Source organism: Vibrio qingdaonensis (assembly GCF_026191675.1).
GTDB classification, from domain to species: Bacteria; Pseudomonadota; Gammaproteobacteria; order Enterobacterales; family Vibrionaceae; genus Vibrio; species Vibrio qingdaonensis.
Window position 1 is genome coordinate 57,672 of sequence record NZ_JAKRRY010000020.1, and the last position, 47,822, is coordinate 105,493.

The window sequence follows — 47,822 nt, forward strand, 5'->3', positions numbered from 1 at the left end:
TGTTTACGGTTCTTCTGGTGCTAACCAACAGCATTACGGTGATGCAATTATCTACCGTATGCAATACAACTTCTAATGTCTATTCAGTAGAAGAAGTTAGAAAAAATGGCGCATTCGCGCCATTTTTTATGCCTGTTACTTTCGAGTATTAGTAATAATTTTGCTATTCTTCGCCTATTACTCGTAACTTATTACTTGCTGTGAACATAACTATTCTTGGCCCCGGTGCCATCGGCTCTTTGTATGCGTACAAATTAAAGCAAGCCGGACACGATGTCTCTGTTTGGGGTAGACGCTCAAATAACACCGTCGACATCCAATTAGATCACTTGCCAACGTTGCAGTTTGTGAATCAAAACCGCGATACGCTCAAACGCACCGACCTTTTAATCGTCACCCTAAAAGCCTGGCAGGTTGAGGCGGCGCTATCACCGTTACTCCCGCGGTTACACGCCGATACCATCATCTTGTTTTTACATAATGGTATGGGTTGCGTCGACAAGCTGGCCAAGCAACTCGCGAACTTCCCAGTACTCCTCGGTACCAGTACACACGGTGCACTTAGACGTACCGCTTTGCATGTTAGCCACACCGGTCTTGGGGAAACCCACATTGGCGCTTGGAATGACAAAGGACAGCAATGCCAATTTTTATCTGACGTACTGAGTCATGCTCTCTCGCCAGTAAAATGGCACACTTCCATCCAGCATGCCCTTTGGACTAAATTAATCATAAACTGTGCCATAAACCCGCTAACCGCACTCGAGAATTGCAACAATGGGCAACTGGCCGAGCAGCGCTACCGCCATCAAATTGAACAAATTATTGATGAGGCGCACTTGTGTGCCGAGAAAGTGGACGTGACCTTAGATAACGCAGCTCTCAAAGAAACAGTATTCAACGTCATCACCAAGACCGCGGAGAATTACTCGTCCATGCAGCAAGACATCAGCCAGCAACGCGCCAGTGAAATCGCGTTCATCACTGGCTATGTGGTTAGCATTGCGGAAAAATATCAACTTAATATCCCGGTAAATAGTGCTCTTTTTAAACAAATAAAATCCATTGAAGCCAGTTGGAGCAAACATGACTAAACGAATACTAGTGCCTATTGCGCCTGGCACTGAAGAGATGGAAGCCATAACCATCATAGACACCATGATCAGAGCTGGCTTTCAAGTGACAACAGCAAGCGCCGCTTTTGATGGTAGTCTAACCATGAAAGGCTCACGAGGCATCACCTTAACCGCCGACTGTAAGTTAGTGGATGTGGCGGATGATGAATTTGATGTCATTGCTCTACCGGGCGGTATTGGCGGTGCTGAGGTCTTCAGGGACAGTGTGGTATTAGTTGAAATGGTGCGCCAGCATAAATACGAAGGCAAATTGCTCGGGGCGATCTGCGCCGCGCCGGCATTGGTGCTTATTCACCACGATCTATACCCGGATGCGCTCATGACATGCCACCCTAGCTTTCAATCACATATTGCAGATGCGTGCTGGCGACCTAAACGCGTCACGTTAGATGTCAATCACAACCTGATGACCAGTCAAGGACCCGGCACTGCACTTGAATTTTCTATCGAACTCATTATTGCGCTATGTGGCAAAGAAAAAGCCTGGCAAGTGGCAGAGCCTATGGTCACTAATCCAACCTTGCATTATCACGAAATGGGGAAAAGAACATGACCGTTCTCCAAACTGTCCGTGAGCAGTTCCCGGCATTAACGCAAGACATCGTCTACCTAGACAGTGCAGCGACTACTCAAAAACCACAAGTGGTCATCGATTGCTTAACAGACTACTACAAAAACCAGAATGCTAACGTGCATCGCGGCAGCCACTCACTCACCGCTCAAGCGACAAGCCGCTTTGAAAGCGCACGCGACACGGTCGCACGCTTTATCAATGCCTCTTCAAGCAAAGAAATCATATGGACGAGAGGCGCAACGGAAGCACTCAACCTCATCGCGCAGACCTATGCACGCAGCACTCTTCAACCTGGTGATGAGATCCTAATCTCTGAAATGGAACATCATGCCAACATCGTTCCTTGGCAAATTGTGGCTGAGCAAACGGGCGCATCGATCATTAAAATCCCGATGACACCGGACTGCCAAATTGATGCTAAGCAAGTCGCAGAGTTAATTAACGAACGCACTAAAATTGTTGCCATCGCTCAAGTCACTAACGTCACCGGCAGTCGCCTACCTATTGAAGCGATTATTGCCGCGACGCGTGAAAAAAGTCGTGCCATTGTTGTCGTGGATGGTGCGCAAGGCATTGTGCATGAACACACCGATGTCCAAGCACTTGATGCCGATTTCTACGTCTTTTCGGGTCATAAACTGTATGCGCCAGCTGGGATTGGCGTGCTGTATGGCAAACAAGCGCTACTTGAATCTATGCCCCCTTGGCATGGCGGCGGAAAGATGGTCGAGCACGTCAGTTTCACACAAACCACCTTCTCGGCGCTACCGGGAAAGTTTGAAGCAGGAACGCCGAATGTCGCAGGCGCATTAGCCCTTGCCTGCGCTATTCAATGGCGAGAGCAGTATGACTTATCTGTGCTAGAGCAACATGTTGCAACTCTTCAACAAAGAGCCTTCGATGCGCTTAATACTATGGATGATATTACGGTAATCGGCTATCAACCGGGTTCCAGCGTGATTACCTTCACCATGCAAGGCGTCCATCACCAAGACATTGCCACCTTGTTAGATCAGCAACACATTGCCGTACGCTCTGGGCACCATTGCGCGCATCCTCTCATGGATGCACTCGGGGTCAAAGGGACGGTTAGAGCCTCTTTTGCAATTTACAACACGCGACAAGAAGTCGATCGTTTCATCGAAGCACTGGAGAAAAGTGTCGATATCCTTTGATCGTATTGCCTATTTAAATACGCCAAACAAAAAACGCCATTCAACGGAAGTTGGAATGGCGTTTTTTTAAATATGAGTTCTCATTTAAGCGAAACCAATATACCTCACTTGTACGGTTTACTGGTTTACTGGTTTACTGGTTTACTGGTTTACTGTCACTTTAATCGCCTCTACGATGGCTTTCAAACCATTACCTCGAGAAGGGCTGAGATGATTGACTAAATTCAACTGTTCGAAATACGCATCAATATCAAACGCCAAAATTTGCTGAGAGGTTTTATTGTGATAAGCCGCTAAGACTATTGCGATTAATCCACGAACAATTCGCGCGTCAGAATCAGCTTCAATATGCCAAATCCCCGCCTCTTCATTCATGAGTAACCAAACCGAGCTTTCACAGCCGGACACCAGCATCGGATCCTTCTTAGCTTCTGTATCCAGTGTAGGCAACAATTTGCCCCACTTTACTACCTGACGATAGCGCGCCTCCCACCCGTGAAGTTCAGTCATCGTAGTAGCAATATCGTGTGCGGTGATTTCAATACCAAAAGGTTGCTTGTCCGTCATGCTCTCTCTCCCTCTACGCTCGATACTTCTGAATTAATCGGTCAACAATTCTAGATACTGCGACAAAACCAAAGCTTGCAGTCACAACCGTTGCTGCGCCAAATCCACTTGCGCAATCCATTCGTTTTGGACCTTCCGCTGTTGATTTAACGCCACAAACCGAACCATCTGCTTGAGGGTATTTCAATTGTTCAGTAGAGAACACGCAATCAATACCAAACTTCCTAGCTGGGTTTTTAGGAAAATTATGATGACGGCGCAATGTGTCTTTGAGCTTCTTCGCCAAGGGATCTTGAATCGTTTTGGTTAAATCAGCGATCTGAATTTGGGTCGGATCGATCTGACCGCCCGCTCCACCCGTCGTAATGACCTTAATCTTATTACTTCGACAATACGCCAATAATGCCGCTTTAGGTTTCATGCTATCAATCGCATCGAGAACGTAATCAAAATCTTTGTTGATGTATTCCGCAACATTTTCCGGTTCAATGAAATCATCGATAAGGTTGATCTTACACTCAGGATTAATCAGCTTTACACGCTCAGCCATTACTTCAATTTTACTCTGACCCACTGTCCCCGTCATGGCATGAATTTGACGGTTGATGTTCGTCACACAGACGTCATCCATATCGATAAGCGTTAATTCACCCACACCTGTGCGCGCCAGCGCTTCTACTGCCCACGAGCCAACGCCACCAATACCCACCACGCACACATGTGCAGCGCGAAGTATTTCGACCTCACTTTGCCCATAAAGACGTCGTGTGCCACCAAATCGTTGATTATAATTGTCGGAGGCTGGTTGGTTTAGTTCTCGCATAACACTACCTAGCTAATGATGAGTAAAAAAGAAAGAGTGCGATTTATACGCACTCTTTCTATAAAGGTCAACTGCTGCCCTTTTTCAAACAATTATTTCTTTTTTTCGACTCTTTTTTCTGGGGAGAGCGCCCAAGGGTCTTGCGAAGGTGAGTTCTCTAACCCCAGCTTCCAAACTCGACCGAAGTGCTTATAGTGCCCCGCTTGAGTACCCGCGAAGTCCCCTAGCCCATGATACAAATCAAAGTGATTCCCTTTTACCGCGCCACCGGTATCTAATACGATGAGCAGTCGCAGTTCATGTGCACCGCTCCACGTACCATCAGCGTTAAGCAGTGGCACTTCCGCTAGAATTGGTGTCCCCATAGGGAAGGTACTTCGATCACCAGCCACTGCAGCCATCGCCTGAAGTGGGATGCCGGCGGTACCCGTCACTGGCGCCGCCTTTTGTGGGGCAAAAAAGACATAAGAGGTATTTTCTTCTAGCAAGGCTTGAACGGTTTTTTCGTCCTGCTTCATTACCCAGTCTTTAATCGCTTTGAGTGACATTTTTTCTTTTGGCACTTCGTCACGCTCTATCAGAACGCGACCAATACTGACATAAGCACGGTTGTTTTTCCCAGCATAGGCGAAGTACTCTAAGGTGTCGTCATCACCAAAATGGACAAAGCCACTGCCTTGTACTTCCATAATAAAGGGGTCAATCAGATTATCCGCATAACCAAGCTCTAGACCCTGACCATTCAAAGCGCCCCCATAGATTTCCGCTCGCGTTGGACAATCTTGTTGGCAATCAGGAAGACCATAGACAGGATATTTAAACTTCTCATCCGGGCGATGGCGAAGCTCCATCACCGGCGAGAAATAACCGGTAAATAAAACGTTGCCCTTTTTATCACCACCACCTAGTTGAGCAGCCTGAACGCCATATTCACTTAGCTGTTTAGGGTCACCGCTCTTGATCGCCCACTCTTGCAGCTGTTCATACAGCGGTTGATAGGTTTTCGCCATTGACGGCGAGTTTTTGGTGACCTCAGCCGCCTGCTTTTCAAAACTATTGAAATTTCTTGGTTGATTGGACTCAATCACTTCTGTCTTGTTTAAAAATGATGGGAACTCTTGGTCATGATACTGCTGTGCGCGATCCGTTTGTTGAGCACAACCAAAAACCAGTAAAACTGAAGCCAATGGTAAAATACGTTTTATCAAGATTGTTATCCCTTATTGATGTTGCATTCAGGATGGCAAACTCTTTAAAAAATCGCAATAAAACGTAGGGTCATCGAAGGCTTTTTTTGTGTTTTCCTGACAATTCAAACACGGGATGGTAATGCGCTGGTGATAATTGCTGCAACTGGGTTTTATTTTCATTGAGGACTTGGTACTGATAACGAACGTCACCTGAATAAAAGGTTATCAAATCCCCTTTTAAATCAAAACTTGTCGCCACGACTCTATGGTTGATCGTCACGCCATTTTGGCTAAGTTCAAACCAATCTTTCACGTAAGATGCCGCTTCTTTCTCTACCCACATCCCATAAACCGACGATTTAGGGTTACTATGGCTCTGATAGCGCTGCGCCAAATCCTGATAGAGACTCATCACCGCAACCGTGCCAATGATCGCTAAAAGAATCAGAACTCGTTCAAACCACTTACTGCTTTTTTTAGGTGACGCTGCGCTCACCGCTTGAGACGTTTTCATTGAAATAAATCTAAACCTCTATGATCAATCCAACTGCCTTGCATTATCTACCTCTGTTCCAATCACTGCTACGACAACTCAATACAAACGAGCATTTCACTTAACTGATTTCGCTACCGTTAAAATTCCCCTTGCACAACGATGAATAAAAAGTCATTATTTCCACATAAATAACAGTTAATTTTAAACTGTCAGCAGAAGGTTATCATCGTGAAAATCCGTAGCACCGCCTTAGTAAAAGGATTTAGGCAGTCCACTCCATACGTTAACGCGCACCGCAATAAAACCATGGTGATTACGCTCGGTGGTGAGGCTTTTTCCGACAAAAACTTCAACAATATTATTAGTGACATCGCTTTGCTTCATAGCTTGGGCGTCAAACTCATCCTCGTGCACGGCGCTCGCCCACAAATCAATGAGCTACTTGAACGAAACGACTGTCATTCCCCCTATCACAAAGGTACACGCGTTACCGATGAACGCGGTTTGGGCTACGTCATGCAAGCAACAGGCCGCCTGCAGCTTGATATTACAGCACGCCTTTCCATGAGCCTAAACAATACGCCCATGGCTGGAACGCAGCTCAATGTTGTCAGTGGTAATTTTGTGATCGCTCAACCGCTAGGTGTCGATGACGGCATCGATTTTTGTCACAGTGGTAAAGTTCGCCGTATTGATGTCGATGGTATTAATCGCGTCCTCAATCAAGGTTCTATTGTGTTACTCGGCCCTGTCGCGGGTTCGGTAACTGGTGAAACATTCAACTTACTCTCAGAAGAAGTGGCGACCAAAGTCGCGATAAAATTAAATGCCGATAAATTAATCGGCTTTTGCTCTGAGCAAGGGGTGCTAGATAGTAATGGTAATGCATTGGCGGAATTATTCCCGTCTGAAGTTAACCGCATTATTACCGAACTCGAGGTAAACGAAGCTCGCAACCCGGAAAGTAGCAGTGGCACCCTACGCTTTTTACGCGCATCGAAAGCCGCATGTCACGCAGGCGTTCCGCGTTGCCACCTCATCAGTTATAAGATCGACGGTGCACTGATTCAGGAATTGTTTTCGCTCGATGGTATTGGTACCCAAATCGTTAAAGCCAGCGCAGAACAAGTTCGACAAGCAGAAATTGATGATATCGGCGGCATCTTTGACCTTATTCGACCGTTAGAAGAAGAAGGGGTGCTGGTTCGACGTTCGAGAGAGCAACTTGAGCAAGAAATCCATCAATTTACCATTATTGAAAAGGATGGACTCATTATCGGCTGCGCCGCTCTCTATCCCTATAGTGAAGATAAAATGGCGGAAATGGCGTGCGTCGCCATTCACCCTGATTACCGTGACGGCAATCGTGGGTTGTTATTATTGAACCATATGCGGCAACAATCTAAGTCAAAAGGCATTGAGCAGATTTTTGTCCTCACCACACACAGTTTGCATTGGTTTCGTGAACAAGGTTTCCATGAAATTGGCGTGGAGTCACTGCCTATGTCCAAACAAGATTTTTATAATTTCCAACGTAAATCAAAGATTTTGTCTATGCCAATCTAAATAGTAGCGCTATTAAAACGCCAATAGCGATATGAGTAATATCTGATATAAAACAACAAATGATATATAAAATCGATTGCCATTAATTAATTGCATAAAATATTTTACATCGCTCTCGTTAGTGGCTAAAATTCGATCAAATTACAGGATTTATCGTGATGTAGATCCCATTTATTGGGAGTGCAGGGATAGCTACGTGTGCCACTACTGCCATTGAGAGCAATATCTATGCGTACTGTTATTTGTAATTCTATTCAAAGCTTCTGGGATATGGCTGAAAACCATTTACTTGAAGGTCTAAGCGTTCACTGTGTATTCCCAGCGACTGATAAGATTCAATCGCTTATCGGGCTTTATCAGGAGCAATATAAGATCAATAAAATTACCTTTTCGGAAGTGTTTAATTGACCTTAGTTGCTTTATTTAGAACGCACTACCATGGATGGTAGTTCAGCTTATTCATTATGACTCTTTCCCACTCATGATTACTGCTATCCACGATCACTTTGCTCGCGACTGATCTTTTACACGACCATTATTGGCCGTTCCGATTGTAATCGACTCGCCAGCCCGCTATGCCTGATTGTTTGGCAACGAATGGCTTTCAATATCACTTTCGGCTCCGCTATCAGAGTCAACGTTTTCTTTGCTCGCGTAATACCTGTGTAAATCAACTCTTTAGTTAGTAGAGGCGAAAAGTCGGCTGGCAGAATCATAAAGGTATGCGTAAACTCACTGCCTTGTGACTTATGAATCGTCATGGCATAAGCCGTCTCATGTTCGGGAACACGGCTCGGCAATACCGACTTGATCGAGCCATCAGGAAGCTCAAAAAACACCTTGAGTTTGGCAACCTCTCCGGTGTAATCCATCATACACAAACCAATGTCGCCATTATAAAGCCCTAGGTTATGGTCGTTTCTCGTCACCATAACAGGACGCCCCGCATACCATTGAGCTTCGCCATTGTTGATAATAGCGCGCTGCTTTAGTCGTTGCTCAATTCGCTGATTAAGCCCCACAACACCAAAGTCTCCTTCACGAACAGCACACAGCAATCTATGATTAGAAAAGCTCGCCAGTGCTGATTTTGCCGTCATTCGTTGCCAAATGGCTAACGTCTCTGCGCTCCGGCGCTCCTCTCCATCGGGTTGCGCGGTAATAACCTTTAAATAGGGCTGGTAAGCTTTCACCATACTTTGTAGCAGGTTCTGATAAGCATCGGCGGTTAAATGATGCCATTCGATATCAGCAAACCCTTTATCCCACACTTGCCCAAAGCCACGCGTGTCACTGGCATTGATCGTTTTAGCCAGTTGCCCTATTCCTGATCTCGCATCAAAACGATAGCTTTTTTGCAGCACGCACAAGCCATCCGCTACAATGCTTCTTTGTAGATTTTCTTTGCCTGGAGAATGGCGAATCGCACTACGATGACGGCAATCAAATTGCGTTAACTGCTTGATGGTGTCATTTTGCCCTTGGCTATAACCCTGACTGGCAAACTCACAAATATCCGACAACACTGCCCCCGCCTCAACCGATGCCAATTGGTCTTTATCACCGAGTAGAATAAGCCGAGCGTGCGCAGGTAACGCATCAAGCAAACGGTGCATCATAGGCAAATCCACCATAGAAGCTTCATCCAGCACCAGTACGTCTAAGTGAAGTGGATTTTCACGATGGTGGCGGAACTCAACGCGATTAGGGATTGCCCCCAACAAACGGTGAATCGTACTCGACTCCGTTGGAATTTTAGCGAGTATTTCTGGCTCTATCGCCAAACTATCTAAGGCTTTACCTATCGATTCCGTTAACCTTGCCGCTGCTTTTCCTGTCGGCGCCACCAGCTTAATGATGGGGCTTTGTTGGGAGAGCCCAGCCTGATGAACAAGCGCCGCGAGTAATTTTGTTACCGTGGTCGTTTTACCAGTACCCGGACCACCTGAGATGACGGAAAATCGGCGAGTCAACGCGACTGCTGCGGCCACCTTTTGCCAATTAAGGCAATAAGATAACGGGATTAAGTTATCCAATGCATTAAGATCCGTCGATTGCTTTGCCTGCATTAATTGCTGGTCAACATCCCCCCAGTTGATAAGCTCAGGGGTCACGACATCTAGAAAGTCACACACCAACTGCTGCCGAAGCACTTGGGTATTTTTTTCACTCGGCAATTGCTGTAACGAAGAAAATAAGTAGTGATATTCACGAGCAAACAGCTGGTCAAGCAAATTGGCTAGGCGCGTTGGACTTTCGATAGTAATGGCACTTGCCATCGCATTCATCCGATCGGCGATGGTTTGTTCATATCGATAGTAGCGATGCAAATACAAGCGACCATGTTGCCAAACAAGAGGGGTGGGTGGCATGTCGCTTTGAAGCGTATCGAGCGACGTCGTAATACTCTTTGCATCCCTCACGACTCGTCGCCAATCAACTTGATTTATTAAGCCATCAATTTGCTGTGCGACCTCGCCATAGATGCCAAGTAAACTGGCACTTGGCAATGACTCTGATACCAAAGAGAGCGTTGAACTTTCTGGTGGCATATTCATATCGGATGCGATAGGGGAAAAATTCACGCAAATATGCCCTTGCCCTAAGTTTGCACTTGTCAAAGCAGCAAGCCACATCACTTCTGCTCGATATTCTGATTCTAAAGACGAAACAAACTTAGCAAACTGCAAGTCCAGTGGTCGTAATACCTTTTTCTCTGCGAGAAATGCCACGACTTCAGGTAAGGATTGAAACAGCTGTGACATTATTGTGTCTTCCCTTGTTGCTCAATAAAACGATCGTGATGAATAGTCTCACCGGATATCAGCGCATCGAGTTCTTCTACCAAAGCCTGCGTCGGTTTGCTGTTAAAAATGCCCGACGTCGATCCAGGTTCAATACCACGTAGAAATAGATAGTAGACGCCACCGAAATGCGCCTCATAGTCGTAGTCTTTAATCCGAGTCTTGAGAAAGCGATGCAGCGCCAGCGTATACAGTTGGTATTGCAGATCATAACGGTGATCGATCATCGCATGTTTAAGCTGCGCCTGTTGGTAATGCTCGGGACTGTCACCAAGATAATTGGACTTCCAGTCAAGCACATAGTACTTGCCATCATGTTCAAACACGAGGTCAATGAAACCTTTTAGCATGCCTCTTGCGGTATAAAACCCAAGATCTTGTGCCTGTGCCGACAAATCATCATGACGCTGAATCACTCGGTTGAGTGACATGGCATCCAGCACTTCTATCGGCAATAAAAACTCCATTTCAACCAACTTCTGTGACGCCCCTTTTTCTCGCAATCGTAACGACGCTCCATCAAGCGGAGTGTCGAGCACACGATCGACAAGATCGTGAATAATAGGCAGCCACTGAGGATCGTATTGTTCCTTCTCCAATAACAGGGCAATAACATCACGATTCACTTCGGATCCCGCAGGCTCGGTAAACGTCACTTCTTCAAATACAGTATGAAGAAAAGTACCCGGGCGCGCCCCTTTCGGAAAGTGGTAAATACTTTTTTCTGGTTCTAACAGCGATAGTGTCTCCGCCTCTTGCGAGGAATCAATATCAATACCCGCGGCTTCGATAAATACTTCTCGGTCTGAATGTTGATGTCCTTGCTTAACCAAATTAGAGTAACTGGTCATTCGCCAATGACGGTCGATTTCTGTCTCTAAGGTTTTCACACTAAGATCCGGTAACCTCACTTCGCTTGGTCGATATAGCTCATCGTCAACATCCGGCGGAGACACGACTCTAATCGCTGTTTGTTGCGCGGATAACTGTGCCAATGCCGAACCGAGTTCATTCACTCCAAGCTCTTTGGCTTGCTGAACTAAGTAGCCAATGGCACTGTGATGCACGCCTGTCGGCTCTTTCGTTGAACGGCCATTTCGAAGTGGAGCAATACCGATAAAACAACCATAAACCGCGCGCGTCAATGCCACGTAGATAAGACGCAGATCCTCAGCTAGGCGCTCTTTATCCGCTTGCGCGAGTGCCGACTTTGACTGAGCAAGATCAATCACCGGTGATTGCAAAGCTTCATCGTAATACTTTGCTTCTGACGCTTCTCTATAGCTGGTGACAAAAGGCAGATAGACTAAATCGTACTCCAAGCCTTTTGATTTATGGATGGTGATAATTTGCACCAAATTTCTTTCTGACTCTAAACGTTGAATATGCTCATCGCTACCACCTAACCCTTGCGCAGCGTCTTCAATAGACTGCCCTAACCAGCGCAGCAACGCACTGTCACTTTCTAAATCTTGCCTTTCATTTTGCAATAACTCGCCAAGGTGAAGATAGTCAGTCAATAAACGTTCGCCCCCCGCTTGGGTCAGCAGTCGGCTGGCAATCTCACGTTTAAATAGCACGGCCCGCAACATAGGGAGTACGCCACGGGTTTGCCACAAATGACGATACTCTTGAAACTCGGCCGTCACTTTTTCCCACACGGTTTCTTCGTTATTCAAGTCATCTAAATAGGTCGCCGATAAAGCAAAAAGCTCACTGGCTAACGCCGCTTTTAGTGCTCGCTCCTCCCCTAAAGACCACACGGCTTGCAGCAATCTCAACATATCCAGGGCAACACCACTGGCAAACACACTGTCACGGTTAGACAGGTAAACACTGGCAATGCCACGCTCCGCTAACGCTTGCTTGATCAACTGACCTTCGCTACCCGTTCTGACTAACACGGCAATATTGCCTGCTTTTATCGGCGTCTGCTTGTCGCCGTTGATTAAAATGGACTCATGGCTTTGCGCCCCTGTGAGCACCGTTTTGATATGCTGCGCAGTCGACGCAGCCATCGCCGTAACATACTCACCTTTAGGTAACGGTTTTTCTGCTTCTTGTAACCAAAACTCGACCGCGGTTTGTTTTTCACCATTAAGGCACCAGTGACGCAAATGCGCCTTCGGGTTAGCTTGGACAGCAAAAAACGGTATATCATCATCATAAACAAATGGAGAAACCGCCTGTTCAAATAGGCTATTCACACCCTGAACCATGCTTTCACTTGAACGCCAGTTGGTGCCTAACGTGTAATGATCGGTCACTTGGTTTCTTGCTTTGATATACGTAAAAATATCCGCGCCACGGAATCCGTAAATCGCCTGTTTGGGATCGCCAATCATGAACCAACCACATTGAGGATGCTGCAAATAGACCCGACTAAAAATATGATACTGAAGCGGATCGGTATCTTGGAATTCATCAATCATCGCCACAGGAAACTGCTGGCGTATTTTTTCCGCCAGTCCATCGCCGGACTCAAATTCCAATGCGGCGGACAAGTGCGTCAACAAATCATCAAATGATAACCATTGTTTACGCTCTTTCGCGTCAATAAGGCGCTGTCGGCAACTCTTGATAGCCAGAGCAAGCAAGGGGGTCTTTAACTCTGGTGGTGAGGTAAGGAGTGTTTCTATTGCTTGGAAAATCTCATGAACCGGAGGCTCGCCCTTTGGGGTTTTTTCATTCAACACCGTTTGCGAGAACTTCTCTAGAGAGTCCGGCAAGTAATAATCTTTGGTCTCTAATTTAGACCACTCTGTTATTGCCGCCACCCATGTTGGCAATGATTTTTTGGTATAACTACGCTTGTTGACATCCGATGCACTAATACACGGCACAATATCATCCGCGACGGCCAGCCATTGCGATTTAAGCGTTTGGATTGCGCCTAGGTTTTGTTGATGCAATGCATTGAGATCGGCGGCGCTCGCGTGGCGAGTAAATGACACATTCGGCCCAGTCATATAGCGTGAAATATCACTAAGCAGTGCGCTAGGTGTCGACCATAATTTACGAACTTCATTGGCTAGGTCTAATCCCAATGGATAAAACTGACTGCGCCAGAAATCCGCCACCACTTGTGCTTTGAGGCGACTCTCATCAGTAATGAATTCGTTATTAAAGCGCGCGCCCGACTCAAAGGCATTTTGCGTTAGCATTCGCTGACAAAAGCCATGAATGGTATACACCGCTGCTTCATCCATCTGCCTTTCGGCTTGCAGTAAGGTCGCGACCGCAAAACGATGATCGTCAATATCCGTCAATAACGGCGCAATCACAGGGTCATCACTACTGCCACGTGCAAAGGCGATTCTTGCTTGGTGAATTCTGGCGCGTATCCGATCACGTAATTCTGCTGTGGCGGCTTCAGTAAAGGTCACTACCAATATTTGGTCAACCGTCAATGGCTGCTGATGACGAGAGCTTTCATCCCCATGCCCAAGTAACAAGCGCAAATAAAGACCAGCAATAGTGAAGGTCTTTCCTGTACCCGCGGAGGCTTCGATAAGCCTTGCCCCGTGTAAGGGAAAGCTCATGGTATTGAGCGCAATTGGCGTCTGAATGTTCTTGTCTGACATGGCGTATAAACTCAACTTTGTGACCTAGTACTTAAATTTTAATAAAAACAACAAGCTATCGAATGTGACTATCAATACCTGAGACCCTATTCACGGAACCATTGCGAGATAATCATTACTATTTACTTAACGAATTACGGTCCCTCTGACCCTGTGGCCGACCAGCAACCCTACATATAATCTAATAATGCTGGCGGTCACCACTCCTTTCATTAACATCACTTCTTTCAGGAACTCTTAGGTTGAGCCTGTGAGTAATAATCTTCGACCGTTTGGCTTAAGGTTCTTGGTGCTTGTAGTACTTGCGCGGCAATCCGCTTACTCTCTTGCGCCATCGACTCTTCCCATTGCGGCCAAACCCGAGAAATATAGGCATTGCCCCCCTCTCCCGTGACCATGTAGCCGCCAACAAACTTAGCTTCCATTTTACTGAGCATTTTTTCATCATCTGGCTTCCAAGCACCGCGACTATAATTGGCTTCAATGCCGGCCATCGCCGTTTCAGGGAAATACGCCAATGGTTGGTCAAGACCTTGTACATAAAGCGACAGCAGCTCTTTTAGATAGCTCATCGCCGCATCAGAATCTAATGCTGGCAACACGCGATGCACGACCCCTTCTTTTTTGTCATAAGCGAGCATATGAGTCACCTTCCCTTTGCCAATAGCGGCTAGGAGTAGATGGTCAATCCAAGCACTCAAATAATCACTCGCGCGGAGCCTGCCGCTTCGGTAACGAACCAATCCCGCGGAAAACTGTCCGGTTATCCAGCCTTGCAAGCGGATTCGATGCTTATCAAGTTCAATCAGCTGATTGACTTCTGTGTCTTCTACCGCTGAACTCGTGAGTGCTACCACGGCTTGCGCCAGCTCTTGAGTTTGCCCCATGTTTCCGGCTAATTCCAAATCACCAAAATGACGAACTGGCAAGAAGCCTTGTGCTTTTTGCTGTTGCTGAAAAGCCTGTGTCTCCGCATCAGACAGCTGACCGCCATTTTTCACCAGCGCATGTAAGAGCTCATTACGCAGGCCAAAACTCTCGAGTCCGTTAAGTGAGAAAGGTTCATCTTCTTCCACCATAAAATGCTGCTGATCAAACGACACTTGTAAGCGACGATTGAAAAGATATTGCACAGGCAAACGCCAGAAACGATGGAACTCGGCAAGATCCAGTTCAATCACCTCATCGCTCGTTCGAAGTATCGGCGGTAAAACAAAATGACTCGCAACCGCCCCCACCGCTTGCTCTTGGGCGCTCTGTTGCGCCGTGGGTAACCATTCTGCGGCATAACTTTGTTTGGCACGACTAGCATCAAAATGTGAGGGACTAAATGGCACCATTGGGTATTCTTGAGTTAACTGCTCGATGAGGCGGAGACCTGAGTCATCAACACTCAAGGCTTCATCATCAGGCAGTCGATAGTTTTGCTGACAATACTCCATCAGTTCAGACACTAATACCGAAGGCACACGCTCGGTATTGTCTTGAATCGACCGTCCTACGTAACTGATGTACAGCGATTGCTGCGCAGACAGTAACGCTTCCAAAAATAGATATCGGTCGTCATCTCTTCGCGATCGGTCACCAGCGCGCGTTCGTCCCGTCATTAAATCGAAGCTCTCTGGCGGGACACTTCGTGGATATACACCATCATTCATACCAAGCAAGCACACCACGTTAAACGGAATAGAACGCATAGGCATTAAGGTACAAAAATTGACTTGTCCGGCTAAAAAGCGCTGACTAACGCGTGAGCCAGATAATTTATTCGTAAAGTACTGACGCACAATCTTTGGTGAGAGCTTTTCGTCAAAACAGGCGTCTTGTAACTGCTCCTGAAGACCAGAAATTGTGTCTCGTATCGACTTTATGACCACTTCGCCTTCGAGTTCGACTTTAAAGAAGTCGTCAACCAGCTGATTAATAACACTGCGCCATTGCTCAATGCTCACCGCCGTGCTGAGGCGCTGACGGTAATTCGCAACAGTATCAATAAACAGTGCTAGCTTGCCTGCTGTTTCGGCGCGCATGCCTTGCGTTTGCTCATACGGGGCAATCACCGTGTCATCAATGGTCAATAGCCCAGATTCTTCACCAACCGCGTAACCGGCCAGCATTCTTGAAATGCCAAACATCCAAGAATTTTGTCCAAACTCAGGCAGTTCAAATTCCCTGGCAGTATGCTCGTCCACTCCCCAGCGCACTTGGGCTTCATCCACCCAGAGTTTGATCATCGCATACTCTTGCTCGTCCAAATCAAAGCGAGCCAATATGGCAGGGACATCAAGAAGCTCGAGTAACTCACTGGAGGTACAACGTAATTCGGGAAGGGCAAGCAGCTGATTAAAGGCATTCAGTAGCGGGCTTTCTTTATCCGCCGTGCGGTCAGATATGGAGAAAGGGATATAACGATCACCCGCAGCGTTACCAAACACGGCTTGAATCGCAGGGCTATAAGCATTGATGTCTGCCACCATGACAATAATGTCTCTTGGCTTTAATTGCGGATCGTTATCAAACATCGACAGAAGATTATCGTACAGCGCTTCGACCTCACGCATGGCGCTATGGCAGACGTGCAAGGTGAGTGAACGATCGTTGGCGCTCACTTCGGGCTTATGGTCTGAATGCAGAATAACCGCATCATCTTGGTGCTCTTCAAGACTCAAGATATCGGCTTGAATGTGATGCAGTAACGAGTTTCGGTCGACGTCGACAAACGCATCTATCTCATTAGATTCAAGTTGCGAGAGCAGATACAAATTATCTCGCCCCAGCTTTCCCATCGACGCTAATAAACTGTTGCCAATATCAGTGACGTGAAGCTCATCATCAAGATTGTCGTCAATACTCCCTTTCAACAGCAAGGTTTGCTCACAATCCGATACATCTGCGACGTCATCTACCGTTTGCAAATGTTTGCGCTTATTTGCAGCCAAACGTGCAAGATATTTACGGTCTCGCACATCGCCCCAGTAAAAACGACAAGGGTTGGTAAACATCATATGGACATCAATATGCTGCCCCAGCGCCTTAAGTGCGTCTAAGTAACGAGGGGGTAGCGATGAAATACCAAACACAAACAAACGCTTTGGTAAACCCGCTAACCGGGCGTCTACTTTCGTATCACCATGACTCTGAGCGAGCGCATCAATAAAATGCTCATACAAATTCGCTCGATGATAAGGCGACTGACCTAGTGCGATCGTATGATCATATAAAGACTGCCAAAGCTTCGCCTGCCAAGGCTGCTCATCTTCCAACTCAGCGACGGTGAGCCCGGCTTCCCAAGCCGCTATCCACTCTGGTCGATACACTAAATAGCCATCATAAATATCGGCAATTTTCTCTGCTAACTGATAGCGCTTAGACGCGTCATCGTCACCTTCTAGATATTGTGCAAGAGGCGCAAAATCTTCATCGTGAAGATGGCTTGGCAACAGATGCATGATTTTCCACGTCATCGCCTCCTTGTTGAAGGCACTTCTTGACGGGACATCATCAAGCACTTGGGTAAAGCGCTCCCATATAAAGGTCGCTGGAAGAGGAAAATCGGTGTTCGCCGCTATGCCAAATTCTTGTGCCATGGCGATTTTCAGCCACTGCGACATGCCTGGACTCTGTACAAGAATTTGTTCTTTTTCAAAGGGGTTATCGAGTGGATCGATTTTAATGAGCTGTACTAATAGGGATTTAAGTACATCGATTTGATTTGAGTGATAAACGGTGAACACGTTACCGCGCCTTTAGCAAGTAATCCTCTCTCAAGATTATCACATTACCGCGCGATAACGCAGAATTACCCAGCGATAAAGCACGTAAGCTTATCGAGATACTGCATTATTTGATGACGTCAGCATTTTTACTGGGCGATAAGCAAACAGGTAGCGAATCGCCACATAGCTCACCACTGCTGTGGCAATAATTAACTCGATATTGGCAAGCATGATCACTTGATCCACCGCATTTTGTGGCACATGAACATTCGTCATCCACGCCGCCAATTTAAACAACGCCGTTGCCCCAATCACCAACGGGAACGTAAACGCGGCATAACCAGGGCTAAATGGAAGACGAAGCAGTTTAATAAACGCTAAGTAAATCACCATTGTCATCAGTACCGCAATACCAAACAACATTGCCACCAATACTGGAGAAGGATCCGCGACCACGGTTAAATATCCTGCTAGAGAAAGACTTGCTGGCGCCGCCAATATCGCTAGGGTTGGTTTTGCCGCATCCGGCACTTCCGCTGCGAAAATTAAGCGGTACACCATGCAAGGTAACATCACCGCATAAACGGCAATCCCAAAGTACAGAGCGGCATTCGCGATGGGTGCTAGCGCTGCGGTACCAGAAAACGCGACATCCGCTACCACAATACCTATTGGTGGAACAAACCAACTTGGCACCATATGATGCAGCTCAAAATCGCGACAGCGATGATAAGTAAAGCTAGCTAGGAACACGACATGCAGTACCACCGCGGCTAACCAAATACTGTCACCGAGCACAGGAAAAAACTGCCCAATTGAGTTCGATACCACCATGGTTGCCATCGCAAATGTCGGCACAACACTTCCCACGACCGGGTGAGCAAGATCCTGCCCCAATAAGTGACTATGGAACAAGAACTTATAGGCCAATATCACTAACAGCACACTCGCCACCGCTGCGCTTGACCACTGCGCAACGTGATGAAACTCTCCTGCGTTTTCCCAACACCATCCAAGGCTCGCAATCCCTAACGCCAAACCAGCCATCGGGGTTGGTGCGCTTTTCATTTTATGATGAACTCGTTTTGCTGTCGCAATCATAACAATGCCTTGTCTGCTGTATTAAGTTGCGCTAATGATAATTCTAGTTTACGTTTAGGTACATCTAATTATTTTCAACTAGCGTTCAAAAAAACAGAACATGAATACTCATATTTCACTCAAGCAGCTCAAAGTCTTTGTTGCTGTGACGCAGCACCAAACGCTAACCTCAGCTTCCGATACGCTGTTTCTTTCCAAGGCTGCCGTGAGTATGTCATTGAGCGAGTTAGAAAAACAAATTGGTCACGCTCTTTTTGATCGCGTTAACAACCGTTTAGTAATCAACCAAGAAGGACAAAAACTTCTGCCACTTGCCGACGAATTACTAAGCCGAGCCAAAGACATTGAGTCCTTATTTTCAGATGAACAAAGTTTTCGAGGTCAGCTGCGTATCGGCGCAAGTGACACTATCGGTAATCAAGTCGCGCCGTATTTACTCAGCGAATACCGTCAAAGTCACCAGCACAAGGCGCAACAACTGTTTATCTCCAACAGTGCACTTATCTGTGAAAAACTGATTGATTATGAACTTGATATTGGCTTGATCGAAGGTAAAACGCTTCATCCTGAGTTAGAAAGTACCCCTTTTAGCGAAGATGAGATGTGCATTGTCGCCAGTGTTGACCACCCATTGGCGGGCGATGAGGTGATCGATCTTTCATTACTAGAAAATAGTGAATGGATCCTCAGAGAGCCAGGATCTGGCACCCGTGAATTTTTCTTACGGGCCGTCGCCCCTCGTATTGAAGTATGGCACGAAGCATTTGAGCTCAACACAACGGAAGCCATTTTAAACTGTGTCTCTTCTGGCTTAGGACTGGCGTGCATCTCTAGACTTGCCGCTCATACCGCTATCCGTGATGGTCGTATCCGTGAAATACCGGTTTCACTCGATATGAAACGACGCTTTTGGCTACTCTTCCACAAAGAGAAATACCAAAGCCCGTTGTTGCGCTCTTTTATCTCTTTTTGCCAACAATGGCAGCGCAGCTAAATCTGCTGCCAAAACCGATAACGACACAGGATCAGTAAGTCGTGCCAATACCAGAGCGCAGCGAGTAGGAAATAGGCAATCAGCTCTCAGTTTTGCTGCGCTGACTGGACAAGCATTTTAAACCTATGTATAAACAGCCAGTATTGTCGATAAAAATTTAACTTGTTAGAGGATTAACCATGGCTGTAATCGTCAAGTACGTGGTGGAACGCAACGGAGAAGAAAAGATGACTTTTACCTCTAAAGCTGAAGCTGACGCTTATGACAAAATGTTAGATACTGCTGATGAACTATTTACACTGCTTAGTGAAAGCAAGCTCATTGAAAACGAAGAGAAGCAGGAAGAACTTTCCTTATTCTTAGCGCAACATAAAGAAGAAGTCCTTTATGCACTGGGTGCTAAGCGTAAACCAACGCCAAAGAAACCAAAAGCGGTTGAGCCTGTCGAAGCTCAAGACGACGCGGCATAATAACGCCTACCAACCAGTTTAACGTATCGTACTTTAAGCTGGTTATTTTCCCCGCTACGTATATGCTTGTTCTATCAACGCTTAATCTTGAGAGCGAGCAGACGTGAAAGATCTCATCATTCATATCATTACAGTCTTTATGGGCTTTTTTGCCATAATGAACCCGATTGCTAATACACCGATTTTTCTAGGCTTAACTGGAGATGAAGATCGAGCAACCACCAAGCTGATTGCATTTCGAGCGGTCACTATCGCCTTTGTCCTTATTTCCATTTTTGCTATATCAGGCAAACTCATTTTTGAATTATTCGGTATTACGTTATACGCCTTAAGAATTACCGGCGGCATACTTGTGTTCTTCATTGGCTTCAATATGCTTCAAGGTTCGAACACTCATAAATCAGAGAAATCAGTGCTTAATTCAGCAGCACAACAAAATGCTTCTCTCGGAATCGCCGTGTCCCCCCTTGCGATGCCGATCCTTGCGGGACCGGGAACTATCGCAACCGCTATGAACTTCGCTGCAGCCGGAGGGCTAATGCAAGTTATTGTGACTATTATTAGCTTTGCTATTTTATGTACTATCACCTATTTCTTGTTCATTTCTGGCGAACGCATGGTCAAAGCCCTAGGTCCTAGTATTCTTTCAGTGATTAGCAAAATGATGGGATTGATTCTCGCTGTTATTGGGATGCAGATGCTAATCGAAGGAATTCATCAAGCAATAACGATTCTAAGCCATTAAACGTCGTACTATCGTCCCCTCAGGATCTATTGACAGCGGAAGCCTACTACTGTTTCTTTTTGGCGAAAAGTGTCTCCATAAAGACAACCGATATCTTTTTACAGACTTTAGCCCTATTTGCTCTTTCATCTGCCGTTGCCACTCTTTAATATAAAACCAACAACTTAAGATAAAACCAACAACTTAAGATAAAACCATCAACAGAATCTAAACCTTTGCTGCACTAGCATCGGTTTATGGACAATTCAAAATGGAGAACGATAGTCATGGCAGCATTTTCACTCGCCTTCGGTACCGCCACTAAAAACCGCGATGGAAAAATCATCGAAGCCTTTTTTCCACATCCGCGACTCAATCCAAGTGATGCGACAATCGCCGCGATTGCAGAAGTGTCTGGTTACACTCAAGGCAACCAAGCTATCGAGATCAGCCCAGAGCAAAGCGCACAACTGGCGACGGCGTTTGCTAATAATGACGACGCGCAAAATGCCGTGTTCGCTGAAAAAGCATCACAGTCACAACAACCACTTGTACTTGTAGTGCTTGCAAGCGACGAAAAGCCGCAGTCTGTTGCGGAAGGCTTTTTGAAACTACAACTGATTTCAAACCGCCTAGTACAACCACACGGTACCGTACTTGATGGCATCTTTGGCCTACTGCATAACATCGCTTGGACAAACCAAGGTCCAATCGATCTTCCAGAGCTAGCAGACCGTCAAATTGAAGCACGCCTTGCGGGACAAGCCCTAACCGTCGACTGCGTTGATAAATTCCCTAAAATGGTCGATTACGTGGTACCAACCGGTATTCGTATCGCTGATACTTCACGTGTTCGCTTGGGCGCACATGTGGGTGAAGGTACCACCGTTATGCATGAAGGTTTCATCAACTTCAATGCAGGTACGACAGGTGTGAGCATGGTTGAAGGTCGTATTTCTGCAGGTGTTGTGGTTGGAAACGGTTCTGATATTGGTGGTGGCGCTTCTATTATGGGCACACTATCTGGCGGCGGTACGGTGGTGGTCTCTATCGGCGAAAACTCACTGCTAGGCGCAAACGCAGGTCTTGGTTTCCCACTAGGCGATCGCTGTACGGTTGAGTCTGGTCTGTATGTCACAGCGGGTTCTAAGGTTCGTATGCTGGATTCTACAGGTCAAGAAGTTGAAATCGCCAAAGCGCGTGACCTAGCAGGTAAGTCTGACTTACTGTTCCGTCGCAACTCAGTGACAGGTCAAATTGAGTGCCTCACTAATAAAAGTGCGGTAGAGCTTAACAGTGAATTGCACAGCAATAACTAATACTTTTCGGGTCACGCCCCCAATTGCCTCCAACTCTGAACGAGTGAATACCTAGCACATTGCGGGATGCGCATAAAAAAAACCGAGTGATTATTCACTCGGTTTTTTCTATCTAAAGCGGTTTAAAAGCATTCGTTTAGTTCATTCGCTTTTCTAAATGTCGGCCTAACACGTCCATTCTCCACCCCTGCATGACATCAGGCAGCTGCGCTGGATCGCGGTCTTTGTTCCATATCCACGATAAGAACTGATTCAACTGCTTTTTCGATGCTAAAAACTCAGTTGCAAGCCCTGTTTGCTGAGAGGCCACTTTTACTTCATCTTTTAACAGTTTAAAGATCTGCTTATAGCCAGGATAATCCATCAAACGCTCAATTTTATCAGGGTACTCGTCCGCTGATAACTGCTTGGCTGATTTCACGATAGAGGCAATTTTGTCGGCATGTCGACGGATAGAGCGAGGATCTAGTCCTTCTTCTTCCATTGCTTTCGGTTGAGTCAATCCAAAGCGCGCGATGGTCCAAAGATCTTGCTCTTTGACCACAAAATTAAGTGCTAAGTCACGACGAATCGCTTCTTTAAGTCGCCATGTTGCGAGTGGCTTAAGCGCGGCTAACTGCTTAGGGCTAAGCTGCCATGCGCCTTTAATATCCAAATAGGCTCGCTCTGCATTAGGGGTTTTACCACGCTTTTGTGTCATCAATTCAGACTCTTGCAGCGCGGCGTTCCACCAGCCTTTCTGTTCCACTTTTTCGCTTAGCTGTTGATACAAAGGCCATAAATAGAAAACATCCGCAGCAGCGTAATCAAGTTGCTTTTGAGTCAGTGGTCGAGCAACCCAATCGGCTCTAGATTCACTCTTATCCAGCTGGACATCAATATACTCATCCACTAACGCGGCAAAGCCTGTTGATAACCCATAGCCGAGGAAGGCCGCCATAATTTGCGTATCTACCATTGGAAATGGCATACAACCAAAGCTATTGGCAAACACTTCTAAATCTTCACCACACGCATGCAACACCTTAAGAACAGAGGCATCTTGCAATAAAGCAATAAAAGGGGAGAAGTCGCTTATCGTCAGAGGATCAATCAGGGAAAGCTGATGACCATCATAAAGCTGAATTAAACCCAGTTTTGGGTAGTAAGTTCGGATACGAACAAACTCCGTATCCAACATCACCACATCGGATTCACGAGCTTTTGTGCATACCGATTCTAACTCGGCAAATTCTGTAATTATCTGATATTCCACGACGACTCTCTTAAAAAAAACAATGCCAGCATTGAGAGCTGGCATTTTAACATCGATAGTAACAAAAGGTTAACGCTAAACCGTTTTTTCTGCTGTTTGTGTCAGTTTCGCGTCGTTCTCTTCGCGGAGTACTCGGCGTAAAATCTTACCGACATTGGTCTTGGGTAAGTCATCTCTAAATTCGACACGTTTTGGCACTTTATAGCCAGTTAAGTGGGTACGGCAGTGCGCAATGACGTCTTCTTTGGTTAAACTGTTATCGCTTTTCACAATATACACTTTCACCAGCTCACCCGAGGCTTCATTCGCCTCACCGATAGCCGCCACTTCGAGTACCTTATCGTGCAAAGCAATGACATCTTCAATTTCATTAGGATACACGTTGAAGCCCGATACCAAAATCATGTCTTTTTTACGATCGACAATATGCAAGAAGCCATCCTCGTCAAATTTGACGATATCACCCGTTGATAACCACCCTTCTTGATTGATCACTTCTTTAGTCGCTTCCACTCGCTGCCAATAGCCTTGCATTACTTGCGGACCACGAACTTGCAGTTCTCCCGTCGAGTCATCGGATACTGGTTGACCCTCTTCATCAACAATGCGCACTTCTGTGCCCGGAACGGGTAAGCCAATCGAGCCGTTATACTCTTCTAAATCGTAAGGGTAAGCGGCAACTAACGGCGAACACTCCGTCAGACCATACCCTTCGAGCAGCAAACAGCCTGTAGTCTTTTTCCATTGTTCGGCAACGGCGCGTTGCACCGCCATGCCGCCGCCCACAGACAGACGTAGCCCTCTAAAGTCTAGCTCATGAAAGTCTTCATTATGAATAAGCGCGTTAAAGAGGGTATTGACGCCAGTGATCGCCGTAAATGGGTACTTTTGCAGCTCTTTGATGAACCCAGGAATATCACGAGGATTGGTAATGAGTAGGTTTTGTCCACCCATTTCAACAAACAGCAAGCAGTTTACCGTCAAAGCAAAAACGTGATACAGCGGCAGCGCTGTTACTACCAACTCACGCCCCTCTTGCAACACAGGGCCATACATGCCTTTCGCCTGCAGTACGTTTGCTATCATATTGCGATGCGTGAGAATTGCGCCTTTCGCCACACCCGTCGTACCGCCGGTGTATTGCAAAAATGCGATGTCATCACCCGACATAAACGGTTTCACGTATTGCTGGCGACGTCCTTTATGCAAGGCTTGTCGAAATGAAATCGCCCCCGGAAGATTGTATTTTGGCACCATGCCTTTTACGTACTTCACGACGAAATCAACCACTGTGCCTTTCGCTCGTGGCAGCATTTGTCCAAGGCTAGTTAAGACAACATGTTTGATTGGCGTTTTATCAACAACCTGCTCTAACGTATTGGCAAAGTTAGACACGATCACTATCGCTTTGGCGTTTGCATCGTTGAGCTGGTGTTCTAACTCTCGCGGCGTATAAAGTGGATTCACATTAACCGCGATGAGGCCAGCTCTCAAAATACCAAACAACGCTACAGGGTATTGCAGCAAGTTAGGCATCATAATGGCAACGCGGTCACCTTTTTTTAGCTTTAGCTCGTTTTGCAAATAGGCAGAAAACGCACGGCTGCGCTCTTCCAACTTACGAAATGTCATGACAGAACCCATATTGACAAAAGCGGGCTGATCGGCAAATTTATGCACCGACTGTTCGAACATCTCAACTAAAGAAGGATACTGATCCGGATTGATATTCTCTGGCACGTCATTTGGGTATCGAGAAAGCCAAGGTTTATCCACAATTACACTCCTAGCGTATTAAGTCTTGCGTTTAATCTTCAAAATGTGAGCCTTTAAAAACTTAGCTATTTAACAACTTGTTAAATCCACTCACAACCTGAGAATCCGTTACTCATTGGTATTGCTTACTATTACAGCACAGGCAGCCCTTTCACGCACGAAACACTCAAACACTTGTTTAATTTTTGTTAACTAGTTCAGAAATTAGTTCAAATACTCTATCTGGCGATTCTAAATGGCAATGATGATCACCGTCTACCCACGCGACTTGCGCGTTGTGAAGTTTCTCTAAGACGAGTTTGTCTTGAAGAAAGCCGTATCCAGAGCGACCTAATATAACCATATGAGGAATGGAAATGGCGGACATCACCGCTTCAGCGTGAGGTCGCGACATACGATACACCGACTCACATTTGAGCTTGCTATCATGGCGCCAATACCACTGCCCATCAACGCTTTGAAGGTCTCTCTCCACAATAGGGCGAACCGACCTAGCATCTAATTTTGTGGCTCGCATGCGCATGGTGATTGCGTCATCAAAGGACGGCAATGCTCGCCGTTTTTTGTTTCTCCAACGCTCACGACTTTCGATGCCTTTTCTCAACCGACTGACCGCTTGAATAGGGTCTTCTGCCATTGGGAAATGCGCTTCAATTTGAACTAATCCTGCGACATTTTCAGGAAAGGCGGCACTATAGCAACTTGCAATCAATGCACCAAGCGAATGTCCAACCAAGAATGCATTGACCGCTTGAAGATTAACCAAAACCTGGTGTAAATCGTCAATATAGTCATAAAAGCTATAAAAATGGTCACTATTTTTATGAGTTGAATGCCCATGACCTGGTAGATCCAAAACCAAAACACGCCAACTCAATCGCTGCTGTTCAATGATAGTCAGCAATTTATGAAAGCTCGCAGCATTGTCCATCCAGCCATGAACAAAAACGACCGTCTTAACGGTCGTTTCCTCTGTTTGGAACCCAGCGCCTTGATACTCCAAGTAAGCGATGTTTCTATCGTTAACTTGCAGTAAACACTCTTTAAAAGCTCGCAAAATTACTTCACCTCTTTAATCACGCGACCTTGCGTTGGCCCGTAATAAAAGTCGTCGCAGTAATAGCCCCAACAAGAATGAAAAGCGCTCGCCTGACGGTTGATAATTAGACGCTCTTCCACTCGCCATAAATACTGTCCGTATGCCTTTATCACTGGAAAGTCGGCTTCAAATTCGCCAACTTTTCCCCGTTCATCGCCCGCTTTACTTCCGCCGACAGTGATCAGTCGACCTCTTGTGTACGTTACCGGGTCAATAAACCCGTCCACGTACGCGATAAAGCGGCCATTAGGCTCTTGGTCTATATCCGGCTTGCCATATTTATCGATAGGAAGGTTAACAATTTCAATTCGGGTCTGAGTCGCAAGGTTCGTAACGGTGTCTATGACCCCACCAAGACGAACTTCACTGCCATCTTGCGCATCTACAACCGGTTGATATTGCGCAATAACATTTTCGTTCGTTGTGGCCAGTGAGTCCGGTAAGCTACCACAAGCGGTGAGCATGAAAGACAGGCACAATGCCCCCCATAATTTCAAAGATTTATTCATTCTTGTTCCACACATTAATCATTCTCATTATCACACGTACATATCGACACCAAACAGCTGTTCAAGTTCCTCGCGTTTAGCACGGTTCATCACATTCATATACGCTTCCAGCGCTTGTTTAGACCTTCCTTCAGGTAAATCATAGTGAACGTGAGTACGGTGCACGTCTGCATCAGAAATAGTGTTTACTGAATGAGCCACTGCCTGAGCAACTTTCGTGACTTGTGTAGACTGACCAATCTGAGGGGTGGGTTGAGACGTGGGGGTATTCGATACCGATTGCTTACGCTTTGCTTTATTCGTCCGCTGCTGAGAGTGGACGGTAGGTAAACCTTGAATCGAAACCATATGCCTCACCTAATGCGTGGTTGTATTAAATGCCTTACTGCAATGACCGCGACGTTAACGTGTACGTGGTGTTATACGATCTTATATAGACACAGCTTTGTGTTGATAAAGGGGCGATGATCCTACCCCTTCAACTTATCCTACGAGCTCAGCATCTTAAAATACCAAGCTAAAAGTAGCTGGGTAATTTATTCTCTTCCCGGCAGCTTTTTCCAAGTCACATTATCTCGCAGATAAACAGGACTCGCCTCTTCCGCAGCAACGACATTGCCTTTTGCTAACTCATATTGCGCTAAGAAAGCAATATCTTCCGCTTCTGGATAGAGTACACCGGATGATTGAGTATCAATCGCAAGCGACGACAATGATTCAGCATACGCATCCCAACCGGTTCCTGCCGTTGCCCATGTTATGTTATCTTGAGGTGTATTCGCCACTACCGTGTCCGGTGCAACTACTTGTTCTGGTTCAACTTCCGTCCAATCGCCGTTTTCAAGACGCTCGAAACGTCCCCAATAGACTTCGCTCATACGGGCATCAATCGCGGTCGCAACGTGGGTGGTTTCATTTTTACGGTAAGCGCCTTGCGCCATGGCTTTTAACGTCGAAATACCAATCATCGGTAAATCAGCACCGAAGCCAAGCCCCTGAGCCACACCAATACAGATGCGCACGCCAGTAAAGCTGCCTGGACCTCGTGCAAACGCTAATGCATCAAGATCTTGTAAAGTCAGTCCCGCTTCATTTAGCAGTTCATCGACCATAGGTAAAACTTTCTTAGTATGGTCACGCGGTGCAAGTTCACTGCGAACGTAAGTTTTATCTCCCACTAAAAGTGCGACAGAGCAGTTTTCAGTGGCAGTATCAATTGCTAGAATTTTGTTAGTCATCTATTTCTCAATGCGTTCTTTTTTTGGTGCACTTTGCTGGGATTGTAGCAAAAATGTCTCTATTTTTCCGAGGTCTCGAGTCCGCGGTATAGGCGGCAAGCTGGCGAGAAAAGTCGCGCCATAGTCACGCGTCACCAAACGGTTATCGCAAATGATCAAAGCACCACAGTCCTTTTGATCGCGAATCAATCGACCAACACCTTGCTTCAACGTAATAACCGCATCCGGTAATTGCACATGATTAAAAGGGTCACCCCCTTGCAACTTACAGTCTTCAATTCGCGCTTTAAGCAGCGGATCATCAGGTGCGGTAAACGGTAATTTATCGATAATAACACAGCTAAGCGCGTCACCTCTAACATCTATTCCTTCCCAAAACGCCCCTGTCGCCACAAGCAAAGCATTGCCTAGCTCCATAAACTCAGCCAAGGTTTTTTGCTTGCTGGTTTCACCTTGCAGCAAGACTGGCAAGGTGAGCGTTTCGCGAAAGCGCTCACCTAACTCTCTCATCATGCTGTGCGAAGTGCATAGAAAAAAACAGCGACCTTGGTTTTTTTCGATAACGGGCGCCAGCATGGCGACCAACTTTTCAGCGAGCCCTTTACTGTTGGGTTCAGGCAAATAACGAGGCACACACAATCTTGCCTGCGTTGAATAATCAAAAGGACTAGGTAGTGAAAATTGCTGTGTCGGGGTCAGACCTAAGCGTGAAGTAAAGTGCTGAAAATCTTCAGAGACCGCAAGCGTTGCTGAAGTGAAAATCCACGCCCCGCCTTTTGCTTCAATCTGCTCATGGAATTTATCCGCGACACTAAGTGGGGTAATGTGCAAACTAAACTGCCTTGGCGTCGTGTCGTACCAATAGGAGTAACCCGTAATGGACACATCGCATACGCGTTCGATACGCCCTTTAATTAAATTGGCGCGCTCAAAAGCGGTATCCAACAACTGGCTGCGCCCTAATGCCAATTTCAGCACATCAATGCAAAGCACGACAGAGTCACGCAGCCTTTCGACCTCTCGCAAAATAGACGGTGATTGAATCGCATCACGCCAGTTTCCTCGAAACCCCGTATCCCCAAGCACAATACGTAAATCCATCGCGGCTTGCGACAGTCTATCGCCCGCTTTTTGTAACTGCTTCATATCACGCGCTTCAGTGCGATAACCAATCTCTATGTCTTTAGCAAGATCTTGAATTTGGCGGCTTGATAAAGACTGACCAAAATACTGGCTGGCAATGTCTGGAATTTGGTGTGCTTCATCAAAGACAAACACTTCAGCCTCTGGAATCAATTCCCCAAAGCCCGTTTCTTTAATGGCAAGATCAGCGAGGAAAAGGTGATGATTTACCACGACAACGTCAGAGTCTAAGGCGCGTTTTCTTGCTTTTAGAACAAAACAATCTTGATAGCTAGGGCAGTCCTTACCTAAACAATTATCATTGGTAGAAGTGATAGTGGGAATCACGAGACTGTCTTCGGCAATGGCATCGCATTCACCCAAGTCACCTGATTTGGTTTCTGATGCCCAACCACGCACTTTGACTAACTGCGATAGCAATTCGGTATGAGTTTCTGTGGTATGGCTCTCTACCATCTGACGACTCAAGCGATCTAAGCACAAATAGTTAGAGCGCCCTTTTAGCAGTGACACTTTGCCATGAAAGCCAAGTGCATCCACCATCAAGGGGAGATCGCGGTGAAACAATTGCTCTTGCAGGTTTTTAGACCCAGTACTGATAATGGTTTTTTTACCACTCAGTAATGCCGGAACAAGATAGGCGAAGGTTTTACCGGTACCCGTGCCCGCTTCTACAACCAACTGCGCTTCTTGCTGAATCGCGTTTTCTACCGCGTTAGCCATATCCAGTTGCGGCTGACGAGGTTGAAAACCGGGGATAACTTGTCCTAAAGCTCCGCCTGACGCGAAAGCCTTATTGATTGCTTTAGATACCATGACACCGAGTCAATTAGCTAAGAATGGCGTTAGTATACCTGAACAAGGTGTCATGCTTGTAGTACGTAAGGAGATGTGGAGCGTAAACTGCCTCCCCAAATGGCATAACCTCCCAATGTGTAACAGGGTTTGAAGCTAATGACGATTAAGGTAGCGAGACAACCACGTTGGGGGGCTGTGCTCTTCTTCCGATGATTTCAAGTGTTCTACGGCGTGCTGTGGGGAAACCTTTTCTTCCCATAATAAGTCCAGGCGCTGACTATCAACGTGTTTATCACCTATCAGTTTTGATACTCGTTGATCGTAAAGTTTTCGTGCTAATAGTTCTCTATCCATAGCATTTCCTTCTAAACAAAACAAAGGCCGTAATAAAATCGAAAAAAGTTCACAGCCTTTCGACACGATTTGGAAGATACCTTTCGATTTTGTTGAAACCTTAGCCAGAATAGATTAAAACTGGTGGATAGATTGCGTGTTACGTCAATAAACGCACCAAACTAAAACCCTCTTGATCGTAAATTACGATTCACTTCAATAGATTGTATTTTCAACGTTATTGAGATCGATGCTACTTCAATTGGTACCAAATTTTTACTATTTCACGGAAGCCGTAAATCATGGAAAAGAAAACCCTGCTGACGCATTGTAATGATGCGCCGGGACTCATCTCAAAAATCACCAATATCTGTTACAAACACCAACTGAACATCATTCATAACAATGAGTTTGTAGACAATACCAGTGGTCATTTTTTTATGCGTACCGAACTGGAAGGCTATTTTAATAATCAGACCTTACTGGCCGACTTAGACCAAGCACTGCCAGCGGGCACTAAGCGTTCATTGGTAGATTCATCTCGTAAGAAAGTGGTCATTTTGGTCACCAAAGAAGCGCACTGCCTTGGTGATATTTTGATGAAAAATTTTGATGGTAGCTTGAATGTTGATATCGCCGCTGTCGTGGGAAATTACGATACACTTCAAGGCCTCACTGAGAAATTTGATATCCCTTATCACTGCGTATCCCATGAAGGATTAAGCCGTGAAGATCACGAAGCCAAAATGTTAACTGTCATTGACCAATATGATGCTGACTACCTAGTACTCGCCAAATACATGCGCGTACTCACGCCTGCATTTGTGGAAAAATACCATCACAAAATCATCAATATTCACCACAGTTTCCTTCCCGCTTTTATTGGCGCAAAACCGTATCAGCAAGCCTATGACCGCGGTGTAAAGATCATCGGTGCGACCGCGCACTTTGTTACCAATGACCTGGATGAAGGTCCAATCATTAAGCAAGACGTCATCCCTGTGGATCACAATTTCAGCGCGGCCGACATGGCTCAGGCAGGTCGCGACGTTGAAAAAAACGTGCTATCCAAAGCACTCAATAAAGTCATCAATGACCATGTGTTTGTTTATGGCAATAAAACCGTGATTCTCTAACTCGCTAAGGAGCCTGACTGACCATTTAAGGCGAAGTCGGGCTCCTTTTCTCTATGACCTTGCTCGGTAAGCGTTACCTTGCCAAGCTACGTATTGCCAAGTTTGAAACATCTATCCGCTTATTTAGAATAGCGATCACCTTGCTCGTAATTCACCTGATACCCTAAGTCATCCAACAGCCCCATCGTTACGGGCCCGATTTTATCGCCATTGGCCATAAGTTCTTGTGTCATCGCAGGTACTGGGCGACCATTCTTATCATAGCGCTTCTCATCATCCCCCCACTGCGGATCATACAAGTGTCCGCCATCGTCACTCATGGGCAATACTCGATAATCCACATCAAACGTTTGGTTGTACATCTTGACCGCTTGACTGTCCTTTACCTTAAAGACGTTCCCTAACTGACCGTCAGTTCGAGTGTAATCTTCGCTGTAAGCCCCGATCCCAAGTACATGCCCTATTTCATGCAGTAAGTTAGCGCGAAATTCAACGGCGTCAAATTGAGGGACGTAAGTATGACTGCCAATAAAAATGGACCCTTTCGTGGGGATAAGTCGCCAATTCACATCAATTTCTTCTTCTGGCCCAGCCATCCCATTGGCATCCTCTAGCGGTACCACATAGACATCAATATCGATTCGGTGCTGGTCAATCCCCTCCACCGCAGTCAGTACCTCTAACCAACGCAACCCTGCACGTTGATATGCCTCCATATAATGATCCGACCATTCTGCGCGGTTGCGGTTTGGGAGTTCTATCTTGTTACAGAACTGAAAAGCAAGCGTGAGGTGGTCATTGGAGACCGTTTTCTGGGCGGTTGGATTACAGTTAGGGTTATCTATATCGAAGGGCGCTGCTAACGCAAGAAAAGCAACACAACCCAATACCATCGCAGTAATCAACTTCATCATGCACCTTTATTTTCTTTGATAAGTGGTGTTTTGATAAGTTTAGCTGCTTTCACCTCTACGATGCGTATTGGTTTGTCTAATTGATGCTCTTCTTTGCTGTGTTTTACTTACAACGTAAGCCATGAATAGCCTACGTTGCATTAATATCACTGCTCCGAGGCGACGATATTTTTCAAACTATGAGGATGCAACTTAATACACACGCCATTAAGCTTAAACGCCACTGTTGGGTTGGCGAGTCGCTCACCTTCTCCGTGGGGACTAGAGAGTTTCATGTCAATACCACTCTCATCTAAGCAGGCTAACTTAGCCGATAAATCTGGGAATCGCGTACAAAGATCGGCAAGAAAGTCATCCGCCGTGATTGCTTGTGATGGCACGACAAATTCGATGTGCTCCCAGTGCTCAATAGGGTGAGACTTGTTCGGCGCAGGATATGGTAACTCTAAACACTCTATTTCACCGACTTTTGTCACGATTGGTTGCTTAAACTGCATGACAATGATCGGTCTACCATTAATGATTGCCTCTGAGATAACCTGACCGTATTCAAGCCATTCTTGATGGGCAGCTTTGGCCACATCAGCACCGTTAATTCTCAAGGCAATATGATCCGCTTGATAACGAGAAAGATCCAAAGATAATTGCTTGCATAAATTGAGGGTTTTATCCATAAATCCATCGATTTCATTCAGCATCTGAGACGGCATTAAGCCTTTTTGCATCAGGGTTTGTCGCACTATATGATCACTCTTTTTGTACTTTCGAGGCTAAATACTACCAGTAATCCCGAAGATTAAGAAAAAATCCAATACTTGCCCCTAGGTGAAGGGCGCTAAAGTTGCTATTATGTGCGCCAAATTACTAGATGAAAACCAATTCCAAGAATTGAAGGAAATGCGTGTGAATATCCAAGCACTGATCAACGACAAAGTATCTCAGGCTCTTGAAGCCGCTGGCGCACCAGCAGGCAGCCCTGCAGCCGTTCGCCAATCTGCGAAAGCACAGTTTGGTGACTACCAAGCCAATGGTGTCATGGGCGTTGCTAAGAAGTTGGGCAGTAATCCACGAGAATTCGCTCAAAAAGTCCTAGACGTTTTAGACCTAGAAGGTATTGCAAGCAAAACTGAAATTGCAGGCCCTGGTTTTATCAATATTTTCCTTAGCGAAGCGTTCTTAGCTAAACAAGCAGAAGCAGCACTTGCTGACGCACGATTGGGCGTAGCTTCTCAAGAACAGCAAACCATCGTTGCTGACTACTCTGCGCCAAACGTAGCAAAAGAAATGCACGTCGGCCACTTGCGCTCAACCATCATTGGTGACGCCGTTGTACGTACTCTTGAGTTCCTAGGTCACAAAGTAATCCGTGCAAACCACATTGGCGACTGGGGCACACAATTTGGCATGCTTATCGCTAACCTTGAACGTGTGCAAAAAGAATCAGGCGAAGTTTCTATGGAACTGTCTGATCTTGAAGCCTTCTATCGCGAATCTAAAAAACTCTACGATGAAGACGAAGCGTTTGCTGCTCGTGCTCGTGGCTACGTTGTTAAACTTCAAGGCGGCGATGAGTACTGCGCTCAAATGTGGAAAAAACTTGTCGATGTGACGATGGTTCAAAACCAGCACAACTACGATCGCCTTAACGTATCACTCACTCGTAATGATGTAATGGGTGAGAGTATGTACAACGACATGCTGCCTGCAATTGTAAAAGACCTGCAAGCTCAAGGCCTTGCCGTTGAAGATGATGGTGCTCAAGTTGTATTCCTAGATGAGTACAAAAACAAAGACGGTGAAGCGATGGGTGTCATCATCCAAAAACGTGATGGTGGCTTCCTATACACCACAACCGATATTGCTTGTGCCAAATACCGTTACGAGCAATTGAATGCCGATCGTGTACTTTATTTCATCGACTCTCGTCAGCATCAACATCTACAACAAGCATGGACTATCGTTCGTAAAGCGGGCTATGTTCCAGAAAGCACCACCCTTGAACACCATGCATTTGGCATGATGCTAGGTAAAGACGGTCGCCCTTTCAAAACTCGTGCTGGCGGTACGGTTCGTTTGGCTGACTTGCTTGATGAAGCCATTGAACGTGCTGGCGCATTGATTGAGTCTAAAAACCCAGATCTTGAATCAACTGAAAAAGCGAACATTGCGAATACAGTGGCAATGGCAGCCGTTAAGTACGCTGACCTTTCTAAGCACCGTACTACCGACTACGTATTTGATTGGGACAACATGTTGGCATTTGAAGGCAACACGGCTCCTTACATGCAGTACGCTTATACACGTGTAGCATCCGTATTTGCTAAAGCAGGTGTTTCAATGGATGACCTGCAAGGCCAAGTCATCATTACTGATGAGAAAGAGAAAGCGCTGGTTGCTAAACTTATGCAGTTTGAAGAAGCGGTTCAATTGGTCGCTAAAGAAGGTCAGCCTCACATCATGTGTAGCTACCTGTTTGAATTGGCTGGTCAATTCTCTAGCTTCTATGAAGCTTGCCCTATCTTAGGCGCATCTGATGAAGCGACTAAACAGAGTCGTTTGAAACTAGCAGCGCTAACAGCAAGAACCATCAAACAGGGCTTAGACCTGCTTGGTATTGAAACATTAGAAAGAATGTAATGTTCACGTCTAAGTGAAATGAGAAGGCGACTTGCGAAAGCAATTCGCCTTTTTTTGAACTCAATTTTGGGAGACCTTCTATGTCGTTTTCACTGCACCCCCAATTAGCGCTCGACACCACTTACCTCGGCGACTTTCCTCTTTGTGTGGCATTACTTCACAAAGATGATTCAGTGCCATGGGTTATCCTTGTTCCCAAGCAAGCTAACCTTCGCGAGCTTCATCACTTACCCATGGAGCAGCAGCATCAATTTCTCGCTGAATCTCAATGCGTGAACCTCGCATTAGAGTCACTGTTTACACCTGATAAGCTCAACTTAGGTGCGCTCGGCAACATGGTGCCACAACTTCATATCCATCATATAGCGCGTTTTAGCAATGATATTGCCTGGCCAGGACCGCTGTGGGGGAACACCAAAGGCGAATACCGTACCGATACAAAACAAAGTGAACTTGCGAATACTCTACGTATGGAGCTGGCGAAGTCGGCTGAATTCCATTACTAATAGACCGTCGTTACTGGCAAGTCGGTCGCTCGACCAGTAAGTGGATCCTATAACCACAAAAAAGGCCCCGCGGGGCCTTTTTTACATCGTCACTTGAATGGATAGACTATTCGGTTGATTCACGTGATACCTCACTCGAATCAACTGTCCTGCCTTATCACAATCTTCCGTCCTTGAAAGCTTCCCTTTGCGTATCCAAACTGCAAGCATGGCCTCAATACCATCTTCGCTTAGTGCAAACTCCGCGGCAAGCGCTTGACGAGTCACACCAGGATGACACTCTATATGCGCTTTCAAGTCAGCTAAGATCATGCCACTTGCACCTCTAATGCTTGGTGCTTTTTACCTTCAGACTTCAACAATTTGAAGACTAAAAGACCAAATAGCAATATACCCACTATCCATGCCGAACTTGTCGCTGGATGCGCGCTAAAGTGAGTCACTTGGTAATAAAGCGTTGCACCGCCGTAAGCAAGCCCCATCGTCCATACTGCAATGAATCGAGCATATTTCTGACCAAATTCACGAACATAAGCCCCCATCGCCGCGACACATGGCGTATAAAGTAAGATGAAGATAAGGTAAGCAAATGCTGCATTTGCGGTAACAAAGTACCCTTTCAAATTGCCAAAAATAGACGTGTCCACTTCCTGCTCTTCCGCTACGGCCGTCGCATCGGATAAATCACCAACATCAACACCCAATGGATCAGAGTAACTTAAGCCAGATAGGTTATCAGGAATAGACGCAACTGCCTCTTGCAAGCTCGCCATCAAGTTGAACTCTTCACCCTCATCATCACCAGACGTATATAAGCTATTAAGCGTGCCTACTACGGCTTCTTTAGCAAAAATACCGGTAATAATACCGACCGTTGCAGGCCAGTTATCTTGCTGAACGCCCATCGGAGCAAAAACTGGAGTCACAACCTGTGCCGCTTTTGATAATACCGAGTTCTCACTGTCTTCGTTACCAAATGAGCCGTCCATACCAACCGAGTTAAAGAAGCTAAGAATCGTCACGACAACGACAATCGTCTTACCAGCACCCAACACAAAACGTTTCAGCTTCTGCCACGTTTTAATCATTACGTTTTGAATTGTAGGCAATTCATAGTCTGGCATTTCCATCACTAGACTATCACTAGAACCTGGATAGATAGTGTGCTTCAGTACCAACCCGGTAAAGACAGCGGCAACAATACCTAATAGGTAAAGGGCAAAAACAATATTTTGGCCACTTTCTGGGAAGAAAGCCGCGGCAAAAAGGGCATAAACGGGCAGTCTTGCACCACAAGACATGAAAGGTGCCATTGATGCGGCAAGCTTACGCTCTCTTTCTTGGTCCAACGTTCGCGTCGCCATGATAGAAGGTACGTTACAACCAAACCCAAGGACGAGAGGAACAAATGCCTTACCTGGAAGCCCTATTTTTTGCATAACTTTATCGAGTACAAACGCTGCGCGAGCCATGTAACCAGAACTTTCTAATACTGCAAGAAATAAATACAGCGCGGCAATAACGGGAACAAACGTTGCGACCGTTTGAATACCACCACCGACACCGTCAGCAATCAACGTGACTAACCAAACCGGCAAATGATCATCAAGCAAGTAGTGACCACCATCAACAAGCAATGCGCCGACACTAATATCAAAGAAATCAATGAAAGCACTGCCAATATTAATTGAGAACATAAACATTAAGTACATCACAACAAAGAAGAAAGGAATGCCTACCCACTTGTTCAAAATGACTTCATCCACTTTTTCAGTAAAGCTACGACTCAATTTACCTTCGCTACGACGAAGTTTTTTACACTGATCATGCAAAAAGGTGTACTTCACATCCGCCACTTGTAAATCAATGTCGATACCGGTTTGGGCTCGAGCAAGCTCAACCGTCGACTTTTGTTCACTCGTTAATGCATTCAGCACCATAACGTCATTTTCAAGCGAACGAATGGCCAGCGCCCTTGGATCTACGGATTCGTCTGCAAACATGGGCGTTAGCTTTGCAATGGCATGTTCCATTTCGTTGCCATAATTAAGCATTAACTTATCAAGCGTTAAACCTTGCACCACAATTTTGTGCAGTTGCTCTTTCAGGGTTCGTACTTGGTCTTTATCGGTCGCCGACAGGGTGACAACAGGACAACCGAGCGTTTTTTCTAAGGCTTTTATGTCTAATTTAACTCTTTCACGCTTCAATGCGTCCATTTTGTTAAGTACAACAATCATTGGACGTCCAAGTTCACGCAGTTGCAGCGTCATATACAAACTGCGCTCAAGACTGGTCGCATCAACTACGTTAATAATGAGATCCGCCGGGTGCGTTAAAACGGCGCGTGAAGCAATAGACTCATCAATACTGTTACCATCATTACCGCTATCTAGTGCGTAGATACCCGGAAGGTCCGTTAATTGAAAGTCGTCGCCAGCGTGACGATATTGACCGGTTTTCTTTTCGACTGTGACACCAGCCCAGTTGCCAACTTGCTGCTTAGCTCCGGTTAACCCGTTAAATAGGGTTGTTTTCCCGCTGTTAGGGTTACCAACAGTTAAGATGGTGTAGTTCATTTCGCAGACTCCACTTCAATCGATTGCGCAATGGCATTGCGAATCGCAAGTGAGACGCCTCTAACTTCAACCTGAAGTGGATCGCCCATTGGCGCACGACGAATCACTTTAATCTCTGTATTAGGTAAAATTCCCATTACCATTAATTTTTTACGGACGTCAGTTGAGAGCCCAGATAAAGCAGTAATAACACCACTACTTCCTACTTGTAATTCAGCCAGCTTCATTTAATTCACCCAAATTATGATTGGTAATGAGAAATATTAACATTAGCACTAATTTTAATGGTGCAACCTTAGGTTTCGCTTTGCGTTAGATCAACTTTGCGCTATTTGTAAGCGAACGTAACGTCAAAAAAAACACGTCAATTTCGTCAAATCACTTCAAAAAAAGCGACGGTGATCGAATATACAACAAGATAAAAACATCAAAATAAACAAAAAACACACTTAAAATCAATAACATAACCTATTAAAAACAAAGATGTCGCTATAGTAATGGTAGGTTGCCGTTTTTTTTATAAGTAAATTAAGTAGGAATCGCTATAGTAATTTCCAACAGAGCAAAGCGCTCCTGTAAATTAAATTCCAGAGGTGATGTGGTAACCCACATCACTCCGGCAGCAAGCGAAGGTGTCATTGGCACCCGCGGTATGGTCCCCCGGCTATGCCGCGATTTTTTTTGCGCCGCGTTTAGCCTCTCGACCTTATTCTGATAGATACGAGCCAGCCCCCCTTCTCATTGACATACCGATAAGCGTGACTCAGCCCTTACAATCTCAACCTCTCACTGTGTATATTTGTCAATCAAACTGAAATTAATCATAATGGAACGCAAGTATTTCAGGGAATTAGATACGATGATAGGACTAAATGGTGATGTAGGAGAAAGCTATGGTAGCTGGTCTTTAGGTAAAGATGAGCAGCTCATACCTCTATTAGATAAAGCAAATATCGCCTGCGGCTTCCACGCCTCCGATCCTGAAACCATGTCCCACACCGTACAATTATGTCAACACCATCATGTATCGATTGGTGCCCATCCTGGCTACGACGATAAAGTCGGCTTTGGGCGACGAAGCATCACCATGTCCAGCGATGCCATCACCACATCAATTTTATACCAAGTCGGGGCGTTAGAAGGGATTTGCCAACTTCATGGCAGCCGTGTTGACTATATCAAGCCTCATGGTGCAATGTACCACGACATGATGCACTCAGCGTCGACCATGCAGGCTATCTTTACCGCTGCCAAAGCGCTCAACCTGCCGGTCATGCTATTCGCCAACAGCCACGCAGAGAAAACCCGACAGCTTGCCAAGCACATAGGCGTCTCGGTACTATTTGAAGCCTTTGCTGACCGCTTATATTTAGATAATGGTGAATTAGCACCTCGAAGCCAAGCTAACGCGGTATTCCACTCTAGCGAACAAATTTTGCAACAAGCCAGCCATCTATTACAAACGCAAACACTCATTACGGCATCTGGAAATAAACGACGCGTCATCGCCGATACACTTTGCGTTCATGGTGACAATGAAGCCTCCATCGAAGTCGCGACCGCTATTCGAGCAATAATCCACCGTGCAGGGCAAAACAATGGAGAATAAGCTAGAGATCTATTCAGTATCGGAATCTAGTCTTATTGTGTATTTTGGCAAAGCCATCGACGTTAACCTCCCCCGCGATATCTCAAGTTATGCCCAGCAAGTCACCCATGCTTTTCCGACGGCAATACTCAACTGCACGCCATCTTATACTTCTTTACTCATTGAGTTTCATCCGCTAAAACTGGATTGGTTAACGTTACAACGCTTTATATCAACCATAAAGCCGAGCCTTCCCCGCAATGATATAGCAGGGAATACGATAACCTTGCCGATCTTCTACGATGTAAGTACTGGACCAGACTTGACCACTATGGCCGAGCAACTAAACCTACCCAAAGAACAAATTATTGAGTTTCACCACTCCACACTTTACACCGTGTGTGCTATTGGGTTCGCACCTGGCTTTGCTTTTCTGGCTGACGTGCCTGAAAACATACGCATGCCTAGATTAACGGAACCAAGAAAAAGAGTTCCGCAGGGCAGTGTCGGTATTGCCGACCGACAGACGGCAGTATATCCACAGACGACGCCTGGGGGGTGGAACATTATTGGCAACTGTCCATTGCAACTTTATGATGCAACCTCTCCACAGACATCGCGATTAAAAGTGGGCGATAAAGTGCAGTTTTCCCCAATCAGTCAGCGTGAGTTTTTTGAATTGGGGGGAACGACATGTCTAGACTGGTGATCGTCAATCCTGGCCACTTGAGCTTAGTTCAAGATTTAGGTCGTTGGGGTGTTGCCCAATATGGACTTAGCCAAGGTGGTGTTGCTGATTTACAGGCACATTGTTGGGCACAAAAAATGCTACAAAACCCGGCTTCAAATGCAAGTATTGAGATTTTATTTGGTCATGCACAATTCCGAGCTCTTGAACCCATCACCATGATGCTCAGTGGTGCGGATTGCTACGCAACCATAACGTCATCATCGGCGTCCGTAACTCAATCAGAACAGGCGGTTTCAAATTGGCAGCCTTTTACGCTGCAGCCTGGTGAAACCTTACAACTAAATACACCCAAAACCGGAGCTCGAAGCTACTTATCAGTCAAAGGGGAGTTCCGACTCGACCTTAGCTTTGGCAGTGTGTCAACCGTCGTGAGAAACCGTATAGGTGGGATTAAAAACGGCGAGCCATTACGCCAAGGTGATATCCTCACGATTAATGAACCTAACTCTCAGCACTGCGCCGAACACGAGTTAGTCGCCTCGTTAGGTGCAGCACCAAGATTTCTCAGGTCATATTACCCTCAAAAGCAGCGTATTCGGCTCATTCCTAGCTATCAATTTGCTAGCTTTGATACCACATTTATTAATGAATTATTTAACCGCTGGTTTACGGTCTCTGCACAAAGTGATCGAATGGGTATTCGCCTGTCTTCTTCTGAAACACCAATAACCACACCAATCATTAAGCAAGCAACGCTTAATCAAACCGATATCATCTCAGAAGGTATCGCATGTGGTTCGGTTCAAATTACCCACGGCGGCTCGCCCATCATTTTACTCCAAGATCGACAAACCCTTGGCGGCTATAGAAAAGCTGGTGTGATAGCCTTTCGAGATTTAGCAAAACTAGGTCAACTACGCCCAGGCGCTCAAATCCAATTTGAATTGACAAACATAGAAGTGGAAAGAGTAAAACAACGCGCTTTCTATCACTATTTTTCGTTATAACTATTTTTCGTTATAGCTAAAAATAGTGATAACCACGACTCACTAAAGACCGTGCTTGCCAAAGAGTCCGTTTGTTTTTGTGCATGCTTACGCGTTTTCGCTCTCATCAATATCCAAAGAGGCGAATTTAGAAGGTGAGATGCCAAAGTAAAGTTTAAATCGTTGCGAGAAGTATGAAGGGTCATTAAATCCACAGGAGAAAGCAACATCTACCACCTTCTCTCCTTGTAATAACATTTCACACGCTTTTTCCATGCGAATTTCGCTTAAGTAGTCAGAAAAAGTAACGCCAAATAATGACTTAAAACGCCTCTGTAAGCTGCGCTCGGAGATAAACAAGACCTTTGCCGCACTTGAAGTACTAAATTCTGGGTTACTGAACTGCTCTGAAACCAGTTGGGTGACATTCGCCTTCCAATCACCGTGCTTCGGTTTGTCTGGACGGTTGCCTACCTCTGATTTCAATGTCTGTGCTTCAAAAGTAGTCGGCTCCAATGGCTCTGAGTCATCTTTACTGGTATCAATTAAATTAGCACTATAGAGATTCCAGCGAATCACCATACGATTGACCGTTCCTCGCTCTATTGGTCGCAGTTCTCCCCCTGAGTTATGAATATGCAACGGTAAGCTACTTGGGCTAAAATCGAGCACTTGCTCAGTTTCTACACTATCAAGATCTTGTGGTGAACAGTTCACACTAGGCAAAGGTAGACCCGAATCTTCAAATGTCACACTTAACTTCGTTCTATCGACATCCACAGTGATACTAAGAACTTGTCCTCTCACTAAACGCTTTAAGGCATTCGATAAGACAGAGTTAAAAATGATATCTAGATTACAATCATCCAAGAAAACATAGCTCGTCTCAGGAAGAACTACGAGATTGATACGAACACCATGATAATCGAACTCTTGCTGCCATGCTTTGACCGTAAAGTTAATAATATTACTGACGGAACACACCGCGGGACGCTGACCTTCTTCATCAAAAATGGCATCTAGGTTTCGTAATCGCTCATTGAGTCCCATATTTTGTTTCACGTTATCTAAATAGGTATGCTTTGATGCATCGACGGCACTTTGGACTAAGTCACGCATTACCTGCTGACGAACATGGAACACTTTTCTAAGCTGTTGGTTATTCCTAACGAGTACACGACTTTGATGCTGTAATTGCTCTGTTTTAAGAGAAACTTGTGTCTTCAGCATTTTGTTAATCGCCCTCACACGTCGCGATCGCCATAGCACAATCCAAACAATCATGGACAGCACACCAAAGAACGTAAACGCGTAAAAGCTTGCCGACTTATACCATGGCGTTAAAACCACCAACCCAAATGACTTTTGACTAAAACCGCTCTCATCACCGACAATGCGAATATAGAGTTGATGTTGCCCCTCTGTAGGCTTATCAAAATTAAGCTCTAGCCCTTGAATTACCGACCAATGATCATCACCATCAAAGCGATATTCAATCGCTTTACCCGACGGAAATGGCCATACACCAAACCGCACACCGATCGACTGACCATAAGGAATACGAAGATTCTTCATTGGTTCAGAACCAATAGACACGGATTGATTACCGACAGTAAGCTCAGTAATGAGTACGGTTTGAGTGGGAAGGGCTGTTTGCAGTAGCTCGCCTGATGTAAACTCAACAATTCCGTAGCGAGAACCAACCGCAATAGCGCCAGCCTCCTGATTGTATGCGCAACTTCCATCGACAAATTCATTATTAATCAAGCCATAAGGCTCAGATAGATTCCGTTTAATCTCACCGGTAGGTAAGTACGCACTCACTCCCATCGACGTAATGACCCATAATGCTTTGTTGCCCTGAGTTACGCAGAGTGGGCGAATGTTGGCACGCTGCAATTCGACTTGGTTTAAATGTCGTCTTTCTGCCTCATAAGTAAAAACACCATAACTACTCACAACCCAAAGGGTATCTTGCGTTGCTGCCATCTCAATCACACGACCAAAAGCTTCACTCTCACTGACATAGTGACTTTTCCCACTATCAATGAGGTATAGGCCATGATCCGTGCCGACAGCTATACGTTGCTTGTCCAACGCTTTCAATGTCGTTATTTTAGCGGGCAAGTGCTTGTTTAGCACCCAGTCAGTACCGTAATCCTTCAATTCATTATTGGCAATATTAAGAGCAAATAGGCGTAAACCACTACTCATCCACAATGTGCCACTATCCCCACTTTCAACCTCAAACGCGAGATGCTCAATATCAATGGGTAACGACGGGTATTCTTCCCGTATAGGCGTGACGCGATAACGCCCTAAATCAAGTGATAGCAACCCTCGCTCTGTCGCCAACCAAAGTGTTTTGTCTCGCTGCGCTACGGAAGAAACTTGCCCCCAAAACACCAACGTTGAAACACCTTGATTATTAACGGAATACAAACCATTGTTTGTGACGACCCAGTATCCACCTAGCGGGTTACTAAACATATCGAGCTTAGTGTCAATGCGCCTGAGGTCATCTTGGTAATTAACGGAAGAACGCCGAAATAACCCACTGTACTCGGAAAAGTAGCGAACACCACCATTCGTCGCAATCCACATTCCACTCATTCCATCACTGACTAATGAGTATATTTTTTCACCAAGCAGGCCGTATTCATCATTTAGATTGACCTCGACCTTACCGGCCTCTCCCAGCGCTTTATCAATCAGGTATAACCCATGCTCCGTTCCCACCCAGTAGTACCCTTCGGATTCTTCCAAGGTTAAAACATGAGAGTGTGCCAACGGATAGTACTGTGAGGTGGATGTGGATTTGGATGTATCGACATTATAGATTTCGACGCCCGTCGTAAATCCAACAACAAGCTGTTTGTTTTCTAACGAGTAATGGAGCGTTGATGCAGGGAAATTTGTTGAAAGTTTAAGCCGAGTTAACGACGCGTTGTCCCAACGAAATACGCCAATCGAAGTTGCTAGATACCAACCATTATCGATGAAAATCGCATCAGAAACATCAATAGACAACCCACTATGATAGCTTTCAAATAACGAAAGAGGCAACGTTGTTACTTGCTGGCTAGTCATTGAATACATGTAAAAATGCGATTCATCAACAAACCATAGATTGCTGTTAGATTCTCCCAAGTGGCGAATGGTATTTGTCAATTGCACATCGTAAATCAACTGCTCCTCACCCTCTGGAACTTGAGTCAGTACTTGGTTATCCCGGTGATACCAAAACCTACCTTGAGCAAACACCGCATTTGAAGCGGTAAAGGGGGGATTTTCAAGAGTGACAAAACGGCGACCATCAAAAAAGCGAACTTTATCATGGACATCGAAAGACCAAAGCCCGCCATCCACACCGATATATAGCTGTTTTGCTGGTAAGTACTGTCCTTGCGATTGCAATTGAAGTGGGTAAAAAATTGGAGGGAACTCAACCGCTAGCACCTTAGAGCACAGCATTAAAAGGAGCCAGCACACACTCCTCGCCCACCATCTCATTTTGGCCCTAGATAGCTGCATTTTCTTCGCATAGCCAAATTCAGCCTCACAACAACGGGAAGCTGAATTTGACCAAAACGGATAATGAGAGGTGTGGTTCACAATCGCCCGGTTAATTTGCATCGATAATTATCGCTAATTTAATCGATTTATGACATTTATTAAAGCGCTCTCCGTTGATTACCGCGCGAATTGCTTAGACGATCACATCCCCACTCATCAGTGATTCACATCATTTCCTTTACCCTACGATGCTTATTGGAGTCCATGATACTTACTGAGATAAACAATCGGTGAAGCTATCTGACAACGCATGTAAGAACGTAAAGTAGCTCCCATCCTCGACAACAATATCCGTCCCGAGTGGATCAAGTCGGCCGATGTTTGTACCCGTGCCACGAGTGACCGATTCAATAACTGCTGGGGTGTATTGTGGCTCCGCAAACACGCACTTTATCTGTTTTTCCTTTAGCGTTGTTTTGATGCTAATCAGTGTCTTCGCACCTGGCTTACGCTCAGGACTAACCGTAAAGTGACCTAAGTTGTTTAGAGAAAAGTACGATTCAAAATACCCATAAGCATCATGAAAAACATAGTAACCTTCCGTTTGAATTGGCGCGAGATCTTGCTTTATTTCGCTTTCAGTTTGGCTGAGATTAGCTTCAAACTTAGCCAATTTCTGCTGATATTCAGTTCTATTTTCTGGGTCCAACGTTATCAACTTGGCACTAATCGCTTGGGCAACTTTTAGTGCTTGTTTAGGCCCTAACCACACGTGAGGATCATAGCTTCCATGATGGTGCCCTTCATGACCATGATCGTCATCGCCAAACTCACGCAGTGACATCCCTTCGATATCCACGACTTTAACTACGTTTGATTTACCTTCGAGCGATTTATCTAAAAAGCTCTCCAAATCGGGACCAAACCAAACAACGACATCGCTACTGTTCAATCGCTTAACGTCTGAAGGTCGCATCGCATAATCATGAGGAGAAGCATTGGCGTTTAATAACGAAGACGTAGTTTGCCCTTCTAAAATGAGCTCATGGGAGATCATTTCAAACGGCTTGATGCTATTGAGCACCTCAATCGCCTGGGACTTCATTGGAACAAGTATTGCTAAAGCAGCAAAGGAAAGATAACGCAACATAGTGGCCTCAAGTGGTAGACTGGCTTAAGAGAGTTTTAAATGTTACATTATAACACTTAGCATTTGCAAATGAGTTCTATTCATGTCCGAATTAATTCGACTCGATGGGGTATCTGTCGAGTTCGGTAAACGTCGCGTGCTCGATAACATCACGTTGACGATAAATAAAGGCCAAATCCTCACCCTAATTGGCCCTAATGGTGCCGGTAAGTCCACCTTAGTGAAGGTATTACTTGGACTACAGAAGCGCTACCTTGGCCGTATTGAACGCGCTAAGAAGCTAAGAATCGGCTATGTGCCTCAAAAATTAACACTGAATGAAACGTTGCCACTTGATGTCGGACGATTCTTAGCACTTGCAGGAAAATACAGCGCCCAAGAACGACTTGATGCGCTCAAATTAGTCGGCGCTGAGCACCTCATCAAAAATAATATGCATCAGTTATCGGGTGGCGAAAACCAACGAGTGCTATTGGCACGAGCACTACTTCAACGTCCTGATCTGTTAGTATTAGATGAGCCAGCGCAAGGCGTTGATGTGCAGGGACAAATCGATTTATATGATTTAATTGATAACATACGTCATCGATTTGGTTGTGCGGTTTTTATGGTCTCTCATGATCTCCACCTTGTAATGGCTAAAACCGATGATGTCATTTGTCTCCACCACCATATTTGCTGCCAAGGGAGCCCCCAAACCATCACCCAACACCCTTCTTATATCGCCCTATTTGGCACGGCGACGAAGGAAACACTGGCTTTTTATCAACACCAACATACCCACCACCATCACGATTTATCCGGTGAAGCGGTGACGGGCGACGCATCGCAATGCGGGCATCATACACATGGGCACACTCACCATGATTGAGTTTTTACTTCCTTCTATTCTTGCCGGGCTTGGTATCGCTTTAATCGCGGGTCCACTTGGGTCTTTTGTGGTTTGGCGAAAGATGGCCTACTTCGGCGATACACTCGCTCACGCTTCTCTAATGGGGCTAGCGCTTGGTTTCTTGTTTGATATTAACCTGTATTTAGCACTGATCATTTGTTGTATGGCGCTAGCCGTCATATTGGTTACGCTGCAAAAGCAGCAGCTTGTCGCTACCGATACTTTATTAGGTATTTTAGCGCACAGTGCGTTGTCTCTCGGGCTCGTTGCCGTGAGTTTTCTAGACAATATTCGCGTCGATCTTATGAGTTACCTGTTTGGTGATTTACTCGCCGTTTCTCCGACTGATCTTGCCTATATTTATGCAGGCGTATTGGTCATTGGCGCGTTGTTATTTATTTTCTGGCGCTCTTTGCTCTCGACAACAGTCAGTGAGGATCTTGCAGCAGTTGAAGGCATCAATGTGGATTTGATGCGTCTATTGATTATGATAATGGTTGGACTTGTTATTGCTATCGGTATGAAATTTGTTGGAGCACTGATTATGACGTCACTACTGATTATACCCGCTGCTACTGCTCGTAAATTCACTCGAACTCCCGAAACAATGGCGTTTACCGCGTCAGCCATCGGTATGGTCGCAGTACTTTGTGGCTTGAGCCTTTCTTGGTTCTACGACACACCAGCAGGCCCCTCAGTGGTGATCAGCGCCGCCGCTTTTTTCTTATTAGCTCAACTAATGCCTTCACGTGATTAATAACCATCTATCAACGCGATAACGCATCATGGTCACATGGCTAAACTAAACCAGTGGCAATAAAAAGGGCTCCTACCGGA

The 47,822-nt window shown here is 45.7% G+C and carries 41 protein-coding genes (1 of these 41 only partly in view); 18 read left to right on the forward strand and 23 right to left on the reverse strand.

What is annotated here, in order from left to right:
• The 4 genes from MD535_RS14950 to csdA form a co-directional block, all read left to right on the forward strand.
• Positions 1–76, forward strand: the 3' end of a protein-coding gene (locus MD535_RS14950; protein ID WP_265675820.1) for an outer membrane protein OmpK. Its footprint begins 710 nt before the window's first position; 76 of the gene's 786 nt are visible here — the last part of the coding sequence; its start codon lies beyond the left edge, outside the window; the stop codon is at positions 74–76.
• A gap of 124 nt (positions 77–200) precedes the next feature.
• A complete protein-coding gene (gene panE, locus MD535_RS14955; RefSeq protein ID WP_265675821.1) occupies positions 201–1,094 on the forward strand; it encodes a 2-dehydropantoate 2-reductase in 894 nt (297 codons plus the stop codon).
• Complete coding sequence (locus tag MD535_RS14960) at positions 1,087–1,689, forward strand: DJ-1 family glyoxalase III (protein WP_265675822.1); 603 nt, start codon at positions 1,087–1,089, stop codon at positions 1,687–1,689. The genes panE and MD535_RS14960 overlap by 8 nt, the downstream gene beginning before the upstream one ends.
• A complete protein-coding gene (csdA, locus tag MD535_RS14965) occupies positions 1,686–2,885 on the forward strand; it encodes a cysteine desulfurase CsdA (protein ID WP_265675823.1) in 1,200 nt (399 codons plus the stop codon). The genes MD535_RS14960 and csdA overlap by 4 nt, the downstream gene beginning before the upstream one ends.
• 141 nt (positions 2,886–3,026) lie before the next feature.
• Here csdA and MD535_RS14970 read toward each other — a convergent pair whose 3' ends face one another.
• The 4 genes from MD535_RS14970 to MD535_RS14985 form a co-directional block, all read right to left on the reverse strand.
• Positions 3,027–3,452 (reverse strand): SufE family protein, encoded by a 426-nt coding sequence (locus tag MD535_RS14970; protein WP_265675824.1) that lies wholly within the window; start codon positions 3,450–3,452, stop codon positions 3,027–3,029.
• Positions 3,453–3,465: 13 nt separating this feature from the next.
• The gene (tcdA, locus tag MD535_RS14975; RefSeq protein WP_265675825.1) at positions 3,466–4,275 is read right to left on the reverse strand and encodes a tRNA cyclic N6-threonylcarbamoyladenosine(37) synthase TcdA; all 810 of its coding nucleotides are present in this window, start codon (positions 4,273–4,275) and stop codon (positions 3,466–3,468) included.
• 92 nt (positions 4,276–4,367) lie between these two features.
• Positions 4,368–5,483 (reverse strand): murein transglycosylase A, encoded by a 1,116-nt coding sequence (gene mltA / locus MD535_RS14980; protein ID WP_265675826.1) that lies wholly within the window; start codon positions 5,481–5,483, stop codon positions 4,368–4,370.
• Between the two features lie 70 nt (positions 5,484–5,553).
• Positions 5,554–5,979: a DUF2850 domain-containing protein gene (locus MD535_RS14985; RefSeq protein WP_265675827.1), complete on the reverse strand. Its 426-nt coding sequence runs from the start codon at positions 5,977–5,979 to the stop codon at positions 5,554–5,556.
• 210 nt (positions 5,980–6,189) lie between these two features.
• Here MD535_RS14985 and argA point away from each other — a divergent pair, with 210 nt between their 5' ends.
• Together argA and MD535_RS14995 are read left to right on the forward strand one after the other, a co-directional pair.
• Positions 6,190–7,527, forward strand: coding sequence for an amino-acid N-acetyltransferase (gene argA, locus MD535_RS14990; protein ID WP_265675828.1), 1,338 nt, complete (start codon positions 6,190–6,192; stop codon positions 7,525–7,527).
• Between the two features lie 228 nt (positions 7,528–7,755).
• Complete coding sequence (locus MD535_RS14995) at positions 7,756–7,935, forward strand: hypothetical protein (protein ID WP_265675829.1); 180 nt, start codon at positions 7,756–7,758, stop codon at positions 7,933–7,935.
• Between the two features lie 116 nt (positions 7,936–8,051).
• Here MD535_RS14995 and recD read toward each other — a convergent pair whose 3' ends face one another.
• The 4 genes from recD to MD535_RS15015 all read right to left on the reverse strand — a co-directional run bounded on the left by recD (position 8,052) and on the right by MD535_RS15015 (position 18,732).
• Positions 8,052–10,292, reverse strand: coding sequence for an exodeoxyribonuclease V subunit alpha (gene recD / locus MD535_RS15000; protein WP_265675830.1), 2,241 nt, complete (start codon positions 10,290–10,292; stop codon positions 8,052–8,054).
• A complete protein-coding gene (recB, locus tag MD535_RS15005) occupies positions 10,292–13,915 on the reverse strand; it encodes an exodeoxyribonuclease V subunit beta (protein ID WP_265675831.1) in 3,624 nt (1,207 codons plus the stop codon). Before recB ends, recD begins: the two co-directional genes overlap by 1 nt.
• Before the next feature lie 227 nt (positions 13,916–14,142).
• Entirely contained in the window at positions 14,143–17,649 is a 3,507-nt protein-coding gene (gene recC / locus MD535_RS15010; RefSeq protein ID WP_265675832.1) for an exodeoxyribonuclease V subunit gamma, read from the reverse strand.
• A gap of 90 nt (positions 17,650–17,739) precedes the next feature.
• Positions 17,740–18,732, reverse strand: coding sequence for a TDT family transporter (locus MD535_RS15015; protein ID WP_265675833.1), 993 nt, complete (start codon positions 18,730–18,732; stop codon positions 17,740–17,742).
• A 100-nt stretch (positions 18,733–18,832) separates the two neighbouring features.
• Here MD535_RS15015 and MD535_RS15020 point away from each other — a divergent pair, with 100 nt between their 5' ends.
• From MD535_RS15020 to dapD, 4 genes are all read left to right on the forward strand, one after another.
• Positions 18,833–19,726 carry a LysR family transcriptional regulator gene (locus MD535_RS15020; protein WP_265675834.1) on the forward strand — a complete coding sequence of 298 codons (894 nt, stop codon included), beginning with the start codon at positions 18,833–18,835 and terminating at the stop codon, positions 19,724–19,726.
• Between the two features lie 179 nt (positions 19,727–19,905).
• The gene (locus tag MD535_RS15025) at positions 19,906–20,196 is read left to right on the forward strand and encodes a YebG family protein (RefSeq protein WP_265675835.1); all 291 of its coding nucleotides are present in this window, start codon (positions 19,906–19,908) and stop codon (positions 20,194–20,196) included.
• A 103-nt stretch (positions 20,197–20,299) separates the two neighbouring features.
• Positions 20,300–20,941, forward strand: a complete 642-nt coding sequence (locus tag MD535_RS15030) for a MarC family protein (protein WP_265675836.1) — start codon at positions 20,300–20,302, stop codon at positions 20,939–20,941.
• A 266-nt stretch (positions 20,942–21,207) separates the two neighbouring features.
• Positions 21,208–22,239, forward strand: coding sequence for a 2,3,4,5-tetrahydropyridine-2,6-dicarboxylate N-succinyltransferase (gene dapD, locus MD535_RS15035; protein WP_265675837.1), 1,032 nt, complete (start codon positions 21,208–21,210; stop codon positions 22,237–22,239).
• A 136-nt stretch (positions 22,240–22,375) separates the two neighbouring features.
• Here dapD and rnd read toward each other — a convergent pair whose 3' ends face one another.
• From rnd to MD535_RS15075, 8 genes are all read right to left on the reverse strand, one after another.
• Positions 22,376–23,494 carry a ribonuclease D gene (gene rnd / locus MD535_RS15040; protein WP_265675838.1) on the reverse strand — a complete coding sequence of 373 codons (1,119 nt, stop codon included), beginning with the start codon at positions 23,492–23,494 and terminating at the stop codon, positions 22,376–22,378.
• Between the two features lie 75 nt (positions 23,495–23,569).
• Positions 23,570–25,270 (reverse strand): long-chain-fatty-acid--CoA ligase FadD, encoded by a 1,701-nt coding sequence (fadD, locus tag MD535_RS15045; RefSeq protein WP_265675839.1) that lies wholly within the window; start codon positions 25,268–25,270, stop codon positions 23,570–23,572.
• 178 nt (positions 25,271–25,448) lie between these two features.
• A complete protein-coding gene (locus MD535_RS15050; protein ID WP_265675840.1) occupies positions 25,449–26,327 on the reverse strand; it encodes an alpha/beta fold hydrolase in 879 nt (292 codons plus the stop codon).
• Positions 26,328–26,329: 2 nt separating this feature from the next.
• Entirely contained in the window at positions 26,330–26,878 is a 549-nt protein-coding gene (locus tag MD535_RS15055; protein WP_265675841.1) for a Slp family lipoprotein, read from the reverse strand.
• 30 nt (positions 26,879–26,908) lie between these two features.
• The gene (locus MD535_RS15060; protein ID WP_265675842.1) at positions 26,909–27,226 is read right to left on the reverse strand and encodes a chromosome partitioning protein ParA; all 318 of its coding nucleotides are present in this window, start codon (positions 27,224–27,226) and stop codon (positions 26,909–26,911) included.
• Between the two features lie 188 nt (positions 27,227–27,414).
• Positions 27,415–28,116: a tRNA (adenosine(37)-N6)-threonylcarbamoyltransferase complex dimerization subunit type 1 TsaB gene (gene tsaB, locus MD535_RS15065; RefSeq protein ID WP_265675844.1), complete on the reverse strand. Its 702-nt coding sequence runs from the start codon at positions 28,114–28,116 to the stop codon at positions 27,415–27,417.
• Entirely contained in the window at positions 28,117–30,075 is a 1,959-nt protein-coding gene (locus MD535_RS15070) for an ATP-dependent DNA helicase (RefSeq protein ID WP_265675845.1), read from the reverse strand.
• A gap of 135 nt (positions 30,076–30,210) precedes the next feature.
• Positions 30,211–30,411, reverse strand: a complete 201-nt coding sequence (locus MD535_RS15075) for a hypothetical protein (protein ID WP_265675847.1) — start codon at positions 30,409–30,411, stop codon at positions 30,211–30,213.
• Between the two features lie 281 nt (positions 30,412–30,692).
• Between MD535_RS15075 and purU the strand changes: the two genes are divergently transcribed.
• Positions 30,693–31,526 carry a formyltetrahydrofolate deformylase gene (purU, locus tag MD535_RS15080; protein WP_265675848.1) on the forward strand — a complete coding sequence of 278 codons (834 nt, stop codon included), beginning with the start codon at positions 30,693–30,695 and terminating at the stop codon, positions 31,524–31,526.
• A 119-nt stretch (positions 31,527–31,645) separates the two neighbouring features.
• Here purU and MD535_RS15085 read toward each other — a convergent pair whose 3' ends face one another.
• Both MD535_RS15085 and MD535_RS15090 read right to left on the reverse strand, forming a co-directional pair.
• Entirely contained in the window at positions 31,646–32,440 is a 795-nt protein-coding gene (locus MD535_RS15085; RefSeq protein WP_265675849.1) for a hypothetical protein, read from the reverse strand.
• A 146-nt stretch (positions 32,441–32,586) separates the two neighbouring features.
• Positions 32,587–33,180, reverse strand: coding sequence for a VOC family protein (locus MD535_RS15090; protein WP_265675850.1), 594 nt, complete (start codon positions 33,178–33,180; stop codon positions 32,587–32,589).
• 163 nt (positions 33,181–33,343) lie between these two features.
• Between MD535_RS15090 and argS the strand changes: the two genes are divergently transcribed.
• Both argS and MD535_RS15100 read left to right on the forward strand, forming a co-directional pair.
• Positions 33,344–35,077 (forward strand): arginine--tRNA ligase, encoded by a 1,734-nt coding sequence (gene argS / locus MD535_RS15095; protein WP_265675851.1) that lies wholly within the window; start codon positions 33,344–33,346, stop codon positions 35,075–35,077.
• Between the two features lie 80 nt (positions 35,078–35,157).
• Positions 35,158–35,583, forward strand: coding sequence for an HIT domain-containing protein (locus MD535_RS15100; protein ID WP_265675852.1), 426 nt, complete (start codon positions 35,158–35,160; stop codon positions 35,581–35,583).
• A gap of 81 nt (positions 35,584–35,664) precedes the next feature.
• Here the strand turns inward: MD535_RS15100 and MD535_RS15105 are convergent, their stop codons facing one another.
• From MD535_RS15105 to MD535_RS15115, 3 genes are read right to left on the reverse strand one after another with little or no spacing between them, the layout of a single operon-like run.
• Positions 35,665–35,895, reverse strand: coding sequence for a FeoC-like transcriptional regulator (locus MD535_RS15105; RefSeq protein WP_265675853.1), 231 nt, complete (start codon positions 35,893–35,895; stop codon positions 35,665–35,667).
• Positions 35,892–38,162 carry a Fe(2+) transporter permease subunit FeoB gene (gene feoB / locus MD535_RS15110; protein WP_265675854.1) on the reverse strand — a complete coding sequence of 757 codons (2,271 nt, stop codon included), beginning with the start codon at positions 38,160–38,162 and terminating at the stop codon, positions 35,892–35,894. The genes MD535_RS15105 and feoB overlap by 4 nt, the downstream gene beginning before the upstream one ends.
• A complete protein-coding gene (locus tag MD535_RS15115) occupies positions 38,159–38,389 on the reverse strand; it encodes a FeoA family protein (protein ID WP_250615574.1) in 231 nt (76 codons plus the stop codon). Before MD535_RS15115 ends, feoB begins: the two co-directional genes overlap by 4 nt.
• A gap of 632 nt (positions 38,390–39,021) precedes the next feature.
• Between MD535_RS15115 and MD535_RS15120 the strand changes: the two genes are divergently transcribed.
• From MD535_RS15120 to MD535_RS15130, 3 genes are read left to right on the forward strand one after another with little or no spacing between them, the layout of a single operon-like run.
• Complete coding sequence (locus MD535_RS15120) at positions 39,022–39,771, forward strand: 5-oxoprolinase subunit PxpA (protein WP_265675855.1); 750 nt, start codon at positions 39,022–39,024, stop codon at positions 39,769–39,771.
• A complete protein-coding gene (pxpB, locus tag MD535_RS15125) occupies positions 39,761–40,459 on the forward strand; it encodes a 5-oxoprolinase subunit PxpB (protein ID WP_265675856.1) in 699 nt (232 codons plus the stop codon). Before MD535_RS15120 ends, pxpB begins: the two co-directional genes overlap by 11 nt.
• Positions 40,444–41,448 (forward strand): 5-oxoprolinase subunit C family protein, encoded by a 1,005-nt coding sequence (locus MD535_RS15130; protein ID WP_265675857.1) that lies wholly within the window; start codon positions 40,444–40,446, stop codon positions 41,446–41,448. Before pxpB ends, MD535_RS15130 begins: the two co-directional genes overlap by 16 nt.
• Before the next feature lie 87 nt (positions 41,449–41,535).
• Here the strand turns inward: MD535_RS15130 and MD535_RS15135 are convergent, their stop codons facing one another.
• Together MD535_RS15135 and znuA are read right to left on the reverse strand one after the other, a co-directional pair.
• Positions 41,536–44,901, reverse strand: coding sequence for a helix-turn-helix domain-containing protein (locus tag MD535_RS15135; RefSeq protein ID WP_265675858.1), 3,366 nt, complete (start codon positions 44,899–44,901; stop codon positions 41,536–41,538).
• Between the two features lie 313 nt (positions 44,902–45,214).
• Positions 45,215–46,093: a zinc ABC transporter substrate-binding protein ZnuA gene (znuA, locus tag MD535_RS15140; RefSeq protein ID WP_265675859.1), complete on the reverse strand. Its 879-nt coding sequence runs from the start codon at positions 46,091–46,093 to the stop codon at positions 45,215–45,217.
• 82 nt (positions 46,094–46,175) lie between these two features.
• On the opposite strand from znuA, the gene znuC reads away from it, so the two are divergent.
• Positions 46,176–46,964, forward strand: coding sequence for a zinc ABC transporter ATP-binding protein ZnuC (gene znuC, locus MD535_RS15145; RefSeq protein WP_265675860.1), 789 nt, complete (start codon positions 46,176–46,178; stop codon positions 46,962–46,964).
• A complete protein-coding gene (znuB, locus tag MD535_RS15150) occupies positions 46,957–47,742 on the forward strand; it encodes a zinc ABC transporter permease subunit ZnuB (RefSeq protein ID WP_265675869.1) in 786 nt (261 codons plus the stop codon). The genes znuC and znuB overlap by 8 nt, the downstream gene beginning before the upstream one ends.
• Positions 47,743–47,822 lie beyond the last annotated feature (80 nt).

Bases quoted from the DNA above. Each gene is read 5' to 3' on its own strand.
- MD535_RS14960 (WP_265675822.1), top strand. From the start codon at position 1,087: ATGACTAAACGAATACTAGTGCCTATTGCGCCTGGCACTGAAGAGATG.
- csdA (WP_265675823.1), top strand. From the start codon at position 1,686: ATGACCGTTCTCCAAACTGTCCGTGAGCAGTTCCCGGCATTAACGCAA.
- MD535_RS14970 (WP_265675824.1), bottom strand. From the start codon at position 3,452: ATGACGGACAAGCAACCTTTTGGTATTGAAATCACCGCACACGATATT.
- tcdA (WP_265675825.1), bottom strand. From the start codon at position 4,275: ATGCGAGAACTAAACCAACCAGCCTCCGACAATTATAATCAACGATTT.
- MD535_RS14985 (WP_265675827.1), bottom strand. From the start codon at position 5,979: ATGAAAACGTCTCAAGCGGTGAGCGCAGCGTCACCTAAAAAAAGCAGT.
- MD535_RS14995 (WP_265675829.1), top strand. From the start codon at position 7,756: ATGCGTACTGTTATTTGTAATTCTATTCAAAGCTTCTGGGATATGGCT.
- recD (WP_265675830.1), bottom strand. From the start codon at position 10,292: ATGTCACAGCTGTTTCAATCCTTACCTGAAGTCGTGGCATTTCTCGCA.
- recB (WP_265675831.1), bottom strand. From the start codon at position 13,915: ATGTCAGACAAGAACATTCAGACGCCAATTGCGCTCAATACCATGAGC.
- MD535_RS15015 (WP_265675833.1), bottom strand. From the start codon at position 18,732: ATGATTGCGACAGCAAAACGAGTTCATCATAAAATGAAAAGCGCACCA.
- MD535_RS15020 (WP_265675834.1), top strand. From the start codon at position 18,833: ATGAATACTCATATTTCACTCAAGCAGCTCAAAGTCTTTGTTGCTGTG.
- MD535_RS15025 (WP_265675835.1), top strand. From the start codon at position 19,906: ATGGCTGTAATCGTCAAGTACGTGGTGGAACGCAACGGAGAAGAAAAG.
- dapD (WP_265675837.1), top strand. From the start codon at position 21,208: ATGGCAGCATTTTCACTCGCCTTCGGTACCGCCACTAAAAACCGCGAT.
- MD535_RS15055 (WP_265675841.1), bottom strand. From the start codon at position 26,878: ATGAATAAATCTTTGAAATTATGGGGGGCATTGTGCCTGTCTTTCATG.
- MD535_RS15060 (WP_265675842.1), bottom strand. From the start codon at position 27,226: ATGGTTTCGATTCAAGGTTTACCTACCGTCCACTCTCAGCAGCGGACG.
- tsaB (WP_265675844.1), bottom strand. From the start codon at position 28,116: ATGACTAACAAAATTCTAGCAATTGATACTGCCACTGAAAACTGCTCT.
- MD535_RS15070 (WP_265675845.1), bottom strand. From the start codon at position 30,075: ATGGTATCTAAAGCAATCAATAAGGCTTTCGCGTCAGGCGGAGCTTTA.
- MD535_RS15075 (WP_265675847.1), bottom strand. From the start codon at position 30,411: ATGGATAGAGAACTATTAGCACGAAAACTTTACGATCAACGAGTATCA.
- purU (WP_265675848.1), top strand. From the start codon at position 30,693: ATGGAAAAGAAAACCCTGCTGACGCATTGTAATGATGCGCCGGGACTC.
- MD535_RS15085 (WP_265675849.1), bottom strand. From the start codon at position 32,440: ATGATGAAGTTGATTACTGCGATGGTATTGGGTTGTGTTGCTTTTCTT.
- MD535_RS15100 (WP_265675852.1), top strand. From the start codon at position 35,158: ATGTCGTTTTCACTGCACCCCCAATTAGCGCTCGACACCACTTACCTC.
- MD535_RS15105 (WP_265675853.1), bottom strand. From the start codon at position 35,895: ATGATCTTAGCTGACTTGAAAGCGCATATAGAGTGTCATCCTGGTGTG.
- feoB (WP_265675854.1), bottom strand. From the start codon at position 38,162: ATGAACTACACCATCTTAACTGTTGGTAACCCTAACAGCGGGAAAACA.
- MD535_RS15115 (WP_250615574.1), bottom strand. From the start codon at position 38,389: ATGAAGCTGGCTGAATTACAAGTAGGAAGTAGTGGTGTTATTACTGCT.
- MD535_RS15120 (WP_265675855.1), top strand. From the start codon at position 39,022: ATGATAGGACTAAATGGTGATGTAGGAGAAAGCTATGGTAGCTGGTCT.
- pxpB (WP_265675856.1), top strand. From the start codon at position 39,761: ATGGAGAATAAGCTAGAGATCTATTCAGTATCGGAATCTAGTCTTATT.
- MD535_RS15130 (WP_265675857.1), top strand. From the start codon at position 40,444: ATGTCTAGACTGGTGATCGTCAATCCTGGCCACTTGAGCTTAGTTCAA.
- MD535_RS15135 (WP_265675858.1), bottom strand. From the start codon at position 44,901: ATGCTGTGCTCTAAGGTGCTAGCGGTTGAGTTCCCTCCAATTTTTTAC.
- znuA (WP_265675859.1), bottom strand. From the start codon at position 46,093: ATGTTGCGTTATCTTTCCTTTGCTGCTTTAGCAATACTTGTTCCAATG.
- znuC (WP_265675860.1), top strand. From the start codon at position 46,176: ATGTCCGAATTAATTCGACTCGATGGGGTATCTGTCGAGTTCGGTAAA.
- znuB (WP_265675869.1), top strand. From the start codon at position 46,957: ATGATTGAGTTTTTACTTCCTTCTATTCTTGCCGGGCTTGGTATCGCT.